Annotated in this window: 53 protein-coding genes and 1 tRNA gene (2 of these 54 cut by a window edge); 22 read left to right on the top strand and 32 right to left on the bottom strand. The window is 64.7% G+C overall.

Translation table 11 applies throughout. The features are described from left to right. Positions 1-738: the 5' end (the start) of an aldehyde dehydrogenase family protein gene (locus M2343_RS06640; RefSeq protein ID WP_319799394.1), read on the bottom strand. The gene continues 774 nt to the left of window position 1, outside the view; the window shows 738 of its 1512 coding nt (coding positions 1-738); the start codon lies at positions 736-738; the stop codon falls past the left edge of the window. Between the two features lie 135 nt (positions 739-873). Here M2343_RS06640 and M2343_RS06645 point away from each other — a divergent pair, with 135 nt between their 5' ends. From M2343_RS06645 to M2343_RS06660, 4 genes are all read left to right on the top strand, one after another. Beyond that, entirely contained in the window at positions 874-2523 is a 1650-nt protein-coding gene (locus M2343_RS06645; RefSeq protein WP_264576049.1) for a GMC family oxidoreductase, read from the top strand. Further along, complete coding sequence (locus M2343_RS06650) at positions 2520-2900, top strand: nuclear transport factor 2 family protein (protein ID WP_264576050.1); 381 nt, start codon at positions 2520-2522, stop codon at positions 2898-2900. The genes M2343_RS06645 and M2343_RS06650 overlap by 4 nt, the downstream gene beginning before the upstream one ends. A 3-nt stretch (positions 2901-2903) precedes the next feature. Then, positions 2904-4529, top strand: coding sequence for a GMC family oxidoreductase (locus M2343_RS06655; RefSeq protein WP_264576051.1), 1626 nt, complete (start codon positions 2904-2906; stop codon positions 4527-4529). 126 nt (positions 4530-4655) lie between these two features. Then, entirely contained in the window at positions 4656-6818 is a 2163-nt protein-coding gene (locus M2343_RS06660; RefSeq protein WP_264576052.1) for a S46 family peptidase, read from the top strand. Positions 6819-6942: 124 nt separating this feature from the next. Here M2343_RS06660 and M2343_RS06665 read toward each other — a convergent pair whose 3' ends face one another. Next, on the bottom strand, positions 6943-9456 hold the full coding sequence (locus M2343_RS06665) for a TonB-dependent receptor (RefSeq protein ID WP_264576053.1): 2514 nt from the start codon (positions 9454-9456) through the stop codon (positions 6943-6945). Between the two features lie 642 nt (positions 9457-10098). Between M2343_RS06665 and M2343_RS06670 the strand changes: the two genes are divergently transcribed. Next, on the top strand, positions 10099-11457 hold the full coding sequence (locus M2343_RS06670) for an MFS transporter (RefSeq protein ID WP_264570000.1): 1359 nt from the start codon (positions 10099-10101) through the stop codon (positions 11455-11457). A gap of 125 nt (positions 11458-11582) precedes the next feature. Here the strand turns inward: M2343_RS06670 and M2343_RS06675 are convergent, their stop codons facing one another. The 6 genes from M2343_RS06675 to M2343_RS06700 form a co-directional block, all read right to left on the bottom strand. After that, positions 11583-13037, bottom strand: a complete 1455-nt coding sequence (locus tag M2343_RS06675; RefSeq protein ID WP_264569999.1) for a carotenoid oxygenase family protein — start codon at positions 13035-13037, stop codon at positions 11583-11585. Between the two features lie 23 nt (positions 13038-13060). Continuing rightward, entirely contained in the window at positions 13061-13909 is an 849-nt protein-coding gene (locus M2343_RS06680; protein ID WP_264569998.1) for an alpha/beta hydrolase, read from the bottom strand. After that, a complete protein-coding gene (locus M2343_RS06685; RefSeq protein WP_264576054.1) occupies positions 13906-15006 on the bottom strand; it encodes an NAD(P)-dependent alcohol dehydrogenase in 1101 nt (366 codons plus the stop codon). The genes M2343_RS06680 and M2343_RS06685 overlap by 4 nt, the downstream gene beginning before the upstream one ends. Next, entirely contained in the window at positions 15006-15512 is a 507-nt protein-coding gene (locus M2343_RS06690; protein ID WP_181559312.1) for a nuclear transport factor 2 family protein, read from the bottom strand. The genes M2343_RS06685 and M2343_RS06690 overlap by 1 nt, the downstream gene beginning before the upstream one ends. 1 nt (position 15513) lies before the next feature. Beyond that, positions 15514-16977, bottom strand: coding sequence for an aldehyde dehydrogenase family protein (locus M2343_RS06695; protein WP_264576055.1), 1464 nt, complete (start codon positions 16975-16977; stop codon positions 15514-15516). A gap of 74 nt (positions 16978-17051) precedes the next feature. Continuing rightward, positions 17052-17975 carry a MarR family winged helix-turn-helix transcriptional regulator gene (locus tag M2343_RS06700; protein ID WP_264603871.1) on the bottom strand — a complete coding sequence of 308 codons (924 nt, stop codon included), beginning with the start codon at positions 17973-17975 and terminating at the stop codon, positions 17052-17054. Positions 17976-18230: 255 nt separating this feature from the next. Here M2343_RS06700 and M2343_RS06705 point away from each other — a divergent pair, with 255 nt between their 5' ends. The 3 genes from M2343_RS06705 to M2343_RS06715 all read left to right on the top strand — a co-directional run bounded on the left by M2343_RS06705 (position 18231) and on the right by M2343_RS06715 (position 19732). Next, positions 18231-18629 (top strand): nuclear transport factor 2 family protein, encoded by a 399-nt coding sequence (locus M2343_RS06705; protein WP_181559309.1) that lies wholly within the window; start codon positions 18231-18233, stop codon positions 18627-18629. Between the two features lie 28 nt (positions 18630-18657). Beyond that, positions 18658-19149: a DUF3237 domain-containing protein gene (locus M2343_RS06710; protein WP_264572533.1), complete on the top strand. Its 492-nt coding sequence runs from the start codon at positions 18658-18660 to the stop codon at positions 19147-19149. 94 nt (positions 19150-19243) lie between these two features. Next, the gene (locus tag M2343_RS06715) at positions 19244-19732 is read left to right on the top strand and encodes a DUF3237 domain-containing protein (protein ID WP_181559307.1); all 489 of its coding nucleotides are present in this window, start codon (positions 19244-19246) and stop codon (positions 19730-19732) included. 85 nt (positions 19733-19817) lie between these two features. On the opposite strand, the gene clpX is transcribed toward M2343_RS06715, so the two are convergent. The 6 genes from clpX to M2343_RS06745 form a co-directional block, all read right to left on the bottom strand. Further along, positions 19818-21086: an ATP-dependent Clp protease ATP-binding subunit ClpX gene (gene clpX, locus M2343_RS06720; RefSeq protein ID WP_181559306.1), complete on the bottom strand. Its 1269-nt coding sequence runs from the start codon at positions 21084-21086 to the stop codon at positions 19818-19820. Between the two features lie 349 nt (positions 21087-21435). Continuing rightward, positions 21436-22068 (bottom strand): ATP-dependent Clp endopeptidase proteolytic subunit ClpP, encoded by a 633-nt coding sequence (gene clpP / locus M2343_RS06725; RefSeq protein WP_181559305.1) that lies wholly within the window; start codon positions 22066-22068, stop codon positions 21436-21438. An 11-nt stretch (positions 22069-22079) separates the two neighbouring features. After that, a complete protein-coding gene (locus M2343_RS06730) occupies positions 22080-23273 on the bottom strand; it encodes an acyltransferase family protein (protein ID WP_264576057.1) in 1194 nt (397 codons plus the stop codon). Positions 23274-23343: 70 nt separating this feature from the next. Next, on the bottom strand, positions 23344-24300 hold the full coding sequence (locus M2343_RS06735; protein WP_264576058.1) for a glycosyltransferase family 2 protein: 957 nt from the start codon (positions 24298-24300) through the stop codon (positions 23344-23346). Between the two features lie 174 nt (positions 24301-24474). After that, a complete protein-coding gene (gene tig / locus M2343_RS06740; protein ID WP_264576059.1) occupies positions 24475-26061 on the bottom strand; it encodes a trigger factor in 1587 nt (528 codons plus the stop codon). Positions 26062-26129: 68 nt separating this feature from the next. Next, a tRNA-Leu gene (locus M2343_RS06745) sits at positions 26130-26214 on the bottom strand. 129 nt (positions 26215-26343) lie between these two features. Between M2343_RS06745 and M2343_RS06750 the strand changes: the two genes are divergently transcribed. Then, positions 26344-26535 (top strand): hypothetical protein, encoded by a 192-nt coding sequence (locus M2343_RS06750; RefSeq protein ID WP_264576060.1) that lies wholly within the window; start codon positions 26344-26346, stop codon positions 26533-26535. Between the two features lie 45 nt (positions 26536-26580). On the opposite strand, the gene gatB is transcribed toward M2343_RS06750, so the two are convergent. The 4 genes from gatB to M2343_RS06770 form a co-directional block, all read right to left on the bottom strand. Then, positions 26581-28083 carry an Asp-tRNA(Asn)/Glu-tRNA(Gln) amidotransferase subunit GatB gene (gene gatB / locus M2343_RS06755; RefSeq protein ID WP_264576061.1) on the bottom strand — a complete coding sequence of 501 codons (1503 nt, stop codon included), beginning with the start codon at positions 28081-28083 and terminating at the stop codon, positions 26581-26583. 96 nt (positions 28084-28179) lie between these two features. After that, on the bottom strand, positions 28180-29661 hold the full coding sequence (gene gatA, locus M2343_RS06760; RefSeq protein ID WP_264577514.1) for an Asp-tRNA(Asn)/Glu-tRNA(Gln) amidotransferase subunit GatA: 1482 nt from the start codon (positions 29659-29661) through the stop codon (positions 28180-28182). Then, complete coding sequence (gatC, locus tag M2343_RS06765; RefSeq protein WP_264572525.1) at positions 29661-29948, bottom strand: Asp-tRNA(Asn)/Glu-tRNA(Gln) amidotransferase subunit GatC; 288 nt, start codon at positions 29946-29948, stop codon at positions 29661-29663. Before gatC ends, gatA begins: the two co-directional genes overlap by 1 nt. A gap of 33 nt (positions 29949-29981) precedes the next feature. Continuing rightward, positions 29982-31799 (bottom strand): DUF4153 domain-containing protein, encoded by a 1818-nt coding sequence (locus M2343_RS06770; protein WP_264603872.1) that lies wholly within the window; start codon positions 31797-31799, stop codon positions 29982-29984. A 180-nt stretch (positions 31800-31979) separates the two neighbouring features. On the opposite strand from M2343_RS06770, the gene M2343_RS06775 reads away from it, so the two are divergent. The 5 genes from M2343_RS06775 to M2343_RS06795 are packed head-to-tail and all read left to right on the top strand — an operon-like array spanning position 31980 to position 36119. After that, positions 31980-33092, top strand: a complete 1113-nt coding sequence (locus tag M2343_RS06775; RefSeq protein ID WP_264576063.1) for a DUF3089 domain-containing protein — start codon at positions 31980-31982, stop codon at positions 33090-33092. Continuing rightward, the gene (gene ruvX, locus M2343_RS06780; protein ID WP_413716044.1) at positions 33092-33568 is read left to right on the top strand and encodes a Holliday junction resolvase RuvX; all 477 of its coding nucleotides are present in this window, start codon (positions 33092-33094) and stop codon (positions 33566-33568) included. Before M2343_RS06775 ends, ruvX begins: the two co-directional genes overlap by 1 nt. Positions 33569-33575: 7 nt before the next feature. Further along, entirely contained in the window at positions 33576-33866 is a 291-nt protein-coding gene (locus M2343_RS06785) for a DUF1294 domain-containing protein (protein WP_264576065.1), read from the top strand. A 49-nt stretch (positions 33867-33915) separates the two neighbouring features. After that, positions 33916-34905 carry an aspartate carbamoyltransferase catalytic subunit gene (locus M2343_RS06790; RefSeq protein ID WP_264569985.1) on the top strand — a complete coding sequence of 330 codons (990 nt, stop codon included), beginning with the start codon at positions 33916-33918 and terminating at the stop codon, positions 34903-34905. Then, positions 34896-36119 (top strand): dihydroorotase, encoded by a 1224-nt coding sequence (locus M2343_RS06795; RefSeq protein WP_264576066.1) that lies wholly within the window; start codon positions 34896-34898, stop codon positions 36117-36119. Before M2343_RS06790 ends, M2343_RS06795 begins: the two co-directional genes overlap by 10 nt. Positions 36120-36140: 21 nt before the next feature. Here the strand turns inward: M2343_RS06795 and M2343_RS06800 are convergent, their stop codons facing one another. The 4 genes from M2343_RS06800 to serB form a co-directional block, all read right to left on the bottom strand. After that, entirely contained in the window at positions 36141-37586 is a 1446-nt protein-coding gene (locus tag M2343_RS06800) for an SPOR domain-containing protein (protein WP_264576067.1), read from the bottom strand. Between the two features lie 5 nt (positions 37587-37591). Continuing rightward, positions 37592-38149: a hypothetical protein gene (locus M2343_RS06805; protein WP_264576068.1), complete on the bottom strand. Its 558-nt coding sequence runs from the start codon at positions 38147-38149 to the stop codon at positions 37592-37594. Further along, positions 38146-38853 (bottom strand): ParA family protein, encoded by a 708-nt coding sequence (locus tag M2343_RS06810; protein WP_264574857.1) that lies wholly within the window; start codon positions 38851-38853, stop codon positions 38146-38148. The genes M2343_RS06805 and M2343_RS06810 overlap by 4 nt, the downstream gene beginning before the upstream one ends. A gap of 97 nt (positions 38854-38950) precedes the next feature. After that, positions 38951-39859, bottom strand: coding sequence for a phosphoserine phosphatase SerB (gene serB / locus M2343_RS06815; RefSeq protein ID WP_264576069.1), 909 nt, complete (start codon positions 39857-39859; stop codon positions 38951-38953). Between serB and miaA the strand changes: the two genes are divergently transcribed. The 6 genes from miaA to ilvC all read left to right on the top strand — a co-directional run bounded on the left by miaA (position 39858) and on the right by ilvC (position 46236). Next, positions 39858-40811 carry a tRNA (adenosine(37)-N6)-dimethylallyltransferase MiaA gene (miaA, locus tag M2343_RS06820; RefSeq protein WP_264576070.1) on the top strand — a complete coding sequence of 318 codons (954 nt, stop codon included), beginning with the start codon at positions 39858-39860 and terminating at the stop codon, positions 40809-40811. The genes serB and miaA overlap by 2 nt on opposite strands. A 129-nt stretch (positions 40812-40940) precedes the next feature. Continuing rightward, positions 40941-42146: a collagen-binding domain-containing protein gene (locus M2343_RS06825; RefSeq protein ID WP_264572515.1), complete on the top strand. Its 1206-nt coding sequence runs from the start codon at positions 40941-40943 to the stop codon at positions 42144-42146. Between the two features lie 243 nt (positions 42147-42389). Continuing rightward, positions 42390-44135 (top strand): biosynthetic-type acetolactate synthase large subunit, encoded by a 1746-nt coding sequence (ilvB, locus tag M2343_RS06830; protein WP_264576071.1) that lies wholly within the window; start codon positions 42390-42392, stop codon positions 44133-44135. Continuing rightward, the gene (locus tag M2343_RS06835; protein WP_264576072.1) at positions 44135-44497 is read left to right on the top strand and encodes a hypothetical protein; all 363 of its coding nucleotides are present in this window, start codon (positions 44135-44137) and stop codon (positions 44495-44497) included. The genes ilvB and M2343_RS06835 overlap by 1 nt, the downstream gene beginning before the upstream one ends. Before the next feature lie 49 nt (positions 44498-44546). Next, on the top strand, positions 44547-45059 hold the full coding sequence (gene ilvN / locus M2343_RS06840) for an acetolactate synthase small subunit (protein ID WP_181559290.1): 513 nt from the start codon (positions 44547-44549) through the stop codon (positions 45057-45059). Positions 45060-45216: 157 nt separating this feature from the next. Continuing rightward, a complete protein-coding gene (gene ilvC, locus M2343_RS06845; protein ID WP_181559289.1) occupies positions 45217-46236 on the top strand; it encodes a ketol-acid reductoisomerase in 1020 nt (339 codons plus the stop codon). A gap of 58 nt (positions 46237-46294) precedes the next feature. Here ilvC and M2343_RS06850 read toward each other — a convergent pair whose 3' ends face one another. The 3 genes from M2343_RS06850 to M2343_RS06860 all read right to left on the bottom strand — a co-directional run bounded on the left by M2343_RS06850 (position 46295) and on the right by M2343_RS06860 (position 48108). After that, complete coding sequence (locus tag M2343_RS06850; RefSeq protein WP_264576073.1) at positions 46295-46834, bottom strand: mismatch-specific DNA-glycosylase; 540 nt, start codon at positions 46832-46834, stop codon at positions 46295-46297. An 89-nt stretch (positions 46835-46923) separates the two neighbouring features. Next, complete coding sequence (locus M2343_RS06855) at positions 46924-47925, bottom strand: TerC family protein (protein ID WP_264576074.1); 1002 nt, start codon at positions 47923-47925, stop codon at positions 46924-46926. A 3-nt stretch (positions 47926-47928) separates the two neighbouring features. Further along, on the bottom strand, positions 47929-48108 hold the full coding sequence (locus tag M2343_RS06860; RefSeq protein WP_264576075.1) for a hypothetical protein: 180 nt from the start codon (positions 48106-48108) through the stop codon (positions 47929-47931). 280 nt (positions 48109-48388) lie between these two features. Here M2343_RS06860 and M2343_RS06865 point away from each other — a divergent pair, with 280 nt between their 5' ends. Together M2343_RS06865 and M2343_RS06870 are read left to right on the top strand one after the other, a co-directional pair. Continuing rightward, positions 48389-49138, top strand: a complete 750-nt coding sequence (locus M2343_RS06865) for a sulfite exporter TauE/SafE family protein (protein ID WP_264576076.1) — start codon at positions 48389-48391, stop codon at positions 49136-49138. Positions 49139-49251: 113 nt separating this feature from the next. Then, positions 49252-49869 (top strand): YceI family protein, encoded by a 618-nt coding sequence (locus M2343_RS06870; protein WP_264572508.1) that lies wholly within the window; start codon positions 49252-49254, stop codon positions 49867-49869. A gap of 9 nt (positions 49870-49878) precedes the next feature. Here the strand turns inward: M2343_RS06870 and M2343_RS06875 are convergent, their stop codons facing one another. From M2343_RS06875 to M2343_RS06905, 7 genes are all read right to left on the bottom strand, one after another. Beyond that, entirely contained in the window at positions 49879-51651 is a 1773-nt protein-coding gene (locus tag M2343_RS06875; RefSeq protein WP_264576077.1) for an MFS transporter, read from the bottom strand. After that, entirely contained in the window at positions 51635-52399 is a 765-nt protein-coding gene (locus tag M2343_RS06880; protein WP_264577515.1) for an FkbM family methyltransferase, read from the bottom strand. Before M2343_RS06880 ends, M2343_RS06875 begins: the two co-directional genes overlap by 17 nt. 5 nt (positions 52400-52404) lie before the next feature. After that, entirely contained in the window at positions 52405-53589 is a 1185-nt protein-coding gene (locus tag M2343_RS06885) for a glycosyltransferase family 4 protein (RefSeq protein WP_264576078.1), read from the bottom strand. Next, on the bottom strand, positions 53586-54926 hold the full coding sequence (locus M2343_RS06890; protein ID WP_264576079.1) for a hypothetical protein: 1341 nt from the start codon (positions 54924-54926) through the stop codon (positions 53586-53588). Before M2343_RS06890 ends, M2343_RS06885 begins: the two co-directional genes overlap by 4 nt. 16 nt (positions 54927-54942) lie before the next feature. Further along, entirely contained in the window at positions 54943-55683 is a 741-nt protein-coding gene (locus tag M2343_RS06895) for a class I SAM-dependent methyltransferase (protein WP_264576080.1), read from the bottom strand. Between the two features lie 66 nt (positions 55684-55749). Continuing rightward, on the bottom strand, positions 55750-56889 hold the full coding sequence (locus tag M2343_RS06900; RefSeq protein ID WP_264576081.1) for a glycosyltransferase: 1140 nt from the start codon (positions 56887-56889) through the stop codon (positions 55750-55752). A 114-nt stretch (positions 56890-57003) separates the two neighbouring features. Then, positions 57004-57671, bottom strand: partial view of an exopolysaccharide biosynthesis polyprenyl glycosylphosphotransferase gene (locus M2343_RS06905; RefSeq protein WP_264576082.1) — the end only. Its footprint extends 694 nt past the window's final position; 668 of the gene's 1362 nt are visible here — the last part of the coding sequence; the start codon falls outside the window, past its right edge; the stop codon is at positions 57004-57006.

The following is a 57671-nucleotide window of genomic DNA, read 5'->3' on the forward strand; positions in this document are numbered from 1 at the left end:
GGTGAACGACACCTTGTCGACATCGCGGTGCGCAGCCAGCGCCGCGCCAGCGGTCCGGCCGAAGCCCGAGACGATGTTGATCACGCCTTCCGGGAAGCCCGCCTCAAGCACCAGCTCGCCCAGCCGCAGCGTGCTGAGCGGGGTCTGCTCGGCCGGCTTGAGCACGACGGTGCAGCCCGCTGCGATCGCCGGGGCCAACTTACCCATAGCCATGACCAGCGGAAAATTCCACGGCACGATCTGCGCGCACACGCCGACCGGCTCGCGCAGCACATAGGAGAGCCATTCGCCCGGTGCGCTGATCTCTGCGGTCTCGCCGAAGATCTTGGTCGCCCAGCCGGCATTGTAGCGCAGCTGGCCAACGGCGCCCGCAACGTCGATCATCCGCGAGAACTGGATGGGGCGGCCCACGTCCAGCGTCTCCAGCAGCGCCAGTTCCTCGGCATTGGCTTCGAGCAGATCGGCGAGCTTGAGCAGCAAATTGGTCCGCTCGGTCGGTTTCACGCCCGACCAGGCACCCTCGAACGCCTTGCGCGCGGCGGCGACGGCCCGGTCCACATCGACCTCGCCGGCGCTTGCGACATTAGCGATGAGTTCACCGGTCGAGGGATTGAGCGTTTCGAAGGTTTCGCCGGATGCGGCCTCGACCCACTGCCCGCCGATCAACATTTTGACCGGGCCGTTAGCGTAGCGCATACGCAGTTGCTCAAGCAGACCGGGATTGTAAGGCGCATTCATCGAAACAGACATCCTTTCCAGCAGCCGTCGGTACCCTGACGGCAGAGATCATGTTGAATCATCATGATCTCCTCAATAACAGCAGACATGCGTCCACGCCAACTCTAGCGCGCCGGAAGTCCATGGAGAGTGACTTTGTCCGAAAATTCCTTTGATTATGTGATTGTCGGCGCGGGGTCCGCCGGGTCGGTGCTCGCGGCACGACTCACCGAGGACCCGAATGTGCGCGTCCTGCTGCTGGAGGCAGGCGGCGGTGGCGATGACTGGCTGATTCGGATGCCGCTCGGCTTCCTCAAGGCGCTGTTCAAGCCCGGCTACACTTGGCCCTATTGGACCGAGCCCGAGCCGCACATGAACAACCGCAAGCTGATCCTGCCGCGTGGCAGGCTGCTCGGCGGCTCCAGCTCGATCAACGGCATGGTGTTCATGCGCGGTCACAGCGCCGATTTCGATCGCTGGGCGCAGATGGGCTGCAAGGGCTGGAGCTACGCCGATGTGCTCCCCTATTTCCGCAAGATGGAGCGCAGCTGGCGCGGCGCGTCCGATCTGCACGGCGCCGAAGGCCCGCTGAGCGTGACGCCCAACGCCACCAAATGGCTGCTCCACGATGAACTCATGGCCGCCGCGAAGAACGCCGGCTTCCCGATCACCGACGATATTCACGATGGCGACGAGGAAGGCGTCGGCCGCGTCGAGCTGACCATCGACAAACACGGCCGTCGTGCCTCGACCTATGCCGCCTATCTCAAGCCCGCCATGGACCGGCCCAATCTGACGGTTCTGACCAACGCGATGACCCAGCGCGTGCTGACCGAAGGCAAGCGGGCGACCGGCGTGGAGTATCGCCACGACGGCACCCTCAAGACTGCCCTCGCCCGCCGCGAGGTCATCCTTTCGGGCGGCAGCTACAATTCGCCGCAGTTGCTCATGCTCTCCGGCATCGGCCCGGCGCAGCATCTGCGCGAGATGGATATCGAGGTTGTGCATGACCTGCCCGGCGTCGGCGAGAACCTCTCGGAGCATCCGCGCACGCCGGTACTGTTCGAGGCCGCGCCGGTCACCTTCGTCAATGAGTTGCGCTTCGACAGGGCAACGCTCTCCGTGCTGCGCTGGTACTTCATGGGCACCGGCCCCTTTGCACGGCAGGTGAACAGCGCCAACCCGGTGCTGCGCACAGACCCGCGCCTCGCCCAGCCGGACATTCAGCTCTGGTGCAACCCCGTGACGCTGGACGCGCATCTGTGGTTCCCCGGCATCAAGAAGCGTCCGCCGCACAAGCTGACCGCCGACGTCATCCTGCTCCACCCGGAGAGCCGCGGCCGGGTGTTCCTAAAATCGCCCAAGGCCGACGATCATGTCGGCATTTTCCTCAACCTGTTCAGCGCGCCGGCCGATTTCGCGACGGCGCGCGCGGGCATCCGCATTGCGCGGAAGATCTATGCCACTTCGCCGCAAGCCGAGATCACCGGCAAGGAAATCTCGCCCGGCGCCGATGTGGTGAGCGATGAAGCGCTGGATGAGCATATCCGCGCCACGACGACGACCACGCAGCATCCGCTCGGCACCTGCCGGATGGGCACCGGCCCGATGGCGGTGGTCGATCCGCAGCTGCGGGTGATCGGTATGGAGGGCCTGCGGGTCATCGATGCCTCGGTGATGCCGGACGAGACCGGCGGCAACATCAATGCGCCCACCATCATGCTCGCCGAGCGGGCGGCGGACATCCTCAAGGGCAAGGTCCTGCCCGCCGACGAACTGGTTCACACAGGAGAGTATGCCGCATGACCCGCGAGGACTTCGAGCGCTATATCGGCGCCTCCAACGCCAATGATTTCGATGGCTTCACCAGCTTCTACGCAGATGACGTAGACTTTCAGCTGGGGGACCGGATGCACATCGTCGGCCGGGAGAAGATCGGCGAGTTCTATCGCGGCGTGAAGGCGCATTTCGAGGAGACGCTGACGATCCTCGACCTCATTCTCGCCGATGACGGCGCCGCGCTGCGGGTCCACACGCGCTTCGAGACGATCAAGGACTGGCCTGAGTTCGAAATGTGGCCGACCAAGAAGGGCGATGTGCGCGAGATCGAGAGCATTATCCTGTACCGCATCGCGAACGGCAAGTTCACCCACATCAAATCTGCCCGCTTCAAGGAACTCTGAGTCTTGGCCAACAGCTCCACGCCCGACTTCATCGTCATCGGATCCGGCTCGGCCGGCGCGGTCATCGCCGCCCGCCTGTCGGAAGACCCCAACGCCAAGGTCCTCGTGCTGGAGGCCGGACGCCGCGAACGCGATATCCGCCTCACCATGCCGATCCTGTTCCCGTTCGTCATGGCCGATCCCAAGTTCAACTGGAGCTATATGGGCGAGCCGGAGCCGTTCGCCGATAATCGCCAGATCCGCCAGCCGCGCGGCAAGGCACTGGGTGGCTCATCGATGATCAACGGGATGCTCTATGCGCGCGGCCATGCGCGGGATTATGACGAGTGGCGCCAGCTCGGCAATGAGGGCTGGAGCTATGACGATGTGCTGCCCTACTTCAAGAAATCGGAAAATCATTGGGGGCCGGAAGACCATTGGCATGGCAAGGGCGGCCCGCTGAGCGTCAAGCAGCAGCCCAAGACCAACGATCTCTATCAGCGGTTCATCAGCACCGTAAAATCGCTCGGCTATGACGAGCGCGACAGCTTCCACCGCGCCGAGCAGGAAGGTTGGGGACCGCCGCCGCTCAACATTCATGAGGGCACGCGCGCCAGCACCGCCGCCCGGTTCCTCATTCCGGCGATGTCGCGGCCCAATCTGACGGTAGAGACCGGCGCGCTGGTCACGCGGATTGAAGTCGCTAACGGCCGCGCGGTCGCGGTCCACTATCGCGACAGCGAAGGCCGGGACAAGAGGGTCGTCGCCGGACAGGAAATCATCCTTTCGGGCGGTGCCTATAATTCGCCGCAGGTGCTGCTGCTCTCGGGCATCGGCCCGGCCGAGCATCTCGCCGAGCAGGGCATCGATGTGGTGCATCACCTTCCCGGCGTCGGCATGAACCTGCAGGACCACCCTTCGGTCGCGATGGTCAATGCAGCGGCGCGCAGCGTGACGCTGACCAACAGCCTGCGCATCGACCGCTCGGCGCTCGCCGCGCTGCAGTGGCTGCTGACGCGCGGCGGCATGATCGCGGATATGCCGGTGACCGCCAACGGCTTCATCAAGACCCGGCCCGAGCTTGAGCGCCCGGATGCGCAATGCCTGTTCCAGCCGACGATGATCGGCGCGCAGACCTGGTTCCCCGGCTGGCGCAAGCCCAAGGCGGACGTGGTGGCCATGGCCTGCGTGCTGCTGCGGCCCGAGGGTCGCGGCTGGGTGAAGCTGCGCTCGGCAGACCCGACGGACAAGCCGCGCATCCTCTCCAACGTGCTCTCCACCGAGAACGATCGCGCCTTCTTCCGCCGCCTCGTGCCGCAACTGCGCGAGATCTTCTCCACCGCACCGCTGAGCGACGTCTTGCGCGGCGAGGTGATGCCCGGCCCGAATGTGAAGAGCGATGCGGAGATCGATGCCTGGGTGCGCAGCGCGATCAACACCGCCCTGCACCCGGTCGGCACCTGCGCCATGGGGCAGGATGACATGGCGGTGGTCGATCCGCGCCTGCGCGTCCACGGCCTCCAGGGCCTGCGCGTGGCCGATGCCGCCATCATGCCGCGAATCGTGGGTGGCAACACCAATGCCGCAAGCATCATGATCGGCGAGAAGGCAGCCGACATGATCAAGGCGGACAACGGCCTGCAGGCCTGAGGCGAGCTTGCCGGTGACGTAACGTCAGCTCAGGGCGGCCCGGTCGAACGGGCTGCCCCGGCTTGCGTTCGCCCATTCATGGCGCGATAGGCAGGGCAACCTCAAAATTTGCAGGAGCCTTGCCTCATGCCTCGGCGTGTCCATCATATCGTTTCTCTCGCGGGCTGCACCGCCCTCCTCGCCCTTGCCGCTCCGGCCGCTGCCAATGAAGGCATGTGGATGCCGGGCCAGATCAAGGACATTGGTGCGGCGCTCAAGGCCGATGGCCTGGCGCTCTCACCCGATCAGCTCGGACGGCTGGATGCCGCGCCGCTTAACGCCATCGTTTCGCTCGGCGGCTGCTCGGCTGCATTCCTCAGCCCCGAAGGGCTGGTCGCGACCAACCATCACTGCGTTCAGGGGTCGATCCAGTATAATAGCGGCGAAGGCCGGGATTATCTGACCAATGGCTTTCTCGCCAAGGAGCTTGGCGAGGAACTGCCCGCCGCGCCCGGATCGCGCATCTATGTGATCGAGGATCTGCGCGACGTGACCAGCGCGATGATGCGCGGCGTAACGCCCCGCCTCGATGGCCTCGCCCGCTACGAGAAGCTGGACGCCAATCGCAAGGCGCTGATCTCGGCGTGCGAGAAGCAGGCCAACCGCCGCTGCGACGTACGGCCCTATTATGGCGGCGCGGCCTATTATCTCCAGCAGCAGCTCGAGATTCAGGACGTGCGGCTCGTCTACGCGCCGGCCGAAGGGCTCGGCAATTTCGGCGGCGAGACAGACAACTGGATGTGGCCGCGCCACACCGGCGACTTCGGCTTCTATCGCGCCTATGTGGGGCCGGACGGCAGCTCAAAGCCGTTCGCCAAGGAGAACGTCCCCTACCGCCCGAAGTCCTGGCTGCGCATTGCCTCGCAGGGCGTGAAGGAAGGCGATTTCGTGATGGTCGCCGGCTTCCCCGGCACCACCAACCGCCTGCGCACCAGCGATGAAGTGCTGTTCAACTTCGCGGAATATGAGCCGCTCTGGCAGCGCCTGCTGAGCGACTATGCAACGCAGATCGACAAGGTCACGGCAGGCGATCGGGAGGCGCAGATCCGCTACGCCTCCATCCTCGCGGGGGCCGAGAATTACGAGAAAAAGCTCGCGGGCGACCTGGTCGGTGCCGACGCCATCCGCCTTGATGAGCGCAAGCCGGCCGAGGAAAAGGCCTTCCGCGACTGGGTCGCTGCCGATGCGGCCCGTCAGGCGCGCTACGGGGCGGACATTGCGGCGCTGGATGCGGTGGTCATCGAGAATAACAAGGCTTCCCTCACCGGCCTGCGCACCTCCCTGCTCAACCGCGCCCAACTGCTCGGCGCAGCCCGCACCCTGTATCGTTGGGCCAAGGAGCAGGAAAAGCCCGACGCCCAGCGCGAGAGCGGCTTCCAGCAGCGCGACCGCGAGAGCATTGTCGACCGGCTCCGTCAGGTCGAGCGCCGCTTCCTGCCCAAGATCGATCGTCAATTGTTCGAGGCTGCGCTCGTCGAATATCGCCAGCTCGACGCCGCCGATCGCGATGCCAAGTTCGAGGCCGCGCTCACACAGATCGGCTTCGACCGGCTCTATGGCGAGACCAAGCTGGGCGACACGCCAACCCGGCTGGGCTGGCTGGATAAGCCCGCCTCCGCCTTCGAGACCTCGGACGATCCCTTCATCAAGCTCGCCATCGCGCTCTATGCCGGCGACATGGAAAGCGAGCAGGCCGCCAAGGCTCGCTCGGGTCGCACGCAGGCTGCGCGGGCGGGCTATATGAAGGGTCTGATGGCCTACAAGCAGGCGGCCGGCCTGCCCCTTTATCCCGATGCCAACAGCTCGCTGCGCCTGACCTGGGGCAAGGTGATGGGCAAGGAGAAGGACGGCCAGATCTGGACCGCCTTCACCACCGCCGAGGGCCTTCTTGCCAAGCAGACCGGGAAGGGCGAGTTCAATGCCCCGCAGGGCGCAATCGATGCGATCAAGGCCAAGGACTACGGCCCCTATGCCGCGACAGAGCTGGGCACGCTGCCGGTCGACTTCATGTCCAATGTCGACATCACCAATGGCAACTCGGGTTCCTCGACGCTGAACGCGCGCGGCGAATTTGTCGGCCTGGCGTTCGACGGCACGCTGGAGGGCGTAATTTCCGACTGGGCCTATGTGGCCGAGCGCAACCGCACGATCCACGTCGACAGCCGCTTCATGCTCTGGACGATGGACAAGGTCGACGGCGCGCAGCGGCTGCTCAAGGAAATGGGCGTTACGCCCGTCGCCAGCCGCTGAGGCGCAAGGATGGGGCGGCGCGGCCGCCCTGCCCCCCTGTCCCCACACGCACCAAAAGAGAAAGGCCGCTCCGGATGTCTCCGGGGCGGCCTTTCCTTATGTCAGCCTGACGCTGTCAGGCGCGTCAGAAGCTCTTGCGCACCGAGAGATACCACTCGCGGGGACGGCCCGGCTGGGCTTCCGTGGTGGGCTGGCCGAAGGGCACCAGATCGAAGATGTTGTAGTAATACTGCTTGTCGAACAGGTTGGTCGCACCGACCGCCACGGTCAGGTCGCCCGCATCGTTCTGGTAGCTGATCCGCCCGTTGAACACGGCGCGGCCGGGGATCTGGGCGATCGGGCTGCGCGAGTTGAACGAGATCTTCGACTGATAGAAGCCGTCGATCCGCGGCGTGATGGAGCCACCCAGTTGCTCGACGGGAATCTCGTACTGGATGCCAGCCGAACCCGTCCACTGCGGCACATAAACCGGCGTCTGGTTCACCACGAGCGGATCGTTGCGCAGTTCCGGCGCATCGAAATGCGTGTAACCGCCCGCGAGGTTGAACGTCAGGCCATCGACCGGACGGGCCTCCAGCTCGACCTCGAAGCCCTTCACCTTGCCCGGCGAATTGACGTAGTTGGTCTTGGAGATGCAAGCCACGCCAATGCCCTGCGCGAGGTTGACCGCACCGTCCGTCGCCGGATTATAGGCGCGGCACAGCTCGTTGCCGCCGGTCACAGCCGGATCGACCTGCGTCCCGGCGAGCGTGCAGACACCGGTCGTGCCGTTGTTGATGCACTCCGAACCGCTCTGCGAGACGATGCGCGAGGAGTAGTCCGAATAGAAGCCGGCGACGTTCAGGCGCAGACGACGGTCGAAGAAGTCACCCTTGAAGCCGAGTTCGTAGGCGACCATTTCCTCGGCCGCGACGGGCACGAGTTGCGAGGCCTGGAACGGACGCGGGTTGAACGCACCGGGACGATAGCCCGACGCGATCGAGCCATAGACCATCATGGAATCGGTCAGCTTGTAGTCCGCGCCGAAGCGGTAATCGATGCGGTCGTCCTTGACGAGCACGGGGCGAATGATGCCGCCCTGGCCGTTGTTGAACAGCGTGTCCTTGGTATCCTCCGAGTAACGCAGGCCAGCGGTGAGCTGCAGGCGATCGAGCGGACGAACCTGCGCCTGGGCATAAGCGGCCTTCGCTTCGCTATCCACGCTGATGCGGGCGTTCTGCTGGAAGTTGAGGAACGGGATCGAGACGTTGGACGTCGTGAGGCCCTTGCCCTTGTAGTAGAACAGACCGGCGGTCACATCGAACAGCGGGCTCGTGTAGTTGAGGCGCGGTTCCACCGTCCACTGCTCATGCGTGATGATGGACTTGGTGGTCTGCAGGCTCAGCGGCGAGCCGTCGGTATCGTTCACGGCGGTCGTGAATACGTTGCGGTAGCTGCCCAGCACGGTGAGCGTCAGGTCCTGGGTCAGATCGACCACGGCCTTGCCGCTGAAACCGTAATTCTCGATCACAGCCTTGCGGTCGAAGCACTGGCCGCCACGGTCCGACCCACCGTTATAATAAGTGCCGGCGATGTTGGTCCCAGCCGGGATCGGATCGCAATAGGTGGCATAGGTGGTGTAAGGGCTGTTGGTGAGGAAGCGGCTGTCATAGCTGACCCCCCACAGTGGCTGATAAACGGCCGCATCAAGCGCCTGCGTAGCTGCACTCGGCACGATGCGCAGTTGCTTGTTCGCCACCGCCGGGGAATCATCGTTGGTGTAGTCCGCCGAGAGCGTCAGGTCGATGCCAGTGCCGGCGTAACGCAGCGCACCGCGCAGGGCGACGACGCTTTCACCGCCATAGCGGCCCAGTTCGCAATCGGTCTGCGAGGCGCCGGAGAGGAAGCCGTCCGAGGGATCGAGCGAGGGGAACCTTCCGGCGAGGCCGGGCGTGCCCTGACGCACCATGTCGCAACGGAAGTCGAGCAGCTTCTGGTAGCCCTTGCGCTTCTTCGAAACGCCTGAGACGCGGAAGAAGAGGTTCTCAGAAAGCGGCACGTTGAAGCCGGCGCGCAGGTCGGTGCGGTTGTAGCTGCCCACGGTCGCTTCGACATAGGCCGAAGGTGTCGCGTCAGGGGCCTTGGAGATCAGGTTGACGGCGCCGCCAATGGCATTGCGGCCGAACACCGTGCCCTGCGGGCCGCGCAGCACTTCGACGCGCTCAAGATCGAGCAGATCGAAGGTCGAACCGGCGAGCAGCGCATAATATTGGTCGTCGACATAGAAGGCCACGCCCGGCTCGAACGCCAGGTTGAAGTCATACTGGCCGATGCCGCGGATATAGGCCTGCACGGCGCGGCCAAAAGAGGCGTTGGCTGCCGCGAAGCTGGCGTTCGGCACGATGGCCGCAACGTCCTGAATGTTGTTGATCGCCCGATCGGTCAACGCATTGGCGGTCACGGCGGTGATGGCCAGCGGCGTTTCCTGCAGGTTAGTGGCCGAGCGCGTCGCGGTCACGACGATCTCTTCGACACCGGCGCGCTGGGGCTGCGCCTGGGCAGCGGCATCGTCCTGCGCCTGTGCGGGCGCTGCGATGCTCATGGCAAAGACGGACGCACCCGCCATGCCCAGAAGCTTGTTCCTCAACGAAAACGACATTCCAAATCTCCCAAAACGCGGGCGCAGGCCCATTGATTGATGGGTGAATGCCGCGCCGCATCCCCGCGCCGTCGGGGGACAGCGTCGCCCGCGAACAGGCCAGGACACCACGCAGCTTCACCGCGTTATTGGAGTGATCAGCAGGGACTGGACTTAGGCTCAGAGACGAACGAGGTCGCCTTTGCCTGTGAGCCGATCAGGTACGATGAGGGCCTGATCGAAGCCACCGGGCTTCGCCTGTATTGCATCCTTCTCCTGCTGGCATAAGACCAGCCGAACAACGCCAATACTCCGAGATATTGACTTTGCCCGATACTCCAGCCTGCGCCATTGGGAGAGTGCCGATGAGAAAACAAGAAATTTCTCATCGAGCAGGAAATATCGATGACTTTGTCAGAAAGTGTCGCATCCATGCCACGATGGGCCATTGCGTGCGGACCGATGGCGCCCCTTGTTCCGATCCCGTCGAAACCGCGTCGCACCGGCTCTCGCGCGGGCTCAATGAGCGACATCGCCGCCCGTCACAACCGCTAATCTGCAACTTTGCCCTATAAGGATGTTGATTCCCCATCAACACCGTGTTTTGGTGCAATCCGATAAAAAGCCCGGCTGGTCGGCCGGATGGATGCGGGATGGCTGAATATGAACAGGTTTGACGTCGAAGACTTCATCGATCGGTCGCGGATCAGCGCCACCCAGATCATGGCGCTGCTCGTCTGCGTTCTGGTCTGCTTCATCGACGGGTTCGATATCTTCATGATCGGCAAGATCGCGCCGGCCATCGCTGCAGATTTCGGAGAGACCTCCGAGGCGATGACCAAGGTGTTCGTCTATCAGCAGATCGGCCTCGCCATTGGTGCCTTCAGCATCGCCCCGCTGGCGGACCGGTTCGGACGGCGGTTCATGCTCATGGTCTCCTGCCTCATCTTCGGCACGATCACCATCGGCAGCATCCATGCCCAGACGCTCACGCAGCTGGCTGTTCTGCGCGGCATTGCCGGCGTGTTCATGGCGGCGGGCCTGCCAATGGCCATGGCGCTGATCTCCGAGCTGACCCCCAAACGCAAACGCTCGACGCTGATCTCTCTGGCGCTTGTCGGCTTCTCGACCGGCAGTGCCGCCAGCGGCGTCGTCGCGGCGTGGCTGCTGGACAGCTATGGCTGGGAAAGCGGCTTCTGGATCGGCGGCCTTGTGCCGATTACCTGCGCGGTGCTGCTCTTCCTGATCGTGCCGGAATCGCTCAAGTTCCGGGCCGAGCGCAACCCGTCCGACCAGCGGATCGCGACCACGATCCGCAAGATCGACCGCAATGTCGACCTGCGGGGCGACGAACTGTTCGTGATCGAGAGCGGTGGCGCCAAGGGGCGCAAGGCCAAGCTGTCCGACGTGTTCTCCGAGGGTCGCCTGACCATGACGGCACTGGTCTGGGCTGCCTGCACCCTCAGCATGACCAACACGGCCCTGCTTAGCGCCTGGATGCCGACCTTCTTCCTCGAAATGGCGGGCGTCCCCATCCAGGATTTCGCGAAGGTCGCCATGATCGGCTATCTCGGCGGGGTCGCGGGCACGCTCTCCATCGGCTGGCTGATGGACCGGATGCGCCCTGCCCTGCTCATCGCCTGCTTCTATGTGATGCTGGCCGTGACCATCAACCTGCTGGGCTGGGTGCCCTTCTACTCCGCCTTCTTCGTGGTCGCGCTGCTCACCTGGCAGTTCTTCCAGACCGGCGGACAGTCCGGCCTCAACACGATGATCGCCCAGGTCTATCCGCCCCGGATGCGCAGCACGGCATTGGGCTGGGCCGGTGGCGCCGGGCGCATTGGCGGCATCGTGGCGCCGATTGCGGGCGGCTTCGCGCTCGCCCAGCACTACTCGCTGCAACTCACCCTCGCGCTGACGGCAGCGCTGCCGCTGGGCACCGCGATCTTGATGTTCGCTCTCGCCTATATCCGCCGCCAGGAAGAGGCGAAGGATAGAGAGCCCGTCACGCTCGCGCATTGATATACGCGCTCGACGGTTGTCGGGCGACAAGGAAAAGGGCGGCCTTGCGATGATGCGAGGGCCGCCCTTTCTGTATGAGGTCCGCCCGGTCTACAGGAAACCGGTCGGCCGATAGGTGTAAGCGATCAGGCCGCCGAGCTGAGCTTCATATTATACTGGCCGCTCTTGAGCGTCTCCTCCGGCACCCAGGTGCCGTGGAAGGTCGAGCGGACGCGGACGGGCAGCTTGAGCAGCGCAACCGGCCCGGCCGCCAGATTCTGCGCGTCCAGAATGGCCAAATCGCTGCGGTTCTTCGCACCGCGTGCGACCAGCACGAGCAGCCATCCATCGCCTTCCGGCGCGTCCGGCGTGCGCGGCACGAACTGCGCCTCCTGCACGCTGTCGCCCGGGCCGGGCTTCCAGATCTGGAACTCGCCTGTCTGGTTGTCGAACCGCGCCGTGCCGCTCGATCCATCCTGCGCGCGTGCGAGCAGGAAGCCATAGCGATAGGGCCGCCCCTGATAGCGATCGTCCGTGCGCGGCATCTCGCCCGGAATGTTCAGCAGACGCTGCGTGGTGAAGCTGTCCTCATTGCTGGCGAGGTCGAACGTCATGCGCGTCAGGAAAGGCGGAACCGGCGCCGTCTCCTCGCCCTGCGGCGTGGTGAAGAAGGGGAAGCAATTGCCATCATAATAGCACAGGTCGAGGTGGACCTTCGTGCCCTCGCGATAGGCGTTCATCATGTGGCCGGCGCTGCCGGTCGGCCCCTTGAACCAGCGAATATCCTCCGCCTTGCCATAACGCGGCACCAGCGCGACATGCACCGGCTGGTCGGGATGCCACTGATAATAAGGCCCGCCCTGCTTCACCACATCGAGATCGGTAATGAGCGGGAAGAACGGCACGACCACCCATTCATCAGTGATCGCGAAATCATGAACGCAGGCCGCATAGGGCATCTCGAACCAGATCTCTGTCTTAATCTTGCGATCCGGCCCGAAGACGTAGAACACGAAGTCCTTGGTCGCATCGCCCTTGGCCTGATAGCCGAACGCCAGCAGCTCGTTGGTGATCGGGTCTACCTTGGGATGCGCCGTAAACGTCTCGGACAATATCTGTCCGTCGAAATCCACGCGGCCCTTGGTTTCCAGCGTGTCAGGGTCGATCTCGTAAGGGAGGTCGTCTTCCTTCAACGCATAGAGATGGCCGGCATGGAACATCGCTGTGGTGTTGGCCGTGCCGAGATGGATGTCCTTCGCGCTTTCATCGGCCGTATAGCGGTTGCGATAGCTGCCGAAGAGCCCGCGACGGGCGGCTTTCTGCGCCTTGTAGCGATCCGTCTCGACCCATTTGACGACATAATCCGCCTGATTGTCCTTGAAGCGGATCATGTGCATCTGGCCTTCGCCATCGATGAAGATGTCATCGGTGCGGCCGGAGGGATATTGCCGGTCGGCGCCGACGCGATACAGGCCGCCTTCCAGCCCATCGGGGATGGCGCCGGAAATCAGCTCCAGCCCACGCAGCTCGATATTGGCGCGCATCGGCTCGCCCCAGCCGCGATAGAGCTCGACGTCCGGAAATTGAATGGGTTCGACCATGGGGTCCTCCTGAAGAATCTGCCTCAGACGGTGGCGATGAAGTTCATGATGTGATGCTCAAGGTCGCTGTCTGGCGTCCCGATCTCGAGCACAGGTGACAGGTGGTTGTGGCCTCCCAGCCAATGCAGCCTTGGAAAGGCCTTGTTGGTTATGGCGTAGCGGGCAGCCAGGCTCGCGGCCTGCTGCTGGAACGGCACCGGATCGAACTCGCAGACCGAGAAGAACAGCGGGATCTTGCTGGTGAGCAGCCCGGCCACGGTGGACGCCTGCGCCCAGCCGGCCGGGTCCTCGCCATAATAGGATTTCTGGAACTGGTTCGGCTCGGCCGCGGCCACGTCGTAAATCCCCGAGCACATCAGCGCGCCGGCAATCTGCGGCGAGAAGCGCGCGACGCAATCGGCCACGTGCACCGCGCCCGCCGACTGCCCCATCACGAAGATGCGGTCCGGATCGCCGCCAAATTGCGCCACATTCTCGCGTAGCCAGATGACGGCATTGGCCACGTCCTCGCCGCCGGCCGGCCAGGTGGCGGCAGGGGCGAGCCGGTAGGTCATGGTGACGCCGACATAGCCCTCATCCACGGCGAAGCTGCCGATATTGTCGTAAAAGGGCGAGCCTTCGGTGGTCTTGTCGCCCATCACGAAGCCGCCGCCATGGACGAAGACCAGCACCGGCGCGCCGGAAAGCCCGTCGCGTGTGAAGATATCCAGCCGATTGCGTGCATCGGGACCATATTGATGGTCGCGCGTCACCCTGGCGCCCGCCGGAATGCCGGGCTGCAGGGCGCGGTAGATTCCCTGCGTGCCGCCCATCATGTCCGGGGTCAGTTCCGTGCCGAACGCTTTAAGCTGTTTGCGGATTTCGGGGGTCATGCAGCATCTCCAACCTTGAGCACCGGCTTGATCACCGTGCCCGCCTCACAATCATGAAACGCCTTGCCGATCTCATCAAAGGCGTAGGTCTCGATCAGCCGATCGAACGGGAAGCGCCCTTGCCGCCAGTAATCGATCAGCATCGGCAGGAAGGTGCGCGGATTGGCGTCACCGCCCAGGATACCGCGCAACTGCTTGCCACCGGCCAGCATGGGGAACATGGCCGGCGCCCACTCCCCACGAGGCGCCGCGACGAAGCCGGCAGTGCCGTTCATTGCGAGGCATTCCAGCGCCATGGTGTGGACGGCTGGCACGGTGGTGGTGTTGAAGGTGAAGTCCACGCCGCGACCGGTAACCGCGCGAATCTGCTTGGCGACGTCCTCGCCGTCGGAGCGGATCGCATCGGTCGCGCCCAGTTCGCGCGCAAGCTCCAGCCGGCCCGGGTTGATGTCCACCGCGACGATCCGCTTCGCGCCCACCAGCTTGGCGGCCATCACCGCAGAGAGGCCGACGCCACCGACCCCGAAGATGGCGATGGTATCCCCTGCCCCCACCTTCAGCGCCTCGATCACCGATCCGGCGCCAGTGATGACTCCGCAGCCGAGCGGGGCCAGCAGTTCCAGCGGAATATCCTTGTCCACCTTCACCGCCGTGCGCTCCGGCACGATGCTGTGGGTCGCGAAAGAGGATTGGCCAAAGAAATGCGAGTGGATGCGCTCATCCCCGGACGCCAGCGCCGTCGAGCCATCCAGGCGCTTGCCGCCGAAGTTCATCGGCATGGCCAGATCGCAATAGGTCGGACGTCCGGCCACGCAACTGGGGCACACGCCGCAGCTGCTGCCCGAGAGGAGCACATGGTCGCCCACCGCGAACCCGCGCACGCCCTCACCCAGAGCCTCGACCACGCCCGCGCCCTCATGACCCAGCACGATAGGATGCGGCGCGTGACGCCCCGGATGCTCATGCAAATCGGTGTGGCAGATGCCGACCGCGACCATACGCACGAGCATCTCGCCCGCGCGCGGCGCTTCCAGCTCCAGCGTTTCAAGCACGGGCGCCGGCTGATTGCCGCGACTGACGGCAGCGGTGATCTGCATCACTTCTTCCCCGCGACCGGCGGAGCCTGATGGCTCGGCTTTTTCTTGAGCAGGATCTCGCCTTTCCACGGCACCTGATCGGCCGCCGTCCAGGCGTTGACGTGCAGTGACTGGAAGCGCCACACGCCTTCCTTCTTGGTCACATGGTCCTGCCGTGTGCCGATGCCGAACACGAAGTTGGTGTGGTAATCGGTCTGGAACTGGAGGATCTGGAAGAAACAGCGCACGTCCACCTCGCCCTGCTCCGGGCGTGGATCCATGATCAGCGTGTTCATGATGTGCTGGCGCCCGTACCACCAGCTCTGCCGGTCGTTCCAAAGCGAGCGCAGATTCTCCAGGATCGCCTCATGGCCCTGCACGCGGCCCTGCCAGAGATGATCGAACCATGCATCCTGCGCGAAGGTCGACATCGCCGTCTCTTCATCGGCGAGGTCGATGCCCCAGGCGTAGCGCGAATAAAGCTCCTGAATTTCGAGCCGGTCGAGTGCGCTCAGTTCCCATGCCATGTCAGTGTCCTCCCGGTTTTCCAAGATGGTGATCGTTCTGGATATCGGCCGGCTCGCCATGATTGGTGAGTAGAGCCTTGCGGCGCACATAGCGCAGGATCGCCTCCGGGCCGGTGCGCGAGCCCCCACCCACGCCGGACGCGCCAAAGGCATTGCTGCCAACCGTGCGGTTCTTGGCGAAGGTCAGGAAGGTATCCTGCATGAACACGGAGCCGGCATTGATCTGCAGGCCGATCGCCATCGCTTCTTCCGCGCTGCCCGCAACGACGTTCGCCGTAAGGCCGAAAATGGTATCGTTGGCGAGGGCAATCGCCTCCTCAACCGTCTTGAACGGCATGACCGGCAGGATCGGCCCGAAGGTTTCGTCCCGCATGACCAGCATGTCGTGGGTCACGCCGGTCAGCACGGTCGGGCGCATGTAAAGGCCGCCGTCGATCTGCTCGACGGCCCCACCGGTGAGGACCTTCGCCCCTTTCTCGACCGCGTCGGCGATATGCCGCTCGACGATCTGCGCCTGTGACGCGAAGGTGAAGGGATGGAGATGCCCGGCGCGCGGATCGTCGCTGTTGAGGCGAACCTTCTGCGCCTTCTCAACGAGAAGCGCGACGAAGGCATCATGGATGGCCTCGGCGACGTAGATGCGCTCGACCGAGAAGCAGACCATGCCATTGGCGTGAACCGCGCCGCGCAGGACTGCGGTGGTCGCCCGCTCCAGATCTGCGGTCTCCGTGACGATCACAGGGTCTTTGCCGCCCAGTTCCAGATAGCAGGGGATAAGGCGCTCGGCGCACTGCACGGCGATCTTGCGGCCGGTCGGCACGCTGCCGGTGAAGCATACGAGATCGACCGTGTCGATGATCGCCCGGCCCGTCTCGCCATCGCCCTGAACATAATCGAACACGCCGGCCAGTTCCGGCACCTGGGCCACGGCCTCGAACAGCGGCTGTATCCAGCGCGGCGTCACTTCCGAGGGCTTGATGAGCACGGCGCAACCCGCGAACAGGGCGGGAATGGCATCGAGCAGAACCAGCATCATCGGCGCGTTCCAGGGGCCGATCACGCCGACCAGCGGATAGGGCACGAACTGCGTGCGCACCTCCACCTGCGGCATGGCCTTGGAGGGACCGGCATAGCTTGCCGCATCGAGCGCGGACTGCGCGTCCTCGATCCAGCCGCCGATATTGCCCATGGTGATGAAACCCTGGAGATAGGAGGTGTGGCACCCGCCTGTATCGATTGCGTCGGCCTCGGCGATGGCGCTGGCGCGCTTGGCAACCTCGCCCAGCCAGCGCTGCATGACGCCGATGCGCTCTGCGAGCGGCTTGGCACCCCAAGCCTGCTGGTTGCGCCGGAGACGGTCAGCCTTCGCCGCGACGTCCTCCGCCGTCGCAATTTCCATCATAAAGTCGATCGCGCCGCTGCGTGGGTTGTGCACGGGCACGCTGCGCCGTTCGATATCCGCCATGAACGTCCTCCCCAAAGGCGAGAGACTCGCCTCAATTAGTCAGACGTCGTTGTATATCGATGTTGAACGCGCAATCAACAGGATTGCGGCGGTTCATGATCCCAAGGGAAAAAGCCCGGATAGCGCAGGATCGCCGAGTGCGCGCGCACCACTGATTGCAAGGGCGGGAGCAGCGCTTCGAAGGCGCGCGCGGATATGTTGGATCGCACCGCATCTTCCGTCGCATCGGCGCTGGCTTGGAGACACTCAATCTGGCGCCGGCCATCATCGGTGACAAAATAGAGCGTCTTGCGACGATCCTGCGGCGAGGCAACGGCCTGCAACCACCCCCGCTGGGCGAGCTTCTTGAGGACGATCGCGCATGTGGAGGGGTCCAGGCCATAGACCCGCGCGAACTCGACCTGGCTCAGGCCGCCATGCAGATCCAGAATCACCATCGCGGAGAACTGGCGCAAGGTCACCGCCATCGGCGCGACCTGCTCACTGAAATGCGCATGGAGAATCTGCAGCGCGCGGCGGAACAACATGCTGGGCACATTGGCCAGATAGGAGTCCTGCCTGTCCCATCGCGGCGCGCCATCATTGCCGGCCTCCACCAGGCTGGAGAGCTGCACCATGGCCACCGCGCGTTCGTCATCGCTCAGCGGATCGAGCAGCAACGCCTGAAGCTGGGCGAAGGACGATCGGATTTCGTCCATGCGGGCTTCCCCGGCCGCCGTCAGCACCGGCAGGCTGCGCCGCCGATCTCGCTCATCCTGTTGGCGGGCAATGAGGCCCGTCAGTTCGAGATTTTGTAGCACGATCGCCGTGGTCGAGGTGTCGCTGCCGCAGGCCCGCGCGAGGCGGACCTGATCGCTCCCCGGACGCTCGGCAATCGCCAGCATCATTTCCGCTTGCGACAAGGTCTCGCCCCCGCAGGCCACCGATCCATACAGGGCATTGGCGATCTGATCGATGCGGTTGAGCAGAAACCCCGGCTTGCGCAGGAACACCCGCATGACCTGATCGAGCGGAACACGCGGTCTTTCTACGGCCCAATCAATCTCAGGCGCAGCAACGGCAACTTGTTTTGCAGGCATCGTCACAAACAGGCGGACCCCGTGATGGGCAATGTTATCATGCGCAACAATCGGCCAGATTCCGGGGCTTGGCAAGCATATCGGTCGAGCGGGTCGACGTTTTTCAGTTGAACCCAAGCGGCCACCCGCTTAGCTGTTGAAGAATCAACAACAAGAATTTTCTTGGAGCGCAGGATGACCGAGGACGATTATGCCGACTACATCGCCCGCTTCAATGCGAACGATTTCGAAGGTTTCGGCCGCTATTATTGCGATGACGTGGTGTTCAACCTAGGCGAAAAGCGCCAGATCATAGGACGTTCCGCCATTCTGGATTTCTACCGCGACGTGAAGTCCAAGGTCCGCGAAACGCTCGACATTCTCGCCGTCGCGGCCGGTCCGGGCACCCTCGCCTGCCATGTTCGCACCGAATTCTACGGCCTGGAAGACTGGCCCGATTTCATCGCCGGCCCCTTGATGAAGGGGCAAACCCTCAACATCGAGAGCCTTGGCTTCTATTATCTGCGCGACGGCAAGTTCGCACAGATTCTCGGCGCGCGGTACAAGACGCTGCCCGCCACAGCTGCTGTTTGATAGTCATCGAAAAAGGAGATTGCACTTCATGGTAACGCCCGAGATTGCCCCCCATCCCTTCGCGCCGAAGTTCGAATTCGCCTTTACGGTGTCGATCGACCTGACACCGGCGGTGTGGATTTCCCCCACCAGCATGGGCGCGACCCGCGCTGCCGTGTGGGCGGCCCAAGGCACCTTCGAGGGCCCCCGCATTCGCGGCCGGGTCATCCCGATGAGCGGCGGCGACTATCCGCTGTCCCGCCCCAATGGCGTGATCGATTTCGACGCGCGCTACATGCTGGAAGCCGATGACGGCACGCCGATCTATCTGCAGAGCCGCGGCTATCGCTGGGCCGAAGGTGACGCCATGGAGCGCATGGCCCGCAACGAAGATGTGGGGCCGGACGAATATTATATGCGGGTGAGCCCCAAGTTCGACGTGCCGGAAGGCCCGCACGAATGGCTGGGCAAGCACATCTTCGTCGGCGTTGCCGAGAAGATCCCGAAGGCCAACCGCATCCACTATTTCATGCTGCTCTGACGGCTGACGCCTTCCAAAGAAATCCAGCTGCCGCCGCCTTGCACTTTCCGCAGGGCGGCGGCAGTGCCTTATCCAGCCAAGAGGAGAGCATGCGATGAACGATCCGCAAGTCCCCGCCCATCTCGAATATGTGTTCGAGATGCGGGTGAATTTCCGCCCCGAACGCTGCACTGTCGGCCCGCTGCCCGGTGGCGGCTATCAGGGCTACACGCCGTGCGCCAGCGGCACGATCTACGGCCCGCGCCTGTCCGGCATCATCATTCCGGACAGCGGCGCCGATTATGCCACCGTGCGGGGCGACGGCACCATCGTCATCAAGTCGCACTATATGCTGCAAGCCGATGACGGCACCAAGATCTACATCAACAACAATGGCTATCTCATCCCGGCCAAGCCGGGCGAGGCGCGACTGGATGACGGCACCCCGCAACCGGCCTATTTCTGCTTCTCGCCCACATTCGTGGTGCCCGAGGGCCCGCATGACTGGATGGGCAAGACGCTGATCATCGGCACCGGCAGCCGCCGATCCAACCCCGATCACTCCATCTTCACTTATTATGCGGTGAAGCAGACGCTCGACTGAGCATTTGACTGATCAAACGAAAACGCCGCCGCTGGAGCCCTCAGGCCCCGGCGGCGGCGTTTTTCATGCCGGTCAGATTATCCGATCAGGCCGCGTCACCCGCCTGGCGCTTTTCCGCACCGAAGACGCGGACGGGGTCCTTACGGCCCTCCACCACATCCTTGTCCACCACGACTTCGGTCACGCCTTCCATCGTCGGCAGATCGAACATGGTGTCGAGCAGGATCGCCTCGATGATCGACCGCAGACCACGCGCGCCGGTCTTGCGCTCGATGGCGCGCTGAGCAATCGCCGTCAGCGCTTCGTCCGTGAACGTCAATTCGACGTCTTCCAGCTCGAACAGCTTGCGATACTGCTTCACCAGCGCGTTCTTGGGCTCGGTGAGGATCTGCACCAGCGCGGCGATGTCCAGATCTTCCAGCGTCGCGATGACCGGCAGACGACCGACAAACTCGGGGATGAGGCCGAATTTGAGCAGATCTTCCGGCTCGGTCTGCTTGAGCAGCTGACCCGTACGCCGTTCGTCCGGCGCTGCGACATGCGCGCCGAAACCGATCGACTTGCCCTCAAGCCGGTCGCCGATGATCTTTTCCAGCCCCGCAAAGGCACCACCGGCGATGAACAGGATGTTCGTCGTATCGACCTGCAGGAATTCCTGCTGCGGATGCTTGCGGCCGCCCTGCGGCGGCACCGAGGCGGTGGTGCCTTCCATCAACTTGAGCAGCGCCTGCTGCACGCCCTCGCCCGACACGTCGCGGGTGATGGAGGGATTCTCCGCCTTGCGGCTGATCTTGTCGATCTCGTCGATATACACGATGCCGCGCTGGGCCTTCTCGACATTATAGTCGGACGCCTGGAGCAGCTTGAGGATGATGTTCTCGACATCCTCACCGACATAGCCGGCTTCGGTCAGCGTCGTCGCATCCGCCATGGTGAACGGCACGTCGAACGTCTTGGCCAGCGTCTGCGCGAGCAGCGTCTTACCGCAACCCGTCGGGCCGATCAGCAGGATGTTGGACTTGGCCAGCTCGACATCGCCAGCCTTGCCGCCATGCTCGAGCCGCTTGTAGTGATTGTGCACAGCCACCGAGAGCACGCGCTTGGCGCGCTGCTGGCCGATCACATAATCGCTCAGCACATCGCAAATCTGCTGGGGCGTCGGCACGCCGCCTTCCTTGCGGCCGACCAGACCACCCTTGGTCTCTTCACGAATGATATCGTTGCACAATTCGACGCATTCATCGCAGATGAACACGGTTGGGCCGGCGATGAGCTTACGCACTTCGTGCTGCGACTTTCCGCAGAACGAGCAGTAGAGCGTGCTCTTCGAATCCGATCCTGTGAGCTTTGTCATTCAATCTCTTCCTTGGTCTGGCGCCGTCTCGCGCCAATTGCCCAGATGCTCTTTCCGTCGGTCATCCTAGACCGCCTTCTTGCAGCATCACAAGTGCCGAAAATGTCGCCAAATAGCGTAAACCAGACATTGCCGGCTCAAAAGCCATAATGGAAAGAAGATGGGAGGGCTGGCCCGGCTTTGCAATGGGAGATGCTGGCCGGCCCCGGCCAGGCTGCGAACAGAGAGATTTTAGCGGCGGAAACAAGCTGGCCGCTCACTCAACCACGGCACAGCCCAAAGTCCGGCGACGATGCACGCCGCCGCCGGGATGCAAAGGCCGACCGCGTGAGCGGCCGGCCCGACCCTATCAAGCCGGCGTTTCTTCGCTGGTGCCGGGACGCTTGTCGTACACCTTGTCCACAAGGCCGAACGCGAGCGCTTCTTCCGCTTCCAGGAAGGTGTCGCGATCCATGGCGGCCTCGATCTTCTCCAGCGGCTGGCCGGTATACTTCACGTACAGATCGTTCAGGCGACGGCGGATACGAAGGATTTCCTTGGCCTGGATCTCGATATCCGACGCCATGCCCTGCGCGCCGCCAGACGGCTGGTGGATCATGATCCGCGCGTTGCTGAGCGCAAAGCGCATGCCCGGCTCGCCGGCCGCGAGCAGGAAGCTGCCCATCGACGCGGCCTGGCCGATGCACACCGTGCCGACCTTGGGGCGGATATACTGCATGGTGTCATGGATCGCCATGCCGCTGGTCACCACGCCGCCCGGCGAGTTGATGTACATCCAGATGTCCTTCTTCGGGTTCTCCGATTCCAGAAACAGCAGCTGGGCAACGATCAGCGAGGCCATGTGATCCTCGACCTGGCCGGTCACGAAAATGATCCGCTCCCGCAACAGGCGCGAGTAGATATCGAAGCTGCGCTCGCCGCGATTGGACTGTTCGATAACGATAGGAACAAGTGCCCCGAGCGGATCAAAATTATCGGTCATGATTCTCTTTCTTACTGGCCGTCTGCGGCCACTACATCGGACGTTTGGGCACTGACTTCAAGATGCGCAGGCTGGGCAACGGGTGCAGACAGGTGCGTTTCTAAAAGCGCGCGCCCAGGCCCTTCAATCAACCGATGGCTCAGATAGGCACAGCCCATGACGAAGATCAGAAAGAGGATACTGATGGCATCGCCGATCCAGACCCCGCCGCCGATGGCTTTCCCGGCGTGCGTATCGACCACCAGATCGACCGCGACATGACGCTCGATGACCGATAACAAGTTGAGCACGCGGTAATATAGAAAGATGTGGATAAGGTAGATCGAATAGGAGAGCGCTCTGATTTTCAAGACCTTGGGCCTTTTCAAACAGTCGCTCACCACCCCTTTCTCACGCGCGAACACGAGTACCGCGATCAAAAAGAGAAAGGGTGACAGAACGGACAGCCTTCCCCCTCCTAGGCAGGATATGAAGGCAAGCAGCGCAATCACCGTCACCAGTTCCAGCCCCTGATCAGCCCAACCAGGAAGCTGCATCGCCTTGATCTGATCCATGCAGCGCCAACCGACCAGGCCGAGCGCGAAGCCCATCGCGCAGCGCAGCAGCGCGTTCTGGTACATGATCGGACTGAAATCCGGCTGGCTAAGGAGCAGCAACGGAACGGCGACCGCAACGCCGAGACAAATTGGCACCAAGTGACGCCCAGCGGTTCGCAGCACCAATGCAAAGGCCAGATAAATCCAGACTTCCGCTGCGATCGACCAGCTGGGGAAATTCCACGCTGTCGGATCGCCGCCCGGGAAAATCTGGATTAACAGCAGGGCGTCGATCAGATTCTTGGGCGATTGCAGGCCCTCAAAGGCCGGCCTGCCTAACCTATCCCCACCGAAAATGAGGAGACACAGCTCGAACAGGACGAAGCAGATCAGCATGGCAAAATGCAGTGGATAGACGCGGGCGATCCGCTTGCGCATGAAATGGCCGACGGAATAGCCGTCCACGAGTCTCTTCCCGTAGCTCGCGCCGATGACAAAGCCGGACAGCACGAAAAAGAAATCGACGAAAAGGGACGCATGCTCAACCAGCGCTGCGTTCGATATTCTTCCCTGCGTCTTCACATGCAGCAGGACCACCATGCACGCGCAAATGCCGCGCAAGCTATCAAGCACCTTATAATGGTGCCGCGATGAACCAACCCCCTCCATACCTGCCCCCCCGAGCCTGTCGGGAAAGTTTATGGAATCAATTATTCATGATCAACTGGGTTAATGAAATTTAACGCGCCACCCCCGGCGCGGTATGCGCCAGATAGGCAAGACGCTTCATTTCTTGCCGGCCGCGCGTCACTGTGTCGAGGATGAGGCCGGTAAGCAGGCACAAGGCTGATAGGACGCCCATCCCCACGATGGTGATGAGGGTCGGGAAGCGGGGCACAAGCCCCGTCTCCAGATAGGTCAGGATGACCGGCACGCCCATCAGCCCGGCAACCAGCGCGATCACCAGCGCAATGAAACCGAAGAACCACAAGGGCCGCTCCACGCGATAGAGCTGGATCATCGTGCGCAGGATGCGCCAGCCGTCGCGGAAGGTGTTGAGCTTGGAGAGCGAACCTTCCGCCCGCGCCGCATAGGCCGTCATCACCTCGCCCACCGGCATGCGTAGTTCGAGCGCATGAACGGACATCTCCGTCTCGATCTCGAAGCCTTCCGAGAGGATCGGGAAGCTCTTGACGAACCGCCGGGAGAACACCCGATAGCCTGAGAGGATATCGGTGAAACTGCGGCCGAAAAGCTGCCGCAGCAGCCCGGTGAGCAGCAGATTGCCGAGCCGGTGCCCCGGACGGTAAGCCGCCTCTACCGCAGACTTGCGGGCGCCGACGACCATGTCGAGCGGCCCGTCCAGCATCGCGGTGACCAGCGCCGGCGCCGCGCTCGCATCATAGGTCGCATCGCCATCGGCGAGCACGTAGATGTCCGCATCCACGTCCGCGAACATCCGCCGCACGACATGGCCCTTCCCTTGCTGCCGCACGCTGTAGACGATCGCCCCGGCGGCGCGCGCCACGGCGACGCTGTCATCGGAACTGTTATTGTCGAACACGTAGATGGCTGCCTGCGGCAAGGCCTGCGCGAACGCGGTAACGGTCTGCCCGATGGCGACCGCCTCGTTATAACAAGGCAGCAGGACGGCGATGCGCACGCCTTTCATCGGGCTGGACGGGTCTGGATGCATGGGACTGCGGGCTTATGGCAACAGATCGCATGGTTGCAATGGTCTTTTGCGACCCCAGCGCCCGGCGGCACCTTCTGCACGAGCCCGCCGCCATGCATCCAAAGAAAAAGCGAGCCGGAACGGCATCCCGCTCCGGCTCGCTTCTGATCAGTTCATGCGATCTGCAGTGAGGCCTCAGGCCTCGGCAGTCTTGGCCTTCTTGGCAGCGGGCTTCTTGGCCGGCTTCTCGGCCGCCTCGCCCTCGTCGGCCTTGGCAGCAGCGGCCTTCTTGGCCGGAGCCTTCTTGGCTGGCGCCTTGGCCTCTTCTGCCGGAGCGGCCTCTGCCTCGGCATCAGCCTTCTTGGCAGCCGGCTTCTTGGCGGCAGCCTTCTTGGCCGGCTTGGCGTCATGGCTGTGATCGTGGCCGCAATCCGGTCCGTGGACGTGACCGCCCTCTTCGCTCTCGATCGCCGCTTCCAGATCGGCGCGCGCAACGGTGCGCTCACTCACATCGGCCTTCTCGAAGAGATAATCGACGACCTTGTCCTCATAGAGCGGGGCTCGCAGCTGCGCGGCGGCCATCGGCTCGTTGCGGACATATTCGACGAACCGCTCGCGGTCCTGCGGGGCATATTGCTGCGCGGCCTGGGCCACGAGGCGGTTCATTTCCGCCTGCGTGATCTCGACGCCATTGGCCTGGCCGATTTCCGAGAGGAGCAGGCCCAGACGGACGCGACGCTCGGCAATCTTGCGATAATCGTCGCGGTCGGCTTCCATTTCCTTGAGCGCCGCCTCGGGATCTTCCTCGTGACCGGCTTCATGCTCAAGCTGCTGCCAGATCTGGCCGAACTCGGCCTCGACCATGCCCGGGGGCACCTCGAAATCATGGCCCGCAGCCAGCTGATCGAGCAACTGGCGCTTCATGTAGGTGCGCGTCAGATTGCCGTGCTCCTGCTCGATCTGCGCCTTGAACAGCTCGCGCAGCTTCTCGAGGCTCTCGAGACCGAGCTGCTTGGCAAATTCGTCGTCAGCGGGCTTCTCGACGGGGTTCTTGACCGCCTTGATGACGAGATCGAACGTCGCATCCTTGCCGGCCAGCTCCTTAGAGCCATATTCGGCGGGGAAGGTCACGTTGATGGTCTTCTCGTCGCCGGTCTTCACGCCGACCAGCTGATCCTCGAAGCCGGGGATCAGATTGCCCGAGCCGATGGCGATCGCCATGTCCGAACCGGTGCCGCCCTCGAACGCCACGCCGTCGACCTTGCCGACGAAATCCATGACGACCTGGTCGCCTTCCTTCGCCTTGGCGGTCGTGGGCGCGTCCTCATAACGCTGGCTCTGCGCGGCGAGACGGCCAACCGCCTCGTCGATCTGCTCGTCGGTCACATCGACGACGAGACGCTCCAGCTTGATGCCCTCGATCTTGGGCGCGGGAACCTCCGGCAGGATTTCCAGCGCGACCTTGACCTCGGCGTCCTTGCCGTCCTCATAATCGGCGGTCAGCTCGACGCTCGGCTGCATCGCGGGACGCAGCTTGTTCTCGGCGATGACCTTCTCGACGCCCTCACGGATGGACTTGTCCAGCGCCTCGCGCTGCAGGGCCGGGCCGTGCATCTTGCGGACGAGGTTGGCAGGCACCTTGCCGGGCCGGAAACCGGGCATCCGCACCTGCGGCGCAATCGACTTCACTTCCTCTTCGACGCGGGCGTCGATGTCCTTGGCCGTGACGGTCAGCGTATAGGCGCGCTTGAGGCCCTCATTCAATGTCTCGACAATCTGCATATCTCTAACTCGACGCTTTCCAGGCTAGGATGAAATCTCTTGGAACGACCGGGGCCAGGCTGCGCAACTGGTGCGGGCGAAGGGACTCGAACCCCCACATCTTGCGATACCAGAACCTAAATCTGGCGCGTCTACCAGTTTCGCCACGCCCGCATCGGTCGCCGGTCGGCGGGCCATAGTGCAAAGCCTGGGAAAGGGCAAGGCTGTGCGCGCCTTGCCGTGTCGATCCGGAACGATCCCTCACGCCGCCCGTTGAAAAGAGCAACGAAAGGACGCAAAGCCATGGCCAGCCAGCCGGAAATTCCGCCCCCCGATACCATCACCCCGCAGTCACCTGACGAGCTTCCGCCCATGGAATCGCCGGACGAGACGCCGTTTCGTGAACCGCCGGAAATCGCGCCGGAAACGCCCAATATCGATGAACCCGGCCGCAGCCCTGACGAACTGCCGTCCATCGCGCCGCCGCCAGACTGATCCCTGCTCCCGGCCCCGCCCTTTGCGTGCGCGGCCGGGATTCGCTTAGCCCAGCGCCTTCTTGAGAAGCTCGTTGACCATCTGCGGATTGGCCTTGCCCTGCATGGCCTTCATCGTCTGACCGACGAAGAAGCCGAAGAGGGCTTCCTTTCCAGCCTTATACTGTTCGACCTTATCGGCATTGTCCGCGAGAATCTTCGCGACGACCGCCTCGATCGCACCAGTATCCGTGGTCTGCTTGAGGCCGCGCTTCTCGACAATCTCGGCAGGCGCTTCGCCGGTCTCCAGCATGATCTCGAACACCTGCTTGGCGATGCTGCCCGAGATCGTGCCATCGGCCACCAGGGCGAGCAATTCCGCGCCGCGCTCCGGGTTGACCGGGCTGTCCTCGAGAGTCTTGCCGAGGCGATTGAGCGCACCGTAAAGCTCGGACAGCAGCCAGTTGGCGCTGGCCTTGGCCACCTCGCCTTCGCTCTTCTTCTGGATGCGCGCGCTTTCCGCGAGCAGAGCCTCGAACCAGCGGGCCGTTTCCGCCTCGGCGGTCAGCACGCGGGCGTTGTAATCGGAGAGCCCCAGCACCTCGACATAACGGGTGCGCTTGGCATCCGGCAGTTCGGGCAGCGAGTGCAGGCAATCCTCGATGAAGCTGTCCTCCAGCACCAGCGGCAGCAGGTCCGGGTCCGGGAAGTAGCGATAATCATGCGCGTCTTCCTTGGACCGCATCGAGCGCGTCGTGCCGGTATCCGGGTTGAACAGGCGGGTTTCCTGCACGATCCGCCCGCCGCCCTCGATCACATCGACCTGGCGCTGGGCTTCATATTCGATGGTCTGCATGACGAAGCGCACGGAATTGACGTTCTTCGTCTCGGTCCGCGTGCCGAATTCCTCGCCGGGCTTGCGCACGGAGACGTTCACGTCCGCGCGCATGGACCCTTCCTCCATATTGCCATCGCACGAGCCGACATAGCGCAGGATCGCGCGCAGCTTGCGCAGATAGGCCCCGGCCTCGGCAGGCGAGCGCATGTCCGGGCGGCTGACGATTTCCATAAGCGCCACGCCCGAGCGATTGAGATCGACATAGGAGCGCGTCGGATGCTGATCGTGCATGAGCTTGCCGGCATCCTGCTCGACATGGATGCGTTCGATGCCAATGGCCTTGTCGGCGGGAATGCCGGCCTTCTCATCGGCTTCGATCGTCAGCGAACCTTCGCCGACAAGTGGATGATAAAGCTGGGAAATTTGATAGCCCTGCGGCAAATCCGCATAGAAATAATTCTTGCGGTCGAACCGGCTCCACTTGTTGATCTGCGCATTGATCGCAAGGCCGGTGCGCACCGCCTGGCGGATGCACTCGCGATTGGGCACCGGCAGCATGCCGGGCATCGCGGCATCGACAAGGCTCACCTGCGTGTTCGGCTCCGCGCCAAAGGCCGTCGCCGCACCGGAGAACAGCTTGGCCTGGCTCACCACCTGCGCGTGAACCTCAAGGCCGATGACGACCTCCCAGTCCCCGGTAGCGCCACGAATGCGATAGCTCGTCTCAGTCATTCTTCAGTCCTTACAGTATTCCCGCGAACGCAGGAATCCAGGGGAGTGCAGCCCTTGGCTGCCCTGGGCTCCTGCCTGCGCAGGAGCACGAAACATCTACCACCACGCCTCAGGCCGGCTGGTGAAGCCCGCCCGTTGCTCGATGGCGAAACCCGCGTTCAGCACCGCTTGCTCATCGAAAGCCGGGCCGATGATCTGCAGGCCGAGCGGCAGCCCGTCCTTGCTGAGGCCGCCGGGCACGGACATGGCGGGCAAGCCTGCCAGCGAGGCCGGCACCGCGAACACGTCGTTCAGATACATTTTCAGCGGATCGTCGACATTCTCGCCGAGGCCGAAGGCGGCGCTGGGCGCGGTGGGCGCGAGGATGACGTCGCACGCCTCGAAAGCCTTGGCGAAATCCTGCGCGATCAGCGCCCGCACCTTCTGCGCCTGCGTGTAATAGGCATCGTAGAAGCCCGCCGAGAGCACATAGGTGCCGATGATGATGCGGCGCTTGACCTCCGGGCCGAAGCCGGCAGCCCGCGTCGCGGCGTACATATCCTGCAGGTTCGCGCCCTCGGGCAGATCGCGCAAGCCATAGCGCACGCCATCATAGCGCGCGAGATTAGACGAGGCTTCCGCCGGGGCGATGATGTAATAAGCCGGCAGGGCATATTTGCTGTGCGGCAGCGAGACCTCGACGATCTCGGCGCCGGCATCCTTCAGCCAGGCAATGCCATCGTCCCACACCCGCGCGACATCGGCATCGAGACCCTCGACGCGATATTCCTTGGGAATGCCGATGCGCTTACCCTTGAGATCGCTGGACAATCCAGCTTCCCACTGCGGCACCGCCAAGTTGAGCGAGGTCGAGTCCCTCGCGTCAAAGCCGGCCATATTCTCCAGCAGGATCGCGCAGTCGCGCACGTCCTGCGCCATCGGCCCGGCCTGATCGAGCGAGCTGGCAAAGGCAATGATGCCCCAGCGCGAGCAGCGGCCGTAGGTCGGCTTGATGCCGGAAATGCCCGTGAAGGCCGCCGGCTGGCGGATCGACCCGCCGGTGTCCGTGCCCGTTGCCGCCGGGCAGAGCCGCGCGGCAATCGCCGCCGAGCTGCCGCCCGAGGAACCGCCCGGCGCCAGCGCAGCATTGCTGCCGTCATTGCGCCGCCAGGGCGAAATCACATTGCCGAAATAGCTCGTCTCGTTGGACGACCCCATGGCGAACTGATCGAGATTGAGCTTGCCGAGCATCCCCGCGCCGGCATCCCACAGCTTCTGCGAGACGGTGGACTCGTAGGTGGGCGTGAAGCCTTCCAGCATGTGGCTGGCGGCGGTCGTCTGCACGCCCTGCGTGCAGAACAGGTCCTTCATGCCGATGGGCACGCCGGAAAGCGGCTTGAGCGTGCCGGCGGCGCGATCCTTGTCCGCCTGATCGGCGGCAGACAGCGCATGCTCGGGCGTCTCGACGATGAAGGCGTTGAGCGCCTTGGCGGCGGCGACATTGGCGTTGAAGGCCTCGGCGACTTCTCGCGCGGAGAAGTCACCAGCACGGAAGCCATCGCGGATCTGCGAGACAGTGAGGTTGGTCAGATCGGTCATCATTCGATCACCTTCGGCACGGCGAAAAAGCCATGTTCGGCCTGAGGCGCATTGGCCAGCACCTTGTCGCGGACATTGCCGTCGGTCACGGCGTCCTCTCGCAGGCGCAACGTGTTGGGGATGACGGCGGTCATCGGCTCGACGCCGGTCACGTCCACTTCGCCCAGCTGCTCCACCCAGTGGAGAATGCCGTTGAGTTCGGGCACCAACGCCTGCGCTTCATCCTCGCTGACAGCGAGGCGCGCGAGGCTGGCGATCTTTTTTACGGTTGTCAGGTCTACGCTCATGGGAGCGCGCGCTAGCACTGGCTCCGGCGGTCATCAAGGCGCTTCCGCCGTTTCGGCCCCATTGGCGGCCGTCGACAGCGGTTCGCCGACCGGTTCGCCACCGATGTAGAGTTGTCGCGCCATCACGGGGCGGAGGTCCACGGCGCCGGCGCGGATCTGCGCGACCAGCCGGCGGGCCGCGTCACCCTGGGCGAGATAGCGGCTGTCATTGCTCCATTCGCCATTCTCCTGCCGGATGAGGCGCACGGTTGGGGCACAATCGCCGCATTCCGGAGCGGGCAGCTTCACAACAATCGCCAGATCCTCGCCGGGCACATAGTGCAGCAGGCACGGGCCGGTCTCCTCGCAGGCATCATATTGCACCAGCCGCTTGCGCAGCGCTGGCGGCATTTCGACCGGGATGGGCAGGATCGTCAGCCGCTCGTCCAGCAATTCGCCACTGCGCGCGGCGACGACCATAGGCGGCACGGCCCAGCGGTCGGTCAGCTTCATCGTCTCGGCGGCATGACGGCGGATCGTCGCGTCCGCCGAGCCGCTCGCCAGCCGTCGAATCGCAGCCCGCCCCTCCGGCCCGAAATCGAACCACAAGGCACGGTAGTCGAACTTGTCTGGCGCCACCTGCCCGCCCGCGAGGCGCTGGAGCTGGTGCGCGGTCGCGATCCGCTCGAAGCCGAAGATCGGCGTGGAGAGCAGCAGCGCGATGCCGGCGATCACGAATACGAGCATGCGATTGGTCCGCCGCAGCCGGGCGAACCAGCCGCGTGCGCCGAGGATGGCGACGGCATAGGCAATGGCGGTGATGCTCGCCACGATCAGAAAGGCCAGCGCCCACAGCCGCTCTGGCGTCAGGCCATGTTGATGGACGCGCAGGCCCGAGGAGAAGACCGCAATACCCACCATCGGCAGCAGGAACAGGCCGAGCGCCGCCGCGCTGGCACCCAGCAACACCGAGCGGGTTTCCTCGAGCGCCGTATCGCCCACCACCGCATTGGCGAGAAACAGCGCCAGCACCGCTCCGGCCAGCATGATCGGCGTCGTGCCGCCCGTCGCCCAGAGCGGCGCCAGGCCGGTGACAGGCAAGGCCGCCAGGAAGATGCCGATCGCCAGCGCCACCACCGGCGCCAGCACGCGCAGCACCAGCATGGCGACGCGCTGCAGGGCGGCGATGATCGCCCCGCGATCCTGCAACAGCCCAAGCGCCGCGCCGAACGCGGCGCCGCACAGCATGGCGACCACAGCAGACTCGCGCAAGGCATCGCGGAGGAACGGGAGCTTCACCAGCATGAACATCTGCGCCAGCAAATGGGCGATGCCGAAGCTGAGCAGCATGAACAGCGCGCTTGCGCCGATCAGCAGCGCATTCGTCCACAAATGGCCGTGAACATCCTCATAATGGATGGCCTGGCGCGACCAGGCCCGTACGGCGCGCGGCAACACACCGGCCGGCGCGGAGGGCGCGCCGCCGGCCAGACTGCGATCCTGCGCTGCCTGAAACAGCACCAGCAGCGCAGCCGCGGCGATGGCGCCGCAGACGAGATGCCAGAGATCGACGCTCGATCCATGGCCGGGCACCCCGTTCCACAGAAAGACGCCGCCGCCGAGGAGGCCGCAGATCAGCGCCACGACAAGAGCCGCGACCGGTCGCCGCCGGCGCCAACCGAGGCCAAAGGCGAGAGCGGCGGTCGAAAGGAACATGGGCAGCGCGGCGATCACCCGCCGCAGAAACTCGGGCTCGATGGGCGCGGGATCGGAAAACCGGTCGATCGCCAGACCGACAAGCGCGCCGAGCACACACAGCACCCAAGTGCGCAGCGGCCATACCGTCTGCGCCGTCGATGCGTTGCTGGCCATCATCCTGCTCCCCGCCGCGTCCGTTCCTGAACCGGTCCGACCTATCACGATCCGCCCGCAAGGCAAATTGGACCTTAGCCTGTCGGACCTTCGCCTGCTGCCTTTGCTTGCCTCGCGGAACCCAAGCGGGCATGAGCCATGCCACTGCCCAGCTTGCCACAGAGATGGAGTCGTGCCCCTTTGGCCCGGAAGTTCCTGTATGTCGTCGCGTTTTTCACAGCCCTGGCGATCGCGGGAATGATCGCCTTCTCCTTCTTCGGCCCCCGGCTGATGCAGAGCGCACTGGTGCCGCATGTCGGGTTCAGCGAACCGCCTGCCCTGCCCGCCAATTTCTATGCGGGCGGCGATGGATGGATCAGCCGGCCGGACGGGCGCCGCGACGATCCCGCTAGCTGGCAACCGGCCGCGAAGCTTGCCGAGGCAGCGCCTGCCCAGAAGGCGGCGATCTTCTTCGTCCATCCCACCAGCTCATTCGAGACCCTCCACTGGAACGCCCCGATCAACGACCGCATCGCAAAGGCGCAGGCCGGGCGGTTCGTGCGCATTCAGGCCAGCGCTTTCGCCGCGGCGGGCGATGTCTGGGCGCCGCGCTACCGGCAGGCTGTGTTCGGTGCCTTCCTCACCGAAAAGGCAGACGCCGCGCTGGCGCTGGAGCGAGCCTATGCGGACGTGAAGGCCGCCTTGGCGCAGTTCCTCGCCGCCAACCCGCAAGGGCCGATCATTCTTGCGGCGCACAGTCAGGGCAGTCGCCACCTGCTGCGGCTGCTCCATGACGAGGCTGGCAACACTGCGCTCAAGGCGCGGCTGGTCGCGGCCTATGTCGTCGGCTGGCCGGTTTCCGTGGAACATGATCTGCCAGCGCTGGGCCTGCCCGCCTGCACCGGCCCCGGGACGACCGGCTGCGTGCTGAGTTGGCAAAGCTTTGCCGCGCCGGCAGACACGTCAGCCGTGGAAGCGTCGTTCGACCGCGAGCGCGGACTGGACGGCCAATCGCGCGCCGGGTCGGCCATGCTGTGCACCAATCCGCTCAATGGCGGCGCGGCGCCCGATGCGCCTGGTGATACCAATCTGGGCGTGTTGCGCGGCGATGGCGAGGCGGCGTCGACCGTGCTGCTCACGCCCGGCGAGATCGGCGCGCGCTGCGCTGGTCGTGGCTTCCTGATGCTGGACAGCGCGCCCAAGCTCGGCACCTTCGTGCTGCCGGGCAACAATTACCACGTCTACGACTATCCCCTGTTCTGGGCGAACATCCGCGCCGATGCGCTCGGCCGACTGGCGGCATGGCAGCGCTGATGGTCGGGGAAACGCTGATCACGCTCGACAAGGCGTCCTTCGCGCAGGCGCTGCCGGCTGGCGGACGCCTGCTCGGCATGGACCTTGGCACCCAGACCATCGGCCTTGCCCTGTGCGATGCCGGCTGGAGCATCGCCAGCCCGGCCCATACGCACAAGCGCGGCAAGTTCAGCATGGACCGGGACGTGCTCGCCCAGTTCATCGCCCAGCAGTCGGTCAAGGGCCTCGTTATCGGCCTGCCGCTCAACATGGATGGCAGCGAGAGCCCGCGCAGTCAGGCCGCCCGCGCCTTTGCCCGCAACATCGCCGTACTCGGCCTGCCCGTGCTGCTGTGGGACGAGCGCTGGTCGACCGTCGCTGCCGAGCGGGCGATGATCGCGCAGGACATGAGCCGGGCCAAGCGCGCTGAAAAGATCGACGCCCACGCCGCCGCCCTCATCCTGCAGGGGGCCATTGACGGCCTGACAATGGGCTGACCGGCGCATGACGGAAACGCACATCGTCTGGGGCTGGCTGGTGCTGATCAACCTCATCACCCTCGCCGCCTTTCGCCATGACAAGCAGCGCGCCATGGCCGGGGGACCGCGCATGCGCGAGCGCGATCTGCTGACCCTGGCGGCGATCGGCGGGACGATCGGCGCCTGGCTCGCCATGCGGCTCTTCCGTCACAAGACGCGCAAGCGGGACTTCTCCCGCGCACTGTTCCTCATCGCCGCCGCCCAGTGCGCGCTCATCATCCTGCTCGATCTCAATGCCTGGACAACCCCGAGCTGATACATCAGCGCTTGAGTCCGCCCCGCCGCTCCACTAACGAGGCGCTTTAATGACAATATCGCCCTCTCCCGCCACCGGCCTCATCGGCCGGGACAATTTTCCGCACCGGCATCTGGTGGGAATCGCCAATCTGGCGCCGCATGAAATCCGCTTTCTGCTGGATGAAGCCGAGCAATGGGCATCGCTCAACCGCGCCGGTAGCCGCAAGCATGACGGGCGCCTCGCCGGCCTCACGCAGATGAACGCCTTCTTCGAGAACAGCACGCGCACGCTGCTCTCCTTCGAGGTGGCGGGCAAGCGGCTGGGCGCGGACGTGGTGAACATGCACGCCGCCCAATCGAGCGTGAAGAAGGGCGAGACGCTCATCGATACCGCCGTGACGCTCAACTCGATGCGCGCCGACGTGATGGTGATCCGCCACATGAGTTCGGGCGCCGTGCAGTTGATCGCCGACATGGTGGATTGCCCCGTGCTCAATGCCGGCGATGGCCGCCACGAGCACCCGACGCAGGCGCTGCTCGACGCGCTGACCATAAGGCGGCGCAAAGGCAGCTTCGAGGGGCTGATCGTCACGATATGCGGCGACATTCTCCACAGCCGCGTCGCCCGCTCCAACATGCTCTGCCTCACGGCCTTGGGCGCGCAAGTGCGTGTCTGCGCGCCGCCGACGCTGATGCCCCCGGCGGTGGAGCGCTATCGGGTCACGCCGTTCCATGATTTCAACGCCGCGCTGGATGGCGCGGATGTGGTGATGATGCTGCGCATTCAGAATGAGCGGATGGACGGGGCCTTCATCCCCTCGGCCCGCGAATTTCACGCGCTCTATGGCCTCACGCCCGAGCGGCTGAAGCGCGCCAAGCCGGACGCGATCATCATGCACCCCGGCCCGATGAACCGGGGCGTGGAAATCGTGAGCAGCGTGGCGGACGATCCGGATCGCTCGGCGATCACCGAGCAGGTCGAGATGGGGGTCGCTATGCGCATGGCCTGCCTCGATGTCCTCACCCGCACAGCCCGGGGAGTCGAAGGATGGGCCTGACCGCGATCATCAACGCACGCCTGTGCGATCCGACCGCCAGCGCCCTCTCCGAAGGCACGCTGCTCGTTGAAGACGCGACGATCGCAGCCGTCGGCGCGGTAAAGGTGCCCGACGGTGCCGAGATCGTCGATGCCAAGGGCATGATCCTCGCGCCGGGCATCATCGATCTGGGCGTGTTCCGCACCGACAAGCCCGCCTTCCACTTCGCCGGCATCACCCGCGCCGCGCTGATGCCGGACCAGTCGCCCGTTCTCGATGAGCCGGGGCTGATCCAGCACGCCGCCCGGGCCGGCAAGCCGGACTTCTGGGTACATCCGCTCGGCGCCGCAACGCGCGGCCTCGAGGGGCGCGAACTGGCGGAAATGGCGCTGATGAAGTCTGCTGGCGCCCGCGCCATCGCGACCGGCCGGCGCTGGATCGCCGACTCGGGCGTGATGCTGCGCGTGCTGCATTATGCCGCTGCGCTCGACCTGGTGGTCATTACCCATGCCGAGGATGGCGGGCTGACGGCCAATGCCGTGGCGACGCATGGCGAGACGGCCTCGCGCCTCGGCCTGCCCAGCGCCCCGGCCAGTGCCGAAGCGATGGCCATCGCGCGGGATATCGCGCTGGCGCGGGAGGCAGGCGCACGCCTGCATGTCCGCCTCGTCACCACCGCGGCGGGCTTCGCGCTCATTCGCGCGGCGAAGGCCGAAGGGTTGAAGGTGACCTGCGGCACCAGCCCCTCCTACCTCTTCCTCAACGATGCGGCGGTGAGCGATTTCCGCACCTTCGCACGCCTCTCCCCGCCACTGCGCGATGAGCGGGATCGGCTTGCCACGATCGAGGCGGTCGCGGATGGCACCGTCGACGTGCTGTGCTCGGGCCACGATCCGCGCGGCCCGGAAGACAAGCGCCTGCCCTTCGCGGACGCCCTGCCTGGCATCGCCGGCGCCGAGACGCTGCTCCCGCTCGCGCTCAATCTGGTGCGTGAAGGCAAGATGACCGAAACCCGGATGATGGCCCTGCTCGCGGCCAATCCCGCCGCGATCCTCGGCCTCGACGCGGGACGGCTGGCGCCGGGCGCGCCGGCGGACCTCATCCTCATCGCGCCTGATACGCCCTGGATCGTCGATCCGGCCAAAATGGCAGCGGCGGCCGGCAACACGCCGTTCGACAAGCTGCCGGCTCAGGGCCGGGCGCGGATGATCATGAAAGGCGGCGTGATCCGCTGAGCGGATCGCCCAACTGCCCCATCACCGCGACGCGAATTGCGACCCGCCGGCCGAGGCGCCAGCGCGCGCCATGCGCGATGCATTGCTGTCATCGCGGCGCACATAACAAGCCTGCCCTTCGCCGCGCAGAGTCTGGCACAGCGAACCGGCAGCGAACCGGCTGGCAAAGCCACCCACCGCCACGCGATGGAAGGTGCGCCCATTGACACTCGCGGCGGTAACGATCTCGCGATAGCCAGCCAGGCGCGGGTTGCGGCGCATGGCCTGCCATTTCACCCGCGCCATCGTGGCGCTGTCGAAGGCGCCGAGCTGGATCACCCAGTCGCCCGAAGCACGACCCGGCCTGGTCGGCAGGACCGGCACCGCGCGAGACGCGGTGGCAATCTTCACCCCCATCGACGGGCTGGATGCAGCAGGCGCAAAGGCCATCTGAGCGATGCTCGGCGCTCTCGGCGCCGGCTGCAAGACCAGTAGAGGCGCCGCTGAAAGAATCTCGGCGGACGGCGCGCCCAAGGGGGTGTTCGCCGAGGACGCGATGGGAGGATTGGCTTTTGCCGGGCCAGCCGGGTCTGAGGACCGGCTCGAGGGCGGGATCGCGACCGATTGAACGGCGGGTGCTGCGCGCGCAGCATCGGCCGCTGCCGCAGGTGCAGCCGCTTCAGCCGTCTTCGCCGGCGACGGGGCGACATCCTTTGGGGGCGTCAGTTCCGCAACGGCGGGAAGCTCGAAGCTGCGCAGTGCGAGGCGAGACGGCATCCCGGCATCGTCGGCACGGGGCGCAACCCCAGTCAGGGCAGCCACCCGCGCGCCGGATTCAGCCTGCGCCACAGCCCGAGACCAGCGCCCGATGCGCTGCTCGGCCTCTTTGGCGGACAGATCCTGCCCGGCGATCAGCCGTGCCTGCCCCCAGGCGCCACCCAGCGCCAAGGCAAAGGCGAGGTTCTGCCGTGTCTGTGCCGAGGCGTCAGGTTGGCGCGCGGCGTAAACGAGCGCGCGCACGCCCTCCTGCACGTCGCCAGCAATGGCCATGGCGAGACCATAGTCCGAGGCGGGCAGCGTGGCAGCGTTGTCGGCGAGCAAAGCCTGGGCCGTGCTGTCATTGCCCAGCGCAGTCTCGCACAGGGCCAAGCTGATGATCGTGCGGACATCGCTGTTGCCCAGCGCCATGGCGTCCGTAAACGCCGCCTGCGCCGAGCGATAGCGGCCATTGGCAAGATAGGCACGGCCCAGCAAGACGCGATGGTCTGCAGCAGCCGGCTCGGCGGCGACCAGCGCCTCGGCCAGGTCGAGCGCGTGGGCGAACTTGCGATCCGCGAGCGCTGACTCGATCTTGGGCGAAAGTTGCGCAACCGAGGGCGTCGCGCGCGCGCTATGGGACTGGAGACCCAGCTGTGCGCAGCCGCCCAGCGCCACGCTGGAGAGCGTCACCGTCACCAGCAGCAAAGGCATTTTTACGGAGCGCGCCATATGCCTCACGCCTCCAGTCCCGAGCTGGATTCAATCTCTTCGGCGAGCGCCTGCACATGCGCGTCGGCGGCAATCATCTGATCCAGCGCCTCGATGAGAAGCTGCTGGGCGGAGCGCTTCGAGACCGCGCTCAGCAGGCGCAGGCGCAGGTGCCTCTCGCTATCGATCCGCAGCGTGAACGCCGCCTTGCGCCCGACGCCCGCCAGACTGGCCGGGCGCTTGGACGGGACTTTCGGCGGCGTGACGCGCAGGCTGATTTGCTCGGCGAGGGCCAGCATCTGCTGCTTGGCCGGCGAGACCGGCGCCGGGTCGCTCTCAGCCACGGACACATTGGCGTTGATCGGCACCGCAGCGTCCGTCCCGGTGGCCAGCGCTGGCATGTGGGGGGCAGCGCCCTCCCCCATGTCATTCCAGCCAAGGTCATCATGGACGGTCGGGGCGGTCGAAAGACCCGGCAGCGCCGGGCGACGCATGGCCGGGCGCGCAGTGCCCCGCCGCGCGAGCAGGCTCGCCGTCAGCGATGCCGCAGGGCGCGGCTCGGTCATCGAATTATCGCGATTCATCCCTGCACCACCCGACGCCCGAAGCCCGTCTGGCGCGACATGGCCGCTGCGACATGGCTGGGCGAAAACACTGTCCGCCGGAAATTCCGCTCGAGCCGATCGGCCACATAGCTCCACAGCTGCTCGACTTCCTGCGCCGAGCGTCCCTTGGGATCGAAGTCCATCACCGTGCGCCCATCGATCATCGAGGACGCAAAATCGGTGCGCTGGTGAATGGTGACGGGTGCCACCGTGCCGTGCTGCGAAAGCGCAATCGCGGCTTCCGAGGTGATGCGCGCCCGCGGCGTTGCGGCATTGACAACGAAGATGAGCGGCTTGCCGGCGCGCTCGCACAGGTCAACCGTCGCGCCCACGGCACGCAGATCGTGCGGGCTGGGCCGGGTCGGCACCACGATCAGCTCGGCGACGCCGATGACGCTCTGAATGGCCATGGTGATCGCCGGCGGCGTATCGATGACCGCCAGCTTGAACCCCTGCTGACGCAGCGCCTCAAGATCGCCGGCGAGACGCGCGACGCTTGTCTGGGCAAAGGCGGGATAATCGTCGCTGCGCTCGTTCCACCAATCGGAGAGCGAACCCTGCGGATCGATATCGATAAGGACGACCGGCCCCGCGCCAGCGCGCTGCGCCTGAACCGCAAGATGGCCAGACAGCGTGGTCTTTCCCGAACCGCCCTTCTGAGATGCTAGCGCCAATATCCGCACGACATTCCCCCGCTCGATCATGGATCGGGCAAGGAAATCTCACGCTTCCCTCTAAGATTCGGTTAAGTGCGCTGCCCGCCGCGCGGGAGATAGAGGGCTAACCCATCACCCACTGCGCCCGAGCAATGCCCAAAGCATGCAGCAGGACGCTGAGGTCACCCCGCTCGATAGCGGCATCGGCAGCCGCCCGTGTCTTGGGCTTGGCATGATAGGCAACGCCTAGCCCGGCCGACTCAATCATCGGAATATCGTTCGCCCCGTCACCGATGGCGATGGATTGCGCGGGCGACAATCCGCCCTGCTCCGCCGCCCCGAGCAGTTCGGCACGCTTGCGTGCGGCATCGACAATCGGTTCGCCGACCGTGCCAGCGAGCTTGCCGTCGGCGATGTGCAGGGTGTTGGCAATGGCGACATCGAACCCGATCTCCTGCGCGACCGGCTTGGCGAACGGCACGAAGCCGCCGGACACCAGGATCGTGCGCGCGCCGCGCGACTGCAGGGTCTGCACCAGTGCCCGTGCGCCAGGCATCAGCCGCACCCGCTCGGCACGGCAGCGATCGATCATGGTCGCGTCCAGACCCTTGAGCAGCGCGACACGGCCGGTCAGCGCCTGCGCGAAATCCAGTTCCCCACGCATTGCTCGCTCTGTGACCGCCGCGATCTCGTCCTTGAGCCCTGCATAATCGGCCAGCTCGTCGATGCACTCGACGGTGATCATCGTCGAATCCATATCCGCCACGAACAGACGGCAGTCGCGATTGGCCGCCGCGAGCACGAACAGGTCGGCGGGCGGCGCCAGCGCTTCCAGCGCCGCGCGGGCAACGGCCCGGTCGCCGGCGAACGGCAGGTCCGCAGCCTCACCGGCCTCGATCCAGACCGGCGCGGCGACATCGAGACCCGCCTGCGCCAGCGCATCGCGCGCGGCGGTCACGTCCCCCTGCCCAAGTCCGTCATGCGCGACTAAGGTCGCAACCATGTCCCGTCCGTCCGAAATGCCGCCAGCCATGCCTGATCCTGATTCCCTGCCCGAAATGCGCGACCCGGAGCGGCCGCCGGTGGCGCTTATTGCCGGGCCGACAGCCAGCGGCAAGAGCGCAGTGGCGATACGGCTTGCGCGGGCCACGGGCGGCATCATCATCAATGCCGATGCCAGCCAGGTCTATGCGGACCTCAATGTGCTGACCGCGCGCCCGCCCGAGGAGGATCTGGCGCAGGCCCCGCACCGCCTCTTCGGCCATATCGACGGCATGGAAGATTGCTCGGCCGCGCGCTGGGCGCAGGAGGCCAAGGCAGAAATCCATGCCGCCCATGCACAGGGCGTTCCGGCTATTCTGGTGGGCGGCACCGGGCTTTATCTGCACACGCTGCTGCACGGCATCGCGCCGGTCCCGGCCATCGATCCGGCGATCCGCGAGGCCGTGCGAGCGCTGCCGGTGGCACAAAGCTATGCCGCGCTGGAACTGGAAGACCCGGTCAGCGCGGCGCGGCTCAATTCGGCAGATACCTCGCGCGTCGCGCGAGCTCTGGAGGTCGTCCGGTCGACCGGGACGCCGCTCCCCCAATGGCAGGCCCGGCGCGAAGGCGGCCTTGCGGGACACATGCGCATTCACGGTGCGGTGGTGATGCTCCCGCGCGAGGTGCTCGCCGAACGCGCCGAGCAACGGCTGGATCTCATGCTGGCGCATGGCGCCATCGAGGAGGTCGAAGCGCTCGTTCGCCGGGACATTCCATCTGATCGACCGGTGCTGCGCGCACTTGGGGTCCGCGAACTCGCCGCGATGCTGACGGGCCAAATCGACCGGGCGACAGCACGGGCGGCCATCCTCCAGCAGACCATCGCCTATCAAAAGCGGCAGCGGACCTGGGCTCGGGGCCGGCAAGCCGGCTGGACGACCATCCATCCGCAGGCTGCGGTGACCATCGAAGACCTCAACAGCATCGCGCCGGAAGCCCATTAACGGCCACCTACCCGTCTGTGCCAAAACCGGACACGGCTTTCGACGTGCAAGATGAACGCTTCAACGCTCTGATAAATGGTATAAAGGCCGTTCATCTTTCGCCATCCCGCACCGACGGAGACCTGTTTCATGCTCAAGCGTTCGTCCCTTGCCATCGCGCTCGGCCTCGCCGCGTTCGCGAGCGCCCCCGCCCTCGCATCCGGCGATGCCGCTGCGGGCCTTGAAGCGCTCAAGAACTATAATCTCATCGTGCTGGGTGACGTAAACCTGAAGCATGATGTCGAGGGCAAGATGCTGGTCGGCGGCAACCTGACCGGCGCGAGTCAGGTCGGCATCGGCAATTCGAGCCAGGGCCAGACAAAGAATGCGGGCATTCCCGTTCTGACTGTAGGCGGCAATATCTCCAATGCCGACATCAAGGTGCATAACGGGTCCAATGGCGGCGTCGGCACCATCGCCAGCGGCGGCAGCGCCTCGGTCGCCGGCAATGTCAGCAACAGCTGGCTGACGATGAACTCGACGCCCCGCACCGTGACGGTTGGCGGCAACTTCACCGGCAGCAATCCCAACATCGGCAATGGCGACGTCTATACGATTGGCGGCAGCTTCTCCGGCGGGACGATCAACCAGAGTGGCGGCACGCTGAATGTCGGCGGCACGGCATCGGGCAATTTCAACGGCGGCACGCGCAACTTCAATCTCGCCTCCGGCAATTCCGGCTATGCGGCCTCGGTCTCGGCACCCATCACGGCGACGGTGACCAAGGTCTCCGACGATGTGCGCGCGCTCTCGACCGCGCTCGCCTCGCTCAACATGGCGAGCAATCCGAGCGGCTTCGACATCACCGGCACGGCCATGACGCTGAACGCCGTGGACAATGGCGCCGGCTATGCGCTGTTCTCCTTCAATGCGGCCGACTTCGCCTCGATCAACAGCCTGAAGTACAACTTCTCGGGCACGACGCCGGTCATCATCAATGTGTTCGGCACCGATGTGAACCTAGGCTTCAACTCCAACGGCGCAAATCAGGCGAACAACCAGCAGGTCATCTGGAACTTCGTGAACGCAGAGACGCTCAACTTCTCCGGCAACATTTTTTATGGCTCGGTCCTGGCGCCCAGCGCCAGCCTGCTGATCCACACCCCGATCGAAGGTTCGGTCGTGGTCGGGCGCTATACTGATGGCAATGGCGGCGAGATCCACCTCGGCACCTTCAACGGCAACCTCAATCTGGTGCCCGTGCCCGAGCCTTCCACCTGGGCGATGATGATCATGGGCCTGGGCCTGACCGGTCTGGCGATGCGTCGCCGCGCGAAGACCGTCGCCTTCGCCTGACGGCCACGATCTTCATCATCCTTGAAAAGCTGGAACGGCGCTGACTTCTGTCGGCGCCGTTTCCATTTGGGCCGCTGGCGAGAGCATGCCCGTCCAATAAAATGTTGCAAATTTTTCCGTTATTGTAATTTTATTACTCAATATTGATTTGACACGGCATTTTATAATCCATAGAGGCACCAACCTTGTCAGGGCAGCTCCTTTCGACAAAGGGCGCTGCTAATGGTTTTCAAGGAGTTTCCCGTGGCCGAGAGAAGCGGCGCCGACATTCTGGTTCAATGCCTGCTCGATCTGGGGGTCGACACCGTGTTCGGCTATCCCGGCGGCGCGGTGCTGCCGATCTATGATACGATCTACGATCACCCGAAGATCCAGCACATTCTCGTCCGCCACGAGCAGGCTGCGGCGCACGCCGCCGAGGGCTATGCCCGTTCGACCGGCAAGCCCGGCGTCGTGCTCGTCACATCCGGCCCCGGCGCGACCAACGCGATCACCGGCATAACCGATGCGCTGATGGACTCCATTCCGATGGTCGTCATCACGGGGCAGGTGCCCACGTCGCTGATCGGCACGGACGCATTTCAGGAAGCCGATACGGTCGGCCTCACGCGCCACTGCACCAAGCATAATTACCTGGTGAAGAGCCCGGCCGATCTGGCCGGTACGGTGCACGAAGCCTTCTATATCGCCACCTCCGGCCGCCCCGGCCCGGTCGTGATCGATATTCCCAAGGACGTGCAGGTTGCCACCGCCGCCTATGAGAAGCCGTCGCTCAACGCCCATCCCAGCTACCGGCCGCAGACCGAGCCGGACGCGGAGATGATCGACAAGGCCGTCGCGCTCATTCTCGATGCCAAGCAGCCTGTCCTCTATACGGGTGGTGGCGTCATCAACTCCGGCCCTGCCGCCAGCGAAGCGCTGCGGGCGCTGGCCGACATGCTCGGCGCACCGGCCACCTCGACGCTGATGGGGCTGGGCGCCTACCCCGCCTCATCGTCGCAATGGCTGGGCATGCTGGGGATGCATGGCACATACGAAGCCAATTTCGCGATGAACAAGGCTGATCTCATTCTGGCGCTGGGTTCGCGGTTCGATGACCGCGTGACCGGCCGGCTGGATGCGTTCGCCCCGCTCAGCAAGAAGATCCATGTCGATATCGACCGCGGCTCGATCAACAAGATCGTGCCGGTGGACGTGCCCGTTGTCGCCGATGTCGGCCGCGCGATCGAGGCGATCATCGCTGGCCTCAAGGCGCGCGGGTTCAAGAAGCCCGATTACAGCGGCTGGTGGTCGCAGATCGACGAGTGGCGCGCACGCAAGAGCCTCGATTATGTCGAGACCGGCGAGGAGATCATGCCGCAGCGGGCCATTGCCGAGCTTTACAACGCGACGCGCGACCGCGACACGATCATCACGACCGAAGTCGGCCAGCACCAGATGTGGGCGGCGCAGCACTATCATTTCGAGGAGCCGAACAAGTGGCTCACCTCAGGTGGGCTCGGCACCATGGGTTATGGCTTCCCCGCCGCGATCGGCGCCCAGCTCGGCAACCCCGATGCGCTGGTGATCGACGTGGCCGGTGATGCTTCGATCCAGATGAACATCCAGGAGCTTGGTACGGCGATCCAGTATCGCCTGCCGGTCAAGATCTTCATCCTGAACAACGAATATATGGGCATGGTTCGTCAGTGGCAGGAACTCACCTATGAGAGCCGCTATTCGCACAGCTATTCGGACAGCCTGCCCGATTTCGTGAAGCTGGCCGAAGCCTATGGCGCGACCGGCATTCGCATCGAGACTATGGACGAGCTGATCCCCGGCATCCGCCGGATGATCGACACGCCGGGCCCGGTCATTGTCGATTGCCGGGTGGCCAAGCTCTCCAACTGCTTCCCGATGATCCCGTCTGGTGCGGCGCATACCGATATGCTGCTCGACCCCAGCCAGGTCTCCGGGACGATGGACGACGAGGCCAGGGCACTGGTCTGATGACCCAGCCCGTCCGCCTTCGCCTCCATGTCAGCGAGCCGTTCGATTTCGAGCGGCACAATGAGAGTGCCGACCTGTTCGGGACGACGCGCGACCATGGCGACGAGGATGCGGGCGAGTGGGTGATCGAACTGGAAAGCCGGTTTCAATTCAACGAGCGGGATTATGACAGCGTTCTGGTGTCGCCCCGCTATGTTGGAGAGCCGCTGCGCCGGGTGTTCGATGCGATGCTGGGCGAACCGGTGCGCATCGCCCACCGCACGCCCGAGGGCTGGCATTATGCGATGACGGGCATGCTCTCGGTCGCGCCGCCAGCCAGTGACGGCCCGGCCGGGACGCCAGACGATCCAACCGGTCTCTGACCGACCTGATTTTGAACTCATTGCGATTTCTTGACGAGGACGAAGAGTGATGCACATCCGCCAGGAGGACAGCGAACGCCATGTGCTGTCCGTCACGGTCACCAACGAGGCAGGCATTCTCGCGCGGATCGCGGGTCTGTTTTCGGCACGCGGCTATAATATCGAGAGCCTGACCGTCGCGGACGTGAGCGCGGACCATAAGGTCAGCCGCATCACCATCGTGACCAATGGCCCCCCGCGCGTGATCGACCAGATCATTGCCCAGCTGGAGCGACTTGTGCCGGTGCACAAGGTGACCGACCTCACCGAAATCGGCCCCTTCGTGGAGCGCGAACTGGCGCTGGTGAAGGTCGCCGGCACTGGCGAGGCGCGCATCGAGGCGCTGCGGCTGGCGGACGTGTTCCGCGCCAAGGTGGTGGACACCACGCTGGAGAGCTTCGTTTTCGAGATCACCGGGCCGAGCAGCAAGGTCGATACGTTCGTCGGCCTGATGCGCGAGCTGGGGCTCGTTGAAGTGGGCCGCACCGGCGTTGTCGGGATGCTGCGGGGCGCCGCCGCCTGAATTTAGCCAGTCCACCCCGCAGAAAACCGCGACACCGGCTTGGCTTTGCCGGCTGAAAGGTGCAGGAGCGGTCCGCCGGCGGGGGCCGACACGAGATTTTTTACATGGATGCCGACACAGGTCGGCCCGACGAACTGAAAGAGAAGGGTTCTGGGAAATGCGTGTTTATTACGATCGCGATGCCGATATCGGCCTCATCAAGGGCAAGAAGGTCGCCATCCTCGGCTATGGCAGCCAGGGCCATGCCCATGCGCAGAACCTGCGCGATTCGGGCGTTGCTGAAGTCGCGATCGCGCTGCGTCCCGGCTCGCCCTCGGCTACCAAGGCGGAAGGCGCCGGCTTCAAGGTGCTCGCGAATGCGGATGCTGCCAAGTGGGCCGACGTGCTGATGATCCTCGCACCCGACGAACATCAGGCCGCCATCTACGAGAACGACATCAAGGGCAATCTGCGCCCCGGCGCCGCGCTGGCATTCGCGCACGGCCTCAACGTCCACTTCGGCCTCATCGAGCCGCCGGCAGATGTCGACGTGATCATGATCGCGCCCAAGGGTCCGGGTCACACCGTGCGCGGCGAATATGTGAAGGGCGGCGGTGTGCCGTGCCTCATCGCCGTTCATCAGGACGCGACCGGCAATGCCCATGACATCGCCCTCTCCTACGCCTCGGGCGTCGGTGGCGGTCGCTCGGGCATTATCGAGACCAACTTCAAGGAAGAGTGCGAGACCGACCTTTTCGGCGAGCAGGCTGTGCTGTGCGGTGGCTTGACCCACCTCATCCAGGCCGGGTTCGAGACGCTGGTGGAAGCCGGTTACGCGCCGGAAATGGCCTATTTCGAATGCCTCCACGAGGTGAAGCTGATCGTCGACCTGATGTATGAGGGCGGCATCGCCAACATGCGCTACTCGATCTCCAACACGGCCGAATATGGCGACATCACCACCGGTCCGCGCATCATCACCGAAGAGACCAAGTGGGAGATGAAGAAGGTACTGGAGGACATCCAGTCCGGCCGCTTCGTCAAGAACTTCGTGCTCGACAACCGCGCCGGCCAGCCGGAGCTGAAGGCCAGCCGCAAGGCGGCTGCCGCTCACCCGATCGAGCAGACCGGTGCCCAGTTGCGCGCCATGATGCCCTGGATCGGCGCCAACAAGCTGGTGGATCAGGCCAAGAACTGAGCTTTTCCGGCATAGTCCAGATATGGGGCGGCGGACCGTTGGTTCGCCGCCCTTTCTGTTACGCGCTGTCCTTCACCAGATCGGCCAGCGCCTGCCATGGCGCGATATTCCAATAGCGCCGCGCCGAGCCGGACGGCGAAGGCAGCACGAACAGCCGCGTCGTCCCAATGCGCTCGCTCTGTTCGCCCAGCGCGATCCGGCCCGTCGGGCGATCGAGCAGACGGCTGGCGCCGGTCTTGCTGGTGAAGGCGAGGACTGCGGGCTGATAGCGCAGCATTTTTTGGCGCAGCACCGCCCCATCCAGCGCGTCGGCCGGAAGCTCGGCATCATTGCCAAAATGGCCCTTGGCGAGATCGGTAAGGCCGATGCCCAGATCCAGCAATCGCGGATAATCGCCCGGCGAGAACCGCTCCGGCGTCAGCCCGACCTCGTGCAGCGTGCGCCAGAACAAATTGGTCGGATTGGCATAATAAGCGCGCGCCTGCGCCGACTGGCGCCCGAGCGCCGTTCCGCAGAAGACCAGCCGCAAGCCCGGCGCCAACAGGTCCGGCACGGTGAAGTCATCCGGCAACGGACCTGATCTGGGCAAAACCATCATGCCCCTCATGTAGGCCGCAGAGGACCGCCCGGTAAGGGGATGAGATGAAAACGCCTCCCCGTCGTGCAGAGAGGCGTTTCGGGATCGCGTCAGACGTTGTTGGCCTCGGCAGGCGGCAGCACCACCGGCTCGCCGCGCGTCTTCCACAGTGAGTAGAATACGCCGCCCGCCAGAATGACGAAGGTGACGCTGAGCGACACCACCGGCGGGATCTTGGCGATGCCGAGCGCATCGGCCAAGACGATCTTGGAGCCGATGAACACCAGCAACAGGCTGAGCGCATATTTGAGGTAATGGAAGCGATGCACCATCGCCGCCAGGGCGAAATAGAGCGCGCGCAGGCCCAGAATGGCGAAGATGTTCGAGGTGTAGACGATGAATGGATCGGTGGTGATGGCGAAGATCGCCGGCACCGAATCCACCGCGAACACCACGTCGACGAACTCGACCATCAGCAGCGCCAGGAACAGCGGCGTCATGTAACGGACCGTCCGCCCTGTCGCACCATCAGGCAGCTTCACCCAGAAGTGATTGCCGTGCAGCTCCTCCGTCACCCGGAAGCGGCGCTTGATCCACCGCAGCACGGGCGATTTGCCGACCTCATATTCGGCTTCTGCATTGCGCCACATCTTGATGCCGGTGAAGATGAGAAAGGCGGCGAAGACATACAGCACCCAATCCCAGCGTTGCACGGCAGCGGCACCGAAGCCGATCATGAGCGCGCGGAGCACGATGACGCCGAGAATACCCCAGAACAGCACGCGGTGCTGGTACAGGCGCGGAATGCCGAAATAGGTGAAGATCATCGCGATGACGAAGACATTGTCCATCGCCAGGCTCTTCTCGACCACGAAGCCCGTGACGTAATTCAGCCCCGCCGTCGGCCCAAGCTGCCACCAGATCCAGCCGCCAAAGGCGAGACCGAGCGTGATGTAGAAGGCGGACATGGCGAGGCTCTCGCGCACGCCGATCTCCTTTTCCTCCTTGTGCAGCACGCCCAGATCGAAGACCAGCAGCGCCAGCACGAGGCCCATGAACATGAGCCACATCCAGGCCGGCTTGCCGAGCCAGAGAATATCGAGAAATTCCATGCGTCAGGCCCCCAGTGCCCGGGGACCGGACAGCGACCGGCGCAGGCGGCTCATCAGCACATCGCGGCGCAGACGCAAGCGCGCGACGAGATGACCATCGGGCCGCGCCTTGCCCCGTTCGCTGGACAGCGCATCGTCGACGCGTTGCAGCAGGACCATCAGATTGAACGTGAAGATATTCATGAACGTCATCCTCCAAAGTGCGTTGCACGTGATCGGATGACTGGATGCCTGAGCCTGAAAAACCGAACCTGCACCGGTATCACCCGATGCGGTCCGACATCGCGACGCGCTCATGTTTGAGCGCTGCGCCAGAGGGGCCCGGTCCGCAGGCGGCATTTTGGAGATAGCGCGGCAGGTTTCAAGAGGGCGATGCGAAAAAACTTGCGTCGGGCCGTGACCGAGGCGCTATGCCAGATGACATCGCGCCTGCCGGGCCGCGAAGCCCGAGGTCTCGATCCCCATGCCACTCGATCCCTTCTACATTCTGTGCGCGGTGGTCGCCGTGGTGATTTCCGGCCTCGCCAAGGGTGGCTTTTCCGCCGCGGGCTCGCTGGCCATGCCTATCCTCGCCCTTGCGATCGACCCGGTGCGGGCCGCGGCTATCCTGCTACCGATCCTGATCGTGCAGGATGTGGTGGGCGTCTGGGCGTTCCGCCGCACCTGGGATGGGCATGTGCTCGCGGTGATGATCCCCGGCATGACCATTGGCGTGGCGCTGGGCTATTTCTTCTCTGCGCAGGTCTCGGCGGATGTCGTGCTGGGCGTGCTCGGCGCGATCTCGATCCTGTTCGGCTTGCAGCGCCTGTGGGTCGAGCGGGGCCATGCGATCACCCTGCCCTCCAATTCACCGGCGTGGCTGGGCGCGCTGTTCGGCGTGGCGTCGGGCTTTACCAGCCACATCGCCCATGCCGGTTCGCCGCCCTTCCAGATGTGGGTGCTACCGCGCAAGCTGCCCCGCGATACGCTCGTCGGCACAACCGCCATCGCCTTTGCGGTCATGAACTGGATCAAGGTGCCGGCCTATACCGCCCTCGGCCAGTTCACCCGCGCCAATCTGCTGGCGACCGGGGTGCTGATCCCCCTCGCCCTCATCTCCACGATGCTGGGCGTGAAGCTGGTGCGCAAGGTCGATCCGGAGCGTTTCTATGTGCTGATCTACGTCCTGATGATCCTGCTCGGCATGAAACTGCTCGCCGATGCTCTGATTTAAATCCGACGCGCTCCGGGATGCACCCGATAATCCCCTGATGACAGCGGCGAGCGGTACGCTATGCTAAGGCGTATCGTTCTCAATCCCCTCGCAGACGATCAGGAGACACAGATATGCGCCTCATTCACGCTGCCCTTCCCGCTCTTCTTCTTGCCGGCATCACCGGCGGGCTGGTCGCACAGCCCGGCAAGCCCGACCCCGCCGCGATTTCCGGCGGCACCTACACCGCCGATCCCGGCCACACGCTGGTGAAGTGGGAAGTCGATCATCTGGGCTTCACGCCCTATTTCGGCATTTTCGGTGACATCACCGGCACGCTCCAGCTCGACCCCAAAAACCCTTCGGCGGCCAAGGTCGATGTGACCATTCCCGTCTCCAAGGTCACCACTGCCAGCGCGGGCCTGACGGCTCACCTGCTGCGCGCCGGCAAGGACGGCAAGGCCGCCGACTTCTTCGGCCCGACGCCCGCCGACGCCCGCTTCGTCTCGACCAGCGTCGTCGTGGACGGCCAGGCCGCCAAGATCACCGGCAACTTCACGCTGAACGGCGTGACCAAGCCGGTGACGCTGGACGCGCGCTTCTACGGCGCCGGCATGGGCATGGGTAACAAGGAAAATGTCGGCTTCACCGCCACGGGCTCGATCAAGCGCAGCGACTTTGGCGTTGCTTACGGCCTGCCGATGGTGGGTGACGAGGTTAAGCTCGAGATCGTCGCCGGCTTCACCAAGTAAGCGCTGAGACTATCCGGCCGGTGAGTCGATCACCGGTCGGTCACAGCCCATGCGCGCAAGATGGGCGCGCCGCGCGACGATCCCGTCATCCCCCTTGAAGATTGGCGAGAGCGGATAGACGCCGAGCGGCTGGAACTGCCGAAAATCCATCACCGCCACATCATAGCGTGCGCACAGGGCTGCCAGATCGGCGGCCTTGAGCATTTGCAGGGCCATCACCGCCGGCTTGCCGGGCGCGCCATCGGCGCCGAAGCGCACGAGGTCGGTCATGAAATAGCCACCGCGAATATCGACCAGCACCACATCGGCATCGGACGCGCGAATGGCCTCCATGGTCTTGGCATAGCTCCGCACATAGCGCTCCGTATCGCGCGCTTGCCACAGCGTGCCCAGCAGCGCGAAGAGGGCGCCGGCCACCAGCAGCACCCGGCCATAGCGCGCATCGCGCGGTACGACGGCGCGCCAGCCCGGCCCGGCGAGTAGGCAGAGCGCACCGATCTGGCCGTGCATGTAGCGGAAGCCCCAGCCATAGCCCTGATACAGCGCAAGGCAGAGACCGGCGATCACGCCCAGCAGCAGCGGTACAGTCACCGGCATGTCACGCCACACACCTCGCCAGCGCACGCCCAGCACTGCCAGCCCGGCGAGCGGCAGGAGCAGCAGATTGTTCCAGGCGACCAGCCGGGATATGTTCAGCAGCGGCTGGAGATTATCGAGCCGGCCGAACAGGCTGATCAGCTTGTCGACGATGCTGTTGGTGCGGTGGACATCGCTTGGCGGTGCCGGGCCGACCAGCTCGGCCAGCGCCATCGGCCAGAGCCGGGCCCAGATCACCATCAGAGCGAGCGCGACACAGATATGGAACAGCGCCGGACGCCAGCGGCGATTGGCCGCCATCCACAGGATGAACGGCGCGATGAACAGCAGCGGGAAGTGCCATTGATGCAGCCCGGCGGCCAGAATCGCGACCAACGCGGCCAGTCCATGCCCCAATGCACCGCCGCGCAACACCAGCGCCAGCCAGATCATGTTGAACGCGAAATGGCTCGTCATCGCATAAGGCGTCATGGCGGTGACGAGCAATTGCGCTGAGGTGAGCGCCATAACCATCGTCACCAGCGCCGCATCGCGCCGATCCGGGTTGAGGCGCCGCGCGATATGCCAGAGCGCGACGAGGCCCGCGCCGAGCGTAACCGGGGCGGCGAGATCAGCCAGCCCGACGCGCTGAAACAGGCTGCGGATTGTGGCGTGGACCGGCAGATAGATCGACGTCCAATGCGTATCCGAGCCGTAGGGGCTGTAGAATTCCGGCTGCATCGCATGGCGGACGGCGTTCCAGGCTTCGGGAATCGGCCAGCCGATCATGCCATGGGCGAGCGCACCCGCAGTCAGCTCGACCATCACCTCGTCGCGCGAGACGCTGTAGCCGTGGAAGACCCAGGTCCGCCCTAGCCAGGCGAGCAGAACAACGATGGGGATGCCGACGGGAACCAGCGCCCTCCCGGCAAAGGATGCACCACTTGCGCGCTGGTCAGCCAGCCGGCTGCCGCGCGCCCGGAGGCCGACGATAAAACCCGCGACCAAAAGGCCAAACGCCTGCGCGTCCAGCATCCACATATCCTGCCGGGCGAACAGATATTCGGAAATGCTCCGGCCGGACTGGCTGCGCAAATGCCACATCCAGGCGCCCCAGCTGAGCGCGAGGGACAGCAGACCGCCCGCCACCAGCGCCGTTGCGAGAGCCAGCGGGCGCCCGTGCGCCGGATCAGACGATCGGGACATTGCCCTCACGCGCAAGGTCTGCGCGAATGAACAGGCCGTCCATTTCCACCAGCAGCGGGAAATGGCCCTTGTTGTTGGCGAACACCGCATTGGGCACGAAGCCCCCGCGCTCCAGAAGCGCGATCATCGTGCGATAGTCGGTCGCGCCATCGTAGAGCGGCCGCACCGACAGTTCGGTCTGCGCGGCGGTGATCCGCCCGGCGACCGCGCTGGCCCCAGACCAGACCTGCGCGTCATGCCCCTGCGTATCCATCTTGAGAAGAATCGCCTTGGCATCGCGCGCCGGCTGCAGATCGGGCAGCAGCGTATCGAGCCGGGCGCAGGGCACATGCACGGTGCGCGTGACCTTGTTGCGCTCGGCAAAAATCTGCTCGAGGCCGTCCTGCGGGGCATTGAGCGAGCTGAACTGGTCGGCCGCCATCAGGTGGAAGGTCGCTTCGCCATCCCGATCCGACAGCGCGATATTGTGGACGTGCCACCGCGCATCCTTGCCGGCGATCTCCACCAGCTTCGCGCAAACCTCGGGATGCGGCTCGAACGAGAGGATCGTGCCGCGAAAGCCGACATCGTTGCGCAACATGGTGGCATATTGCCCGGCATTGGCACCGACATCGATCACGCAATCGATGCCGAAATGCGCGATCAGCCGGCGCAGCGAGACGATCTCGCCATATTGATGCTGGCGGCCGACAAGGCCCAGCCGCACGGCCAGCCAGCGGTCGCGCAGTTCACGGCGGTAGCGGCGCAGGTCAATCATGCCGCGCTCTCCCCGACTGTGTGCCCCGTTCTGGCCGCGAAACGCTCACGGGCGGTCTGGTAGGCCTCTTGCGTCTGCGCGGCGGCGACATCCCATCCGGTCATCACCTGACCATGGGCGCGCGCGGCCTCACCCGCCTCCTGCCGACGGCGCGCATCGACGATGAGCTGGCGCAGGGCCACCGCCAGCGCCGGGGCATTGCCCGCCGGAAAGCGCGTGGCCACGGCATCGGGAAGGTCGCCGAACATGCCGGCATCGCTGGTTACCATGGCGGCGCCATAGCGCAGCGCGGAGAGGAAGGCACCGCTCGAATCGATCTCGCGATAGGGAAACGCCAGAATGTCCGCGGCGCGCAGATGCGCATCGAGGCGATGCTCGGTGAGGAAGCCGAGATCGGTCACCAGCCGTTCACTGAAGCCGCCGCCATGAATGGCTTGCAGGAAGGCTTCGACCGGCATGAACGGCTTGCCGGCAATCGCCAGCTCGAAGACGAGCCCGTCCCGCCAGAGACCGAGACAGGCCTGCACCAGCAAATCCAGCCCCTTGTAGGGCCGAATCGTGCCGAAGAAGAGAATGCGCGGCACGGTTCCGCGCGGGACGGCGGCCAAATCCTCCGCTGTTGCTTCCCGCAAGGTCATCGGCGGATGCGGCACCAGCGCGATGTCGGCAGGGTCGATCCCCTGCTTGAGCAGCGTCTCGCGCGTCTGCTCGCTATGGACGATCAGAAGATCGAACTGCCGCAGCAGCGCCTCATAGCCGCGCCCCTGCACGCCCGAGCGATCCTCGCCATGGAACGGGCGCGCATTGTGGACGGTGTGGACCAGCGCCGTCCGGCCGGCCAGCCGATCGAGCAGGATCTTGTCCACCATGGCCAATGGTAGCCACTGGAAATGCGCCACATCGCCTGCAAGGGAGCCGAGGCGGCCGAGCCGGGCATCCAGCGCATAATCGGCGGCCTTGGCGATCTGCCCGACGCGGCCATCGCCCAGCACCGGCCGCAGCCGCTCGCCGATGCGGAAGAAGCGGGGCTCATAGCGGTAGCGCTTGGGCACGATGGCATCGGTCTCGCGCATCGGCCGCCCGATCAGCGTTACGTCATTGCCGCGCGCGGCCAGCGCCTCGCACAGCCCATCATCATAGCGCGGCGTGAACAGCGAGGGGTCGATCATCGAAATCTTCACACGCTGCCCCTTGCCTGCGCCTTTGTGCCCCGCGCTCCTGTCAGATGCATCAGCATACGCCCATGAACCAGCCCCAGCGAAACATGAACAGCGGCGTAGAGAGCCAGAAACCCGGCGGAGAGAGTCCAGCCGAGGCTCTCATGCATGGGCAAGGCGAGCGGAACCGCCAGCACACTGCCGAGCAAAAGCAGCATCGAAGGCCGCAGCAAGGCCGCGAACCGCCCAAGTCCCCACTGCAGATAGACCGAGACGCAAATGAGGCTGAGGCCAAAAAGCAGCGCAATCATCATCGCAATTTCAGAATATTGCAGGTCGAGATTGCCATCGAATATGATGTGGGCGACCAGCTTTCCCGCGATCAGCAGTCCTATGCTGCCTGCCATCGTGGCACCCAGCGACCAGCCAAGGCAGCGCAGGACAGCGCGCCGCACGCCGGCCCCATCGCCCTGATAGGCCGCGCGGGTCAGGCCGGGCAGAACCGTCTCCGCAAGAGCGCGAATGACGGCGGACAGCGCGCGGGACAGCTTGAACACCAGATCGAAGAGCAGCAGCGGCCGTGGGTCCGGCGTCACCGCGACGATGGTGAAATAGGGTGCGTTATAGGCGCCGACATCACACAGGGTGAGAATGCCGGTCCGGCCGAAATCGGAGAGATAATGTGCGCGCACCGCCGCCAGCCCTGGCCCCAGCACAATCCAGTCGCGCCGCCGCATCGCCAATGTCGCGTGGAAGGTCGCAAGCCCGGCGCAGAGCACCCCGAGCGCGACGACCAGCTGAATGAGCACCGAGGCGAGGATCGGCAGCGGCCCTAGCGCGGCCAATAGTAGCGCGAGGCCGGAGATACGGCGGATGCTGTCGAGCGCTTCCCACCAGAGATTGTGATCGACCGCGGCCAGCGCCCGCCGCGCCAGCAGGGTGAGCAGATTGAAGGCGGCGACGAGATAGAAGGTGATGAACAGCGCCGGATAGTCGGTCTTCAGCCAGCCCGTCGCGATGGCGCCACCGATCAGCATCGCGCCGACGACCACGAGGCCGGCCAGAATCCACAGCAGGGCGACCAGTTCGGCGGGATCGAAAGCGCCCTCCCCGCTCACCCGTAAGCGCCTCAATCGCGCGTAGGCGATGGCGCTGAGGCCAAGCTCGGCGGACACCGTGAAGTTGGCGAACGCGACCAGCAGCAGAAAGCCACGAAATTCCTCAAGGGGGAGAATGCGCACGAACACGAAGGTGACGACGAAGCCCCACAGCATGGCGAGGGCCACATTGCCCAGCTTCACCAGCCCGAGCAGCCCGGAATGACGCTCAAGACGCCCCGCCAGCGCGATCAGGCCGGCCATCACCCCCGCAGGCTCATCATGCCGGTCGACGGGCGCGGAACAGCGTGTCGGCCAGGGCCTCCCGCCTGACCGCTTCGGGCGGCCGGGACGCGGCATCGATCAGGTCCACCTCGAACCCGGCCGCGCGGATGCGCTCGGCAAAGTCGCGGCCATATTGGCGGACATGGTCCCACTGGCCGAAGCGCCGCTCCCGCTCGCGGCCGGAGAGATCCGGCGGGCCATCCTCGCTGGGGCGATCCCACAGCGGCACAAGCAGCCAGGCCTCGCCCCCGGGCTTGAGCGCCCGCAGCAGGTTGCGCAGCACCACCGCGTCGTCAGGCACATGCTCCATCACATGGCTGGCATAAATGCGGTCGTAGCGCGACTCGTCGGTCATCGCCATCAGGTCCAGGTGCTGGACACCGGGGACGGCATAGCGGGAGGGGTCGATATCAGCGGGCACATAATCGCCGGCATGGGCGCGGAACCGCTCGATCAGGCTCGCCTCGCCCGGCGCGCAATGCAGCACCGCGCTCCATGCCGGCAGGGTGATGACACCTTCATCAAGGAGATGATGCATCAGCCGTTCGCGTGGCGATGCGCCGCAATCGAGGCACCCCCATTCGGCTTCGTCGCCATAGCGAAAGAAGCCCACCACATCGCGCCGGCACGCCGGGCAGTGCCGGTCACGCGCAGCACCGAAGGCTGACCGCACGGCCAGTTCGGCTCTCGAGAAATGCTTACCTGCGGCCTTGCGCACGCGTTGCATGGTGATCATGGCGCGAGCCTATACAATGCTGCACCCCGAAAGCGAGAGGAACCGCACATCTTTGCGTGCACGGCCTCAGTCGCGGGACTTGGCGGGCGTCCACAGCGTGAAGGTCTGCCCGCGCATGGCGAGCATCACGCCCTTCAAGGTCGCCATATAAGCCAGCAGCAGGTCGAAGATCGCCGCGAGCGGCCCGCGCCGTGCCATCGCGCCCAGCATCGCCAGCACCAGCCCGGCCGCCACCAGCGCGACGGCGGCAACAGGCGTGATCCGCCAGGCCAGCGCCAGCGCCGCGAGAACCGCCAGCCCGATCCACAGGCCACCGAACCAGCGCACGATCTTGCGCGAGCCATATTTGAACCGGTCGAGCCGGCTCATCCGCCGCAATCGCGCCCGCAAATGCCGGTGCGTGTGCCAGCTGCGGGCGGCGATGCGCACCTTGCGGCGATATTCATCCGCGCGCTGGGCTACCATCGCCTCACGGGCGATCACGTCCTTGGCCTTGATGAGTCGGCGGCCGGCAAAGACCACGGCCATGGAGACGGTGAGATCGTCCAGCACGCTATCCGGGAAATCAGGATAGAGCGCGCGCCGCATCGAGAATATCGACCCGTCCGCCCCCATCACATTGCCGGTGCGCGACTCGATATCCTTGAGATGCTCCTCAAGCCGCCAGTAGAGCGCGCCCACAGACGCCGAGGCACTGCGATCCGCGCCGTCATAATGCAGCGAGCCGAGCACGCCGCCGACCTGCGGATCGGCATAATATGGCAGCAGCGCATCGATGGCGTCCGCATCGAGCAGCACATTGGCGTCGGTGAAGACGAGGATGTCGCCCGTGGCCATGGCCGCCAGCTGCTTCATCCCGTGCGCCTTGCCGCTGCGGCCCGGACCGCGCAACAGGGTGAGGACGCCCTGTGCCTGCGCCAGCAGATCGCCTGTGCCATCGCTGGACCCATCGTCGAAGGCGAGTATCTGTGATGCCGGATGCCGCGCTTTGAGCGCACGCAGATTCTCGATCTTCGTGGGCAGCGATGCGGCCTCGTTATAAGCGCAGAAGAGCAGCGAGACGGTGGGCGGGGCCGCTACACCCGCTTGCTGGACCGGCTTGGTCGGCAGCATTCGCAGAATGAGCGGATAGATCAGGAACGGCCAGACCAGCAACACCGCACATAGCACGATGATGAGGGCGAGGATCACATCGACGGGCGTCACCGGACATCTCCGCTCGGCACCCGACTGTTCTCCTGCGAAAGCAGGAGTCCAGGGCTGCAAAGCCTGTCGGTTGCGTCTTGGGCTCCTGCTTTCGCAGGAGCACCGCGCCCGCCCTCAAAATGCATTGTCATGCGCCAGCACTCGCAGCGTCGCGACGATGATCCGCAGGTCTCGCCAGATCGACCAGTTGGTCACATATTCAAGATCGGACTGGAGCCGATTGATGAGATCCTCGTGCCGGTCGGTCGGGCCGCGATGCCCACGCACCTGGGCCAGCCCGGTCATGCCCGGCTTGATGCAATGCCGCGCCCAATAGCGCTCATCGACCTCCCAGTAGAGGCTCTGCGCCGCCTTCGCCGCGGGGGCGTGCGGGCGTGGACCGACGATGCTCATATCGCCTTTCAACACATTGAAAAGCTGCGGCAGTTCATCGATACTCGTGCGCCGCAGAAAGGCGCCGATGCGGGTCACGCGCGGATCGTCCTTTTCGGTGAGCTTGTCCGCCTTGAGGTCGCTCAGCGCCATATGCATAGTGCGGAATTTGAGGATCATGAACGGCCGCGCATCGCGCCCCAGCCGCTGCTGGCGGAAGAACACCGGCCCCGGCCCCGAGAGCTTCACCGCCAGCGCGCCGAAAATGAGGATCGGCGAGAGCGCCAGGATCGCCGGCACGCAGATCGCCAGATCGAACAGCCGCTTCAACAACCGGTCCCGGAACAGCAGCGGTCCACCGGCCACCACCAGCGTCGGATGATCGGCAAAGGCGCTCACTTTCGCGGGCA

It is taken from the genome of Sphingobium sp. B8D3B (genome assembly GCF_025961875.1).
In the GTDB taxonomy this organism is placed as follows: Bacteria; Pseudomonadota; Alphaproteobacteria; order Sphingomonadales; family Sphingomonadaceae; genus Sphingobium.

Excerpts from the sequence above, each read along its gene's own strand:
- M2343_RS06650 (WP_264576050.1), top strand. The coding sequence starts at position 2,520 with ATGACCCGCGAGGACTTCGAGCGCTATATCGGCGCCTCCAACGCCAAT.
- M2343_RS06660 (WP_264576052.1), top strand. The coding sequence starts at position 4,656 with ATGCCTCGGCGTGTCCATCATATCGTTTCTCTCGCGGGCTGCACCGCC.
- M2343_RS06665 (WP_264576053.1), bottom strand. The coding sequence starts at position 9,456 with ATGTCGTTTTCGTTGAGGAACAAGCTTCTGGGCATGGCGGGTGCGTCC.
- M2343_RS06670 (WP_264570000.1), top strand. The coding sequence starts at position 10,099 with ATGAACAGGTTTGACGTCGAAGACTTCATCGATCGGTCGCGGATCAGC.
- M2343_RS06675 (WP_264569999.1), bottom strand. The coding sequence starts at position 13,037 with ATGGTCGAACCCATTCAATTTCCGGACGTCGAGCTCTATCGCGGCTGG.
- M2343_RS06680 (WP_264569998.1), bottom strand. The coding sequence starts at position 13,909 with ATGACCCCCGAAATCCGCAAACAGCTTAAAGCGTTCGGCACGGAACTG.
- M2343_RS06685 (WP_264576054.1), bottom strand. The coding sequence starts at position 15,006 with ATGCAGATCACCGCTGCCGTCAGTCGCGGCAATCAGCCGGCGCCCGTG.
- M2343_RS06690 (WP_181559312.1), bottom strand. The coding sequence starts at position 15,512 with ATGGCATGGGAACTGAGCGCACTCGACCGGCTCGAAATTCAGGAGCTT.
- M2343_RS06695 (WP_264576055.1), bottom strand. The coding sequence starts at position 16,977 with ATGGCGGATATCGAACGGCGCAGCGTGCCCGTGCACAACCCACGCAGC.
- M2343_RS06700 (WP_264603871.1), bottom strand. The coding sequence starts at position 17,975 with ATGCGGGTGTTCCTGCGCAAGCCGGGGTTTCTGCTCAACCGCATCGAT.
- M2343_RS06705 (WP_181559309.1), top strand. The coding sequence starts at position 18,231 with ATGACCGAGGACGATTATGCCGACTACATCGCCCGCTTCAATGCGAAC.
- M2343_RS06710 (WP_264572533.1), top strand. The coding sequence starts at position 18,658 with ATGGTAACGCCCGAGATTGCCCCCCATCCCTTCGCGCCGAAGTTCGAA.
- M2343_RS06715 (WP_181559307.1), top strand. The coding sequence starts at position 19,244 with ATGAACGATCCGCAAGTCCCCGCCCATCTCGAATATGTGTTCGAGATG.
- clpX (WP_181559306.1), bottom strand. The coding sequence starts at position 21,086 with ATGACAAAGCTCACAGGATCGGATTCGAAGAGCACGCTCTACTGCTCG.
- clpP (WP_181559305.1), bottom strand. The coding sequence starts at position 22,068 with ATGACCGATAATTTTGATCCGCTCGGGGCACTTGTTCCTATCGTTATC.
- M2343_RS06730 (WP_264576057.1), bottom strand. The coding sequence starts at position 23,273 with ATGGAGGGGGTTGGTTCATCGCGGCACCATTATAAGGTGCTTGATAGC.
- M2343_RS06735 (WP_264576058.1), bottom strand. The coding sequence starts at position 24,300 with ATGCATCCAGACCCGTCCAGCCCGATGAAAGGCGTGCGCATCGCCGTC.
- tig (WP_264576059.1), bottom strand. The coding sequence starts at position 26,061 with ATGCAGATTGTCGAGACATTGAATGAGGGCCTCAAGCGCGCCTATACG.
- M2343_RS06750 (WP_264576060.1), top strand. The coding sequence starts at position 26,344 with ATGGCCAGCCAGCCGGAAATTCCGCCCCCCGATACCATCACCCCGCAG.
- gatB (WP_264576061.1), bottom strand. The coding sequence starts at position 28,083 with ATGACTGAGACGAGCTATCGCATTCGTGGCGCTACCGGGGACTGGGAG.
- gatA (WP_264577514.1), bottom strand. The coding sequence starts at position 29,661 with ATGACCGATCTGACCAACCTCACTGTCTCGCAGATCCGCGATGGCTTC.
- gatC (WP_264572525.1), bottom strand. The coding sequence starts at position 29,948 with ATGAGCGTAGACCTGACAACCGTAAAAAAGATCGCCAGCCTCGCGCGC.
- M2343_RS06770 (WP_264603872.1), bottom strand. The coding sequence starts at position 31,799 with ATGGCCAGCAACGCATCGACGGCGCAGACGGTATGGCCGCTGCGCACT.
- ruvX (WP_413716044.1), top strand. The coding sequence starts at position 33,092 with ATGGTCGGGGAAACGCTGATCACGCTCGACAAGGCGTCCTTCGCGCAG.
- M2343_RS06785 (WP_264576065.1), top strand. The coding sequence starts at position 33,576 with ATGACGGAAACGCACATCGTCTGGGGCTGGCTGGTGCTGATCAACCTC.
- M2343_RS06790 (WP_264569985.1), top strand. The coding sequence starts at position 33,916 with ATGACAATATCGCCCTCTCCCGCCACCGGCCTCATCGGCCGGGACAAT.
- M2343_RS06795 (WP_264576066.1), top strand. The coding sequence starts at position 34,896 with ATGGGCCTGACCGCGATCATCAACGCACGCCTGTGCGATCCGACCGCC.
- M2343_RS06800 (WP_264576067.1), bottom strand. The coding sequence starts at position 37,586 with ATGGCGCGCTCCGTAAAAATGCCTTTGCTGCTGGTGACGGTGACGCTC.
- M2343_RS06805 (WP_264576068.1), bottom strand. The coding sequence starts at position 38,149 with ATGAATCGCGATAATTCGATGACCGAGCCGCGCCCTGCGGCATCGCTG.
- miaA (WP_264576070.1), top strand. The coding sequence starts at position 39,858 with ATGCCTGATCCTGATTCCCTGCCCGAAATGCGCGACCCGGAGCGGCCG.
- serB (WP_264576069.1), bottom strand. The coding sequence starts at position 39,859 with ATGGCTGGCGGCATTTCGGACGGACGGGACATGGTTGCGACCTTAGTC.
- M2343_RS06825 (WP_264572515.1), top strand. The coding sequence starts at position 40,941 with ATGCTCAAGCGTTCGTCCCTTGCCATCGCGCTCGGCCTCGCCGCGTTC.
- M2343_RS06835 (WP_264576072.1), top strand. The coding sequence starts at position 44,135 with ATGACCCAGCCCGTCCGCCTTCGCCTCCATGTCAGCGAGCCGTTCGAT.
- ilvN (WP_181559290.1), top strand. The coding sequence starts at position 44,547 with ATGCACATCCGCCAGGAGGACAGCGAACGCCATGTGCTGTCCGTCACG.
- ilvC (WP_181559289.1), top strand. The coding sequence starts at position 45,217 with ATGCGTGTTTATTACGATCGCGATGCCGATATCGGCCTCATCAAGGGC.
- M2343_RS06850 (WP_264576073.1), bottom strand. The coding sequence starts at position 46,834 with ATGATGGTTTTGCCCAGATCAGGTCCGTTGCCGGATGACTTCACCGTG.
- M2343_RS06855 (WP_264576074.1), bottom strand. The coding sequence starts at position 47,925 with ATGGAATTTCTCGATATTCTCTGGCTCGGCAAGCCGGCCTGGATGTGG.
- M2343_RS06860 (WP_264576075.1), bottom strand. The coding sequence starts at position 48,108 with ATGAATATCTTCACGTTCAATCTGATGGTCCTGCTGCAACGCGTCGAC.
- M2343_RS06865 (WP_264576076.1), top strand. The coding sequence starts at position 48,389 with ATGCCACTCGATCCCTTCTACATTCTGTGCGCGGTGGTCGCCGTGGTG.
- M2343_RS06870 (WP_264572508.1), top strand. The coding sequence starts at position 49,252 with ATGCGCCTCATTCACGCTGCCCTTCCCGCTCTTCTTCTTGCCGGCATC.
- M2343_RS06875 (WP_264576077.1), bottom strand. The coding sequence starts at position 51,651 with ATGTCCCGATCGTCTGATCCGGCGCACGGGCGCCCGCTGGCTCTCGCA.
- M2343_RS06890 (WP_264576079.1), bottom strand. The coding sequence starts at position 54,926 with ATGGCCGGCCTGATCGCGCTGGCGGGGCGTCTTGAGCGTCATTCCGGG.
- M2343_RS06895 (WP_264576080.1), bottom strand. The coding sequence starts at position 55,683 with ATGATCACCATGCAACGCGTGCGCAAGGCCGCAGGTAAGCATTTCTCG.